Origin of the sequence: Companilactobacillus nodensis DSM 19682 = JCM 14932 = NBRC 107160, from assembly GCF_000615905.1 — a bacterium.
Lineage (GTDB): Bacteria > Bacillota > Bacilli > Lactobacillales > Lactobacillaceae > Companilactobacillus > Companilactobacillus nodensis.
Map to the genome: position 1 here is coordinate 1 of NZ_BAMN01000010.1, position 57,671 is coordinate 57,671.

Sequence of the window (57,671 nt, forward strand, 5' to 3'; positions counted from 1 at the left end):
CATTGGTACAGCAATTACGAGAGCCTTCTTCAACTTCTTTAATAACCCTCTCGATCACGATACATTAGTAAATTACGTAAACAAATCTGAAACGGTCACACATGGTAAAGCATCTGGTTTAGATGCTCTAACAGTTATTTCAAACGCACCAGTCAATTCAGCAAAAAGGACCCTGTCGATTACTTTACTTTCAAAACAGATGGATTCTTAGTCATCGCTGATTCAGGTGTTAAAGGTAAAACCAAAGAAACTGTTTCTGACGTAAAAAAAATGTATGACAAAGATCCCAACGAAATTGGTAATATTCTCAAGCAACTGGGTCAATGTACTAAAAAAACCAGTCTAGAATTGAGCGGCAATCGTTTAAAAGAATTAGGCAAACTTTTAGTGAAGCAATAATTTACTATCGCGATTAAATCTCGCAATTCCTAAGACAGACAAGTTAATTGAATCAGCCAACAATGCCGAAGCTCTTGGCAGTAAGATCACCGGTGGCGGTCGTGGCGGATGTATTATTAGTCTGGCCAGAAACTTGACGAACGCGGAAATGATTCAAAAGGCACTGATTAAATCAGGTGCTGAACAAACATGGCTTCAACCACTTTCTATTTATGCGGAGGAATCAGATGGTGACTAAAACAGCTCGAGCTTATACAAATATTGCATTAATTAAGTACTGGGGAAAAAAGAATAAACAACTTAAGCTGCCCTATACTAACAGTCTTTCTTTGACATTAGATCGTTTTTATACTGATACTAAGTCTGAAATAATCGATAGTGACAAAGACCAGATCCGTCTTAACAACGAGTTATTAGATGATGCTCATAGTCAACGGATCGTTAAGTACTTAGACTTTGCTAGAAAATATTTTGATTTTAACGAACATTTTATTGTTGAAACAGTCAATCATGTCCCGACCTCTGCCGGATTTGCTTCGTCAGCATCTGGTTTTGCGGCTCTAGCTGCCTCATTGAACCAAACTATGAAATTAAATTTGAGTGATAGAGAATTGTCGATTCTGGCTAGAAATGGCTCTGGATCAGCTTCTCGCTCAATTTATGGTGGCTTTGTCGAGTGGATTTCAGGCACAAGCAATGACACTTCTTATGCCGTACCTATTGATGAACACCCCGATATTGATTTATCATTATTATCTGTTGTCATCAATCAAGATGCTAAAAAGGTTTCTAGCACTAATGGAATGGAAAGTAGCGTAAAAACCTCCCCTTTTTATGATAATTGGGTTACACTAGTGTCTTCGGAGATACACGAAATTAAGCAAGCAATTGCTCAAAAAGATGTTCAAAAAATCGGTGAGTTATCAGAACACAATGCCATGAGTATGCACGCATTGACACTTTCGGCTGATCCATCATTTACGTACTTTGCACCAGAGACGATCCAAGTTATACAACTTGTAAAATCTCTGCGCAATCAAGGTGTCTTCGCCTACGTAACCATTGATGCTGGGCCAAATGTAAAAATTATTTGTACTAAAGAATCAACTCCAGTTGTCCAAAAGTACATCAAAGATAACTTGCCCGCTGTCACCACAGTTGTCGCAAACATTGGTAATGGTATACAATACATCTGATATTTATATTGAAAGGTATGATATTTTGTCTACGGGAAAAGCACCTGGAAAATTATATTTAGCAGGAGAATACGCCGTTGTTGAAACTGGCTTCCCTGCTATAATCGCATCAGTAAACCAATATGTGACTGCTCACATAACTAAATCGTTGAATGGTGGAACCATTCAATCAAAGAACCTCAATAAAGAACTTATCCATTGGGACCGGCAAGGAACGGAACTTGTTTTTGACGATACTGAAAGTCAACTTCAATACATCTTGGCGGCCATTAATTTTGTCGAAAAATATGCACTCGAAAAAAACGTTAAGCTCGCTTACTACGACCTATTAGTAACTAGTGAACTTGACTCAAAAGATGGTAAAAAGTATGGCCTCGGTTCATCAGCTGCCGTTACAGTGGCGGTTGTTAAAACCCTTGGTGACTTCTACCATCTCGATTTGTCTGCCATGGATGTCTATAAACTGTCAGCTATCGCCCACCTGTCCGTTCAAGGCAATGGTAGCCTTGGAGACATTGCTGCAAGTGCCTTTGGTGGCATCGTAGCGTACAAATCACCTGATCGTAACTGGGTCTTCAACATGATCAAAAATCACAGTTTAACTAAATTATTAGAATTGAACTGGCCTGAATTAAAGATTGAAACACTAACATTGCCAAGTGACCTAGAATTAACTGTCGGTTGGACAGGAAGTCCTGCTTCAACATCAATTCTAGTTGATCGTATTGCCTTGACTAAGGCTCAAAAGGTTGATAAATATCAAACTTTTTGAAGTCTAGCCGACAAAACGTTGAAAACTTAATCGAGGGCTTCCGTAACAGTAATTCAGAAATGATCAAAGAAATGATCAGTAAGTATCGCACCCTCTTAGCTGACCTGGCTGAGTTCAGTGATGTTCATATCGAAACAGAGATGCTGACACAGTTGTGTGACATTGCCGAAAAACTTGGTGGTGCTGCTAAAACATCCGGTGCCGGTGGCGGAGATTGTGGAATTGTCATCAGTGATCACAACCTCAAACTAGAAAAATTAAAACAAGAATGGGAAAAAGTTGGAATTACTCCCCTATCCTTAAAAATTGGAGAAATAATCGCTAATGCCTAAACAGGACGAACAAATTCAACGTAAAGTTGAACATTTATTTTTGGCAGAAAAGTATTTTACTGATGAATCATATGCTGACTTCGATAGCATAAGATTACTTCATGATGCTGTACCCGAATTGAATTATCGTGATATTGATTTGAGTACTGACATTTTGGGGAATAAATTCAGTCTTCCATTTTATTTCAATGCAATCACAGGCGGATCTAAACAATCCGCCCGTTTTAATATGAACTTAGCTCAACTTGCTAAAAAATTGGATATCCCTGTATCAAGTGGTTCAATGGGCGTTTATTTACGCATACCTGAAACAAAAGATACGTTCACACCATTGCGCGAATACAATCCCGACGGCTTCGTTATCGCTAATGTGTCCGCAAAAGCTAATGCTGCACAAGCACAACAAGCAATCGACTTACTTCACGCCAATGCCTTGCAAGTTCATTTGAATGTCATTCAAGAACTGGCTATGCCTGAAGGCGACAAATCATTTTTCTGGTTAGATAACATTAAAGAAATCGTTGAAAAGATCAACGTTCCAGTTGTCGTTAAGGAAGTTGGCTTCGGTATTTCAAAAGATACTATGCAAAAGTTGATCGATGTCGGTGTGAAGTATATTGATATTTCTGGTTTCGGTGGTACTGACTTTGCTCAGATCGAATCCGCAAGAAACCACGAGATCGATTTAACTTACTTGGATCAATTCTCAATGTCGACTGTCGAATCATTGATCGAAGCACAGCCTCATATGGACAATGTAACGATTTTTGCCTCTGGTGGTATTCGAACACCAATGGACGTTGTCAAAGCTCTTAGAATGGGTGCTAGTGCTGTTGGTATGTCTGGACTAGTGTTACATCATCTGCAAAAGTATTCTCTTGCTGAAGCCACATTGTTTTTTGAAAGCTTTGCTAAACAAATTCAGATTATTATGGCACTACTTGGTGCCAAGAATATCGATGAAATCAAAAAAGCTCCCATCATTTTTGATGAGAACTTAGTTAATTACGCTAAACAAAGAAAGATTGAATTACCTTCTTAACCCCTTTGGATAAACGTTTTTGATTTGATTGTTACTGTATCTGCCCCAGCTGAATAGCTTGTCTTGATAACTCAGACCGATCCATTTGTTGTCAAACTCAGGTTTGTCGGTTAAGATGATCGATTCACCATACATGTAAGTTTCAAATTGATCATCATTTAATTTATAGATAGCTTTTAACTTAGTAGGTTCGATTGCCAATATCCATGCGATATCAGGCTCGAACCTATTTTTTTTGAATTCGCCGAGTTTCAATCCATTGCGCAATACATGTAATGACTTGAAACGGTTATCCAAGCTAGCTGCTTGATACAAGAAGTCACTGACCTTGAACCAATTATTCTCAGCAAGATCTATCAAGTTAGCTTTAGCAAACTTATCCAGCAATTTGACTTCTTCTTTACCAATACCAGTTGAAACGTTTTTCTCACGATTCTTAGCGGCTGCTCCAGACTTAGTCATCTTGCACATGAAATGTCCTTCACCTTCGAATTCATCAGGAAACATTCTCAATGCCTTGGTCAATTCTTGATTGTCATTCCCCCACTCTGGTTTGCCATCTTCCATACCAGGGTATTTTTTGATTTCAGACAGCGACATCTCTTCATGCTGACTCAAAAAGTGATCTATATTCTCTTCATTCTCTTCTGGTGAGAATGTACAAGTCGAATAAACCAAGGTACCACCCGGCTTCAATAAATTGAACGCTGAGTCAAGGATATGTCGCTGACGGTTAGCACATTGTTCGACATAATCTAATGACCAATACTTAACCGACTCAGGATCCTTACGAAACATCCCTTCACCAGAGCATGGAGCATCGACTAATATACGATCAAAATAACCTTCGAATTTTTTTTCAAAATCCTTTGGCGAATTATTGGTGACCACCGCATTAGTAATACCCATTCTTTCGATGTTAGACGAAAGAATACGTGCACGCTTGTTGTTTATTTCATTGGTGACCAAAAGTCCTTGTGAGTCCATTTTGGTAGCAATATAAGTTGATTTACTTCCAGGTGCCGCGCAGAGATCCAAAACCTTGTCAGTCTTTTGTGGATCCAACACTTCCGCAACATACATTGCACTTGGTTCTTGACTGTACAAATATCCGGCTTGATGATCGATCGAATTACCGTCAATATCACCATAGTAGCCAACATCGCTGTACGGAATAGGTTCACTCAGATCAACATTAACGTTCTTATAATTTGGTTTTAAAGGATTGATACGAAAAGAATTACGACTGTCTGTCTCAATTGCTGCGAAAAACTTATCCGCACGCTCACCCATTAATTTACGATATTTATCTTTAAAATCTGTACTTAACTCAACGTTCATAAATCTGTTACTCCACCTTTTTTACAAAGAATATTTGATATAAACCAATTAACACGGCAATCAATACCGAACTAGTCATGAACATGTTGAATGTATGATGACTAATAATTACGATGCGCCAACTGACGAATGCATAACCGATCGCATATGGGACCAATGTATAAATTAAATATCTCAACAATAGTCCATTACGATAGTTATTCTTCAGATCACCGGTTAAATGCGATCTCGTCAAATCAAAACGTAATGGTACCAAGATATAGAATTCCATTGCAATCGCTAAAGCAAATAGCAAAATAATTCCGACCATATACAATTCGCCATTATTATTGGTTTGTACACTACTGAAGTCATCGCTCTGAGGACTGTATTTGTACGATCCAGTCACATGCAGTGTTTTCTTAATCGTTGAATAGCTTTCCTTAGAGTTCAATGCTCGACCATCCAAGACGGCTATCACACCAGATAACTTGGTTTTTATCTGTGGCTGATTTGGTGAAAGTGAAACTAATGTTTGACTATTCAAAATATCAGCACCATTGAATCCGATATTACCAATAACTGAGACATAACGTTTGCCAACTTTAATGTACTCCTGACTCTGCGGCTTGTAGCTTTCAATATCAGAATTTTTTCCTTGAACGCAAAGGGAATCTGTGATGAAAAGTCACTCTGCGAGAAGTATCTTCCTGAGGTTACAGGAATCTTATTGGCTTTTTTATGACTATATATGTAGCCAAAATCACTATTATCTTTATCAAAAAAGATAATTTGATAACTGGACAACTTTTGCTTATCCAAATCTTTAACAGCAGTAACCAAAGACTTCTTGGAGTGTGTCTTCAAGACAACAGCACCATCGCTCATACCAAGTCGATTCATTGTATTGTTATATTTGATGGAATCACTCTTAGAGATCGATACGCCAGTCAATAGAACCACTATCAAAATAATGATACTAGAAATAATTTTTTTCATTAATACTCACCCATATTTACACGTTTTGTATCTGATATCTTATTTTACACTACTAGCATAAAAAACACTCAGTCATTTTGGTGACCGAGTGTTCCTGTTATTTTATCAAATAAACTGCATCATGTACTAAATCATATCGAGAATATATTTGGTTCAACTTATCAATTGCGGCTGAATCAACGTATTCAGCATTATCCCAGAATTCTTTACTGTTAGTTGCACCATACTTTTCACCAATACAGATCAGCATCAAACCATACTTACGAATTCTCTTTAGGACTTCATAATCAATATCATCCCGATCAGGACTCCAAGCGAGTACAACGTAGTCAACATCGGCTTGGTACTTGTCAATTGCAGCTAAGGCATCCAAACTTTCAGTCTCAACTAACGGCTCATGTCCAGTTTTGCTTTGCTTTGACCAACTCTTATCATCAGTACAGATAGATTGTTTGCCTAATGACTGCAGCTCTTTTGAGATGTACCCATTGCCTGCCATGATTTCCAAATACTTGGCATCACCCAATTCATCTGACCAAACTTTCATAAAGTCCTTAGTGATAGTTGCCCAATATCCAAATCGTGTTTGGAGATAAGTTCTGAATTCACCTAAGTCATGGTCAAATGTGTTGAGATCAGCGGACATTGATTGAAAAGCAATCTCATCCAAGCTAATGTTGTGCTCCATGTAATAGCTGATTTCTTTCTCATTCAATTGAAATTGAGGAAAGTGGTATTTGGGAACATCCCCTGCTTCGAGTGCCTGGCAGGCATGTTCCATAAAATTAATTCTGGCATCAAAAACTTCACCATGTGGTAAAGCCTTTGTGTCGTCACGTAAATTCTCGATATATGTCATATTATCTTCCTCAAGTTAAAAGTTTATTTATTAATGGAATCCTGCTCAAGAACCAAATCAGTACCAGAGAAAAAATCGTAGCAATGCCAAAGACTGATATAAAATCACTATCATGAACAAACTCCTGAGCAATTCTAATACCGATTCCATGAACTAAGTAGACTCCATATGCTAACGGTGCTATATATGCTAATATTCTAGACTCTTTATGAGAAGCGGTGCCACCAATTTGCTTAAAAAAACAAAAAATTAAAGCTTGCAAGAATTGGTGTCAAGATTGCCGGTGCGTATCCAATAATAGGAATATCAATATTTTTGTATTCATAATTTAAATAATTTATAAATATCATTATTACCAATATAAAGAAACTGAATAAAACATTATTAAGCGGTGTGATTGGATCCTTCTTTACTAAAGATAATCGATAACCAAGTAAAAAATACCCTAAGGATTTGGACAAAAACATTAGGCTGCCCATTTCGTATACATCTAGCATTCTTCCGTACGGATTAGGTAACGCATGTGATAATGTTGGTATTAAAAAGTTCGTTACTAACCATAAAATAATTGCATAATCTAAAATTTTCAAATCAATATGATCAATCATCGACTTGAGTATTGGTGACAATAAGTAAAATCCAATCAACGGATACATGAACCAATATGCTTCTAATGTCGGCTTATGAATAATCATTCTCATGGACTTACCGACAACATTCCAGTCCAACTTGGAGTCCATCAACTGGAAAAATATCATGGTGATCAATGACCAGAGTATAAAAGGTACAACAACTCTAATCAAGCGATGCTTAAACAAATAACCAACACTGGCCGTTTTATAACTATTTAATATAGTAGCCCCACTAAGCATGAAGAAAAGCGGTACGGCTGGGGTTACGATGCAGATCATCAAACTTGCCAAATTCCAATTTTCAGTCGTTGGCATTTTGGCTAAAGCATTTGCCGTTGCGTGATTCATAACAACGCCTAACATGGCAACCACTCTAATTAGATCCCAGTAAGTGATTCGGCTTCGCAAAAGTTTCCACCTCCTATTACAAAAATATGACTTTTTTAATTATACAATATGTTTGCTAGACAATTTGTTAAAAAATCATCTGAAAACTACACATTTATTTCCAATAATTCTGAAAAAGTGTAATATTCTAGTTAGTACATGTATGAGGTGAATTATGAATAGAAATAATACAAGACGAAAGCCGGAACAAGAAGAAAGCGGCTGGAAGTTTTGGCTGCAGACCATTGCTTTGACGGTCGCGATTTATGCAGTGTTTTTCCTATTGATGCAGTTTGTGTTTTCAAATGATAAGGTTTCAGGACCATCAATGCAACCGACGTTTGAAAATGGCGAAAAATTAATCGCCGTTCGACACACTAACTTGCAACGTGGGGATGTCGTTGTACTAAAAGCACCTGATGAACCTGGTTCTTTTTATATTAAGAGAATCATCGGTCTGCCTGGCGATACTGTTACTTCAAAGAATAACAAGATGTACGTTAACGGTAAGAAACTTGATGAGAGTTTCCTAGATGCTGGTTCTAAGAAAAAAGAACCTGATACAAGTATCTATGCTGGTCGAGCATACAGTTATACATACAACTTCACTTTGAGCCAATTAGCCAAGACCGCTCCTGAGTGGCAACAGAGATACAGCACTTCTACTTTGAATAAGATCAAAGAAACAAACAAAGTACCTGCTGGTTCTTACTTCGTCATGGGAGATCACAGAACTGTTTCCAAAGATAGTCGTATTATTGGCTTTATCAACAAAAAAGCAATCGTTGGTGAAGTTAAGTGGCGTTACTGGCCAATCACTAGATGGTCAACATTTTAAAAAATATACTCAATAAATTAAGTCTTAAATGATATGATGGACTTATCGGAGGTTATTTATTTATGGACAAACCAAGTATAGCTGAATCAATTATTCAATTTGAACGTAGCAAGGATATGAATGACACTCAATTTGCTTTTGAAAGTCACCTATCGGTTGAGCGAATTCATAATCTCAAATCTGGTGATTACGAAGCCACAGCAGATGAGAAGAAAATCATCTTAGAATATATTAAATTGCATCAATAAAATTTCATCTATAACGAGTCTTCGGACTCGTTATTTTTTTGGCTTTTTTCAGTTGCCTGTTATTCATTTGATTACATGTGTATCGTTGAACTACGCTCCTCAAAAGATGGATCACCATCTTGTAATGAACTTTTAGTAAACCTGTTTATTAGGGCGTTACGATCTTTTTAGCATATTCAAGCTTATGATATAAAATGAATTACTAGTAAAATTACCTATATAATATTACTATAGGTAATATATAGTAAATATAGTTTCACATATTATTACTAATACGATTATTACGGGGTACTTAAATATGCTTTTAGGCAAAATCATTCAGGATCAACGTAAAAAACTAAATCTCAGTCAGGCAGAATTAGCCGACGGAATTTGCACTCAAGCCATCATCAGTAAGATAGAAAATCAAAATATCTCACCTTCAACTACGGTACTTATTTCTATATGTCAAAAGTTACATCTCACTTTGGATAATGTCTTCTCTGAGTTTGCATCTTTGCCATCCAGCAATTTATACTTGGATAAATTCCAAGTAATGGATCAAGCTATTCAGGACAAAAAAATGGATATCGTTAATGAGACAATAACCGAAATAAAAGAAAGTGCCCTTCCCTCTTTGGAAAAAGCACATCTACATTTTTTATTGGCATTAATTTCAAAATCAAATCAAGATTACGATGAGGCTGTTTTTCAACTGAACTATTCATTAGAAATACTTCAGAACCGTAAAACATTCTGGGGAACTGTTTTATATTCAGAATTAGGGACTGTTTACTTGGATAAAAATCAAAGTGTTAAAACCGAATATTATTATGATTTAACATATTCAAATATCAATAGTCTTGTAATAAATTCAAGTAATGAATTCTATTACTATCGATCGATGATCACCAAAATGGCCTCTTGGTATACTGACAATAAAAATTATGAACGCAGTAATTATCTAATTAAAATTGGGTTGCATAAGTTTGACAAATATTTTACTGGTAAGTTCACTGATGTTTTATACTTTAACGCCGCTCAAAATGCACTCAGCAGCAATCCCATCGATTACAATCGACTCAGTCATGCATTAACCACTTCAATTGCCTTCGCAGACTACAATGACAATCAACCATTGCTTGATAAAATAAAGCTACTGATGAGTCATCACAATATAAACGAGTTAAAAATTAAACCCTGATTGTCTTACCGAATTGATTATCCACTCCCAGAAGATCATACGGACTCAGATAACGTGTTTTCATAATAATGTCGATAATTACCTCTTTATTTTCTGGCTTATCCTTAAACAGCCAAAATTTCATTGTATCAAGTATTCCTGACACCACTATCTCATAAGCATAGTCATTTGGAATTTGATCGACCATCTTGTCATTTCCCTTTGTCAAATACAATCCATGATTGACCACCTGATACAGGACATCTTTAACGCGGCTCTCAAACGTCGTTCCGCTACTCTTCATCAAGACTTTGATCAACTCGAACTCAGAATCAATGTATCCGATAATCGTATCTATCACAGGGTACGGCTTAACACCCTGACTGACATCCTGATACTTCATAGTTGAATCCAAATTATTATTTAATTGGTCACTTAATTCATTTAAAATTACATCTTCAAAATGTTTTTCTAATGCGTATTTATCTTCATAGTGAGCATAGAAAGTACTACGATTTATTTTTGCTTTTGTAGTGATATCAATTACAGTTAAATGTTCAAACCCCTTAGCCTTCATTAATTCGATGAAGGCTTTTTTTATTTTCTCATCAGTCTTGGTTAATCTTTCCATAAGTTTTCTCCTCACTAATACAACACATAGTTGTTTATTGATGGCTGTTATAATACTGCATATAACTTAGTATCTTCACTAATCGACACATTGTCTATTTAAGGAGATTATAACATGTCATACATTGAAGTTAAACACAGTTCTAAAATTTACAACAACAATAATACTAAGTTTTACGCTAACAACAACGTCAGTTTAATCTAAACAAAGGTGAATTAACAGTTATTGTTGGAGCATCTGGTGCTGGTAAATCCACTCTATTAAATATATTGGGAGGTATGGATTCCAATTCAGAAGGTCAAGTAATCGTTAATGGGCGTGACATCTCTAACTATAACGATAAACAAATGACTACCTATAGACGTAAAGGAGTGGGCTTTGTCTTTCAATTTTATAATCTAATTCCTAATCTAACTGCGTTAGAAAACGTTGAGCTTGCTGAACAAATCGTTCCTAACGGATTAGATCCGATTGGTACCATGCACAGTGTTGGATTAGGGGACCGTCTCAACAACTTTCCTGCTGAACTATCAGGTGGAGAACAACAGCGTGTATCAATAGCAAGAGCCATCGCCAAAAAACCTGATCTATTGCTCTGTGATGAACCTACAGGAGCTTTGGATTATAAAACTGGTAAGAATATTCTGCAGCTGCTACAAAACTTTTGTCATAGTACCAGGAAAAATGTCATCATCGTTACCCACAATGGAATGATCAAACCAATGGCTGATCACATAATTGAAATTGGTGACGGTAAAGTAAAACTCGATCAAATTAATCCAAATCCAACACCTGTGGAATATATCGAATGGTAGGCAATAATATGAAAACTTTAAACAAGAATATTTTCAGAGAGTTCAAATTTTCGATTGCACGATTTGTATCAATTACTACCCTACTCTCTTTAGGTGTGTTCATTTTAATTGGTCTGAAGGTAACCGGTAATGACATGCGATCAACTGCCAGCCATTATTACGAATCACATAAAATGGCAGATGCAGTTGTTAAAAGTAATGCTGATATTTCAGTCTCTAATCAGAAAAAACTAAAAAATCTTGATCACGTCAAGACCATTGAATTTACCAAGAGTCTTGATGGATTAATTGCCGGTTCTAACACGAGCATTAGAGTTCAAGCGAAGACTTCTCAACTATCGACTTACCAGGTGACTTCCGGCAAACTACCCAAAAGGTCAAATGAAATCGCCTTAAGCAAAACTGAACATGGTAAATATAAAATTGGCGATTACATAAGTTTGAAGAATAAAAGTAATAAAAATATTTCTGGATTCAAAAACTCTAAATATAAAATTGTTGGTTTCGTTACCTCGTCCGATTATCTACTCAAACAGAATTTAGGAACAACATCAGTCGGAACTGGACAAATAGATACCTACGCAGTTGTATCGAAGTCAGCATTTACCTCCGATACCCCTACTACGGCCTTGATCAATTATGACAATCTTAAAGGTTCTAGCTATTCTGATCGCTACGAGAAACAAGTCGAACAGAACGTCGCAAATTCTGAATCTAAAATTCAAAAACTCGTCGAAAACCGTAAACAGAAAATTATTGATAAGTCCTATACAAAAATTGATACACAATTACCGATCTTACAAAAAATGTACGGCGACAAGGCCACTTTAATAATCACAAAGGAAAAGACACGAGTTAGTACAAAGACCAATGCACTAAAATATCAAATTCAATCAAGAAATGATTACAATGCGGGATACAATCAATTCGGCGAAGACGCCAAAAGAATCGATGTACTTTCGAATACATTTCCCATCATCTTCTTTGCCGTGGCTATTTTAGTAGTTCTACTCACAATGTCTCGCATGGGAGAAGAAAAACGTATCGAATTAGGAACTCTTCGTGCATTAGGGTATACGAAATATGACACTATGAAAGTATTTTTATCGTATGGACTGCTTGCCAGTATCATTGGTACATCAATTGGTGCCTGGTTTGGTACTACTTTCTTACCTAAAAAAATATTTGCTGCCTATGCGGCAAACTTCGTAATCCCTAATTTCCAAACTCCAGTATCTTGGAAGTGGATCATTATTTCACTCGTAATAACTATTATTTGTACAGTATTACCAGCTGTCTACGTTGCCGGTAGCTCACTTAAAGAGAAACCAGCGACACTTATGCTTCCAAAACCTCCAAAGACTGGCTCCAAAATACTATTGGAGCGCATACCATTTATTTGGGAAAAATTATCATTCAATTACAAAGTTACGTTGCGTAATTTGTTTAGGTACAAATTCAAATCATGCATGACCATTATTGGTGTCATGGGATGTACTGCTCTGCTAATAACTGGATTTGGAATCAAGGACTCTTTGAATAATATCGTAACTACACAATACAAGGACATTATTCATTATGATTTGATAGGAATGTACAATCCTACTGATACAACCAAGAACATTGATGCATACAAGAACAGGATTTCTGGTATCAAAAGAATCAACAGTAAAACTACAATTTACTACGAGAATGTTACATCAAAAACTTCTGCCATGAACAATAATCAACAGATTTCATTGATTGTTCCAAAAGACAAAAATCAATTTAGCAAATACGTCACTCTCCGTGATCCAAACACACACAATAAGATAAGACTATCAAGTGATGGCGTAGTTATCACACAAAAACTTGCTAAAATAATGCATGTCTCAGTTGGAGACAAAATAACGATCAAAACTTCTACTGGCCAAAAACATCGATTAAGAATTTCCGCAATCACCGAAATGTACGCCGGTCATAATATTTATATGAACGCCAATTATTATCAAAAGATCTTCAACGAATCGCTAACCTATAATTCTATCATGATGAAACTCAACAATCGTTCAGGCAAAAATATAGATAACATTTCACGTCAATTAACAAAACAACATGCATCTGTAACAGTCGTTCAATCTGACGATGCCAAAGAAACCATCAATAATATTCTAAACGGTTTAAATAACTTAGTTCTTATTATTATCGTTGCGGCATCACTATTAGCATTCGTAGTATTATTCACTTTAACGAATATCAACGTTTCCGAACGTATACGTGAGTTATCAACTATCAAAGTTCTTGGATTCTATCCGATGGAAGTAGTCATGTACATTTATCGAGAGACGTTCATTCTAACTTTACTTGGTATAATTTTCGGATTTGCAGGCGGAAGCTGGCTTCACAACTACATCATGCAGACTCTACCACCAGAAACGGCCATGGCTGATATGACACTATTTTGGACCAACTTCACCCTTTCAGGAATCATGACGGTTGCCTTCTCCATCATTGTTATGATATTCATGGCTCGTAAAATTAGTAAAGTCGACATGCTTGGAGCATTGAAATCTGTAGATTAATTGACCAGCTTCGAATAATTTAAGTTATGTAACCTTATAATAACAAAAAAGGAAAGCTTCAGCTTTCCTTCAAATAATCGTATATTCTAGAATCATGAAAATAAACATAAACGCCTCTAACTCCACGCTTCAATAATACATTGATGGAATTAAGAATGATTGTCTTCTTAGCCTCATCAATATTATCAATATCATTCTCGTGTCGTTTCTTGAATGCTTCCTGATCTTCATACGCATTAGTGTTTATCCTGATTCGACCATCCCCTGCATATTCGACCGATGGACCAATGATCACTGCCACATAATTAAGATCAAATCCTTGAACCGTATAGATTGATCCTATCTCATTGATAGTGGAGTCTTTCTGAGCCCAAGTTACACGGTCATAATTATACTGATCCCAAGGTAAATGAAAGTCACCCTCATTAACGTAGTGCTTTTTGCCATCCAAAGTTGATGGATAATCTGCTGTTGCGACGATTCTAGACTTTGTGTATTTATCATTGTCATGACACAATTGCCGGTACATCTTTTCAGCATCTTGATAAATTCTAAAATCATAATTCTGATTAGAGCCATCAAGGTATTCCACTTTTTTAGAGTCAATCGGATCAAGCTTTAAACTCTTTGTTAGGTCATTGATCCAATTAATCACTGAACGAGGCGCCTGCATCCGCATCTGAACACGCAAAGTTTCGAGTTTGTATTGCAGCTTGAATCGTGTAACCAAATTATCGATCACATGCTGTGACCAATAGCTCTTCAACTTCAAAACTTGTCGTTCATCATAAACGATCACAACCACCTTAGCCAATTTGATAATTTCTTCCAATTGGTTGTGCTGCTCAAAATTATTATATCGGTCAGCCTCACTCAACAATAGATGAGCTTCATCGATCACAACCACATCAGCAGTTTTGTTATCTTTATTCATTCGATTGATAAATGTTGTCGGACGTAAAAACCTATTCTTACGTAGTTCCGAAAAATCACCTGCATTATCCTGATAGACTTTTAGCAACTCCGGATGATTTACTAAAAAATAATTGTCCGTCGAATCCTGCTTGGAATCACTTTCTATATTCAAGAACAACTGAGTTAATATAACACTTTTGCCTGTACCGGCATCCCCGTTTAATTGGAATAATCCTTTGGTATTGTTTTTCAAATTCGTATGACAAAAATCTAAAATCTCATTAAAAACATCTTGCTGCTCAGCGGTAAGATGTTTATTTGGTAAAACTGAATCTAACATAATATCTCCTAACAAAAATAGCACACCCAGAGGTGTGCCAAAAATCAATTATTCGTCACTCTTCAAAACACCACCAACAGCGTAGTGTTCCTTTTCCATTTCATTCAAAACAACATGAACGTGTTCTGCAGGTGCACCAGTGTTTTTAACAATAGCGTCTGTAACGTCCTTTACCATACCTTTTAATTGTTCAGGACTACGTCCGGCAATAAGGTCGATGTGTACTAATGGCATAATAATTCTCCTTTAATAGATATTTAATATGTTTAAATTATATACTTTTCATAATTCGTTGGAAACAAATAAGTTAATTGAAACTAGTTACTAGCATAATCAGAATATGCTTGAGTTAAATCATCATCAAGCATTATGTCATGTCCACTATATATTTTCCCAGACGATGTAATACCGATGTTTTTACCTGTGTCACTAACTTCATTTCCTTCTTCAGCGAACGAATAGTATATTCTGTAAACCATTGGTACATTCTTTTTCTCTCCGCCAAAACTTTCTAAAACTGGAAGTGTTCCACCTTCATCTGATTCCATTGCATGAAAGTTAGAAGTATCATCATCTTTTTGATAATAATCTGTCAACCAATCAACAAAGTCTTCTTTAGTTGGAAATACTTCTTTTACACTTCCACCATTTGAATCACTCTCAGATCCCTTATGCATCTGAGAATCAAAAGTAGAAACAGCATAACTACTGATATAGTCATCATACTTAGGTTGGCTCTGTGAAGCGTCATTTGGATAGCTATCTTCCATTGTCCAACTAGTAAAACCACTACCAACTAACGTCAAAGTATTATTCACATATTTCAACTTAAGAGTTTTACCAGCTAATGGCTTACCAGATTTTTGATATTCAAATCCACCCAAGCTCATCAAATCACCATAATAAGAATTCGATTGACTAGATACATTTAACGTCATAATTCGTGTGCTTGAATCATACGAATAAGTACCTTCAAATACTGCCATCACGGCTGAATCTTTGGAACTGTTATTTGGATCTTGGTAACCATATCTCCAGATAAAATTGCTACCCTTGAAAGCAATGGCGTTCATTGGCGTGTCCATACCATTAGAAGTGAATCCATGATTAGAGAACTTACCATATGAACTATTGTACTTACTCATTTCACTTTGATAATGCTTGCGATAATTAACCGTCTTCTTGTCAGTAGGATAAAGTTTGACATTATTAACTGTTCCCAGCAGATACGTTTCTTTATTCTTAATCTTAATAGCATGATCTTCCGCAGCATTCAAAGTATTACCTTCCCTTTGAACAATACTTATTGGAGCTTCACCATTCGACAAATCATAATCACTGGCAAATCTTTCTTCAGTAACACTGACAATATTCATTGTTATATCGCCATTCTTGGCAATGGTATATGTTCCTCGTTCAGTGAATCTTCCTGAAAATCCGTTTGAACTAATAATATCTTGAACGAAATGGCCATCCTTGTCAAAGTACATTGAATACTTGTAATCAGGGTCTTTTGAAGATCCATCACCATTATGTGTACCTTTAAAATTATGGCCTTTAATAACTATTTTTTTAACTGCGTTTTCTGTGTTGTTAGAACTAGCAGTATTTTGAGAATTATTACCACATCCAGCTAAAATCAGTCCAAAAAACAACACAACACTAAAAATTCTAATTAATCGTTTCATGCTTTCCCCTTAATAATTCAGTGCGTCTTTATGTTCCTTAAAATCTCTTTATTAATCGTAATACAACATGAAAAAGAGCTCTAACTCGAATAGAGCTCTTTTAATTTATGATAATCCTCTCTAATTAGCACTTAAGGTATTCACACCATTTTTAGTATATGGAATAGTGAATACTTCACCAGCAAATTGAATTGGTCCGGTCCAAGTCTCTTCTCCTGGAACAACCGTATAACCACTTAGTTTTGGTGCATCAATTGTAATATTAGAATTCAACATGACATTACGTGCTTCTGTTTTTATTATGTAACTGTCATTTGTATTAGTTGAACGCTTCAAATAATCAATTCTAATTGTTACCATACCATTTTTTGCGACCTGTGATCCTTCGCCATCTTTAGTATAAGGAATAGTAAATGTTTCACCGTCAAACTGAACTGGCCCAGTCCATGTTTCCTCACCTGGAACAACTGTATATCCGTCAAACTTAAGTGCATTAATTGTTACAGTTGAATTCAATTTAACGCGACGTGTTTCTGACTTGATAATAAATGAATTATTTGTATTAGTTGAACGTTTCAAATAATTAATTTTAATTGTTACCACGCCATCCTGATTGGTTGGTGTACTTGCAGTATTCCCAGACAATGTAGAATCACTAGCCTTCAAATACTCATTAGTAGCAACTTGGTACATAGTCTCTCCATTAATATTAATAATTTTACCAACTCTCCATGGAGTATTGGCCATCAATCCCCTGTTTCTAACCTGGTTACCAGCTTTGGTATAAATAAATGTAACTGGTACGTTCTTAGTAGTTGCTACACCTGATGCCTCAGCATCTTTTGACAAAACTGAACTTGTTGCAAATGCGGCTAGAGCTAGTCCTGACACTACTAATGAATTTCTTAATAATGATTTCATAAATAATCCCCCTATTAATTAATGATATAACTGATAAATATAAACACATTTAGTGGCAATAATGCCTACTGACCCCCACAAAAAAAGTGCCGGTATTATTGTTATTTCACAGTCAATACCAACACTTGTTATGCACATTCATCACATTTACATCCGGCAGTATATACCATTTTTTTAATATAATAAGTATAAACCTAGCTAATATAAAATTGAAGTCTCATTTCAAAAAAAGAGGTAATTGCCTAGTTACAGCAATTACCTCTTCAAACGATTAATTATTTTTACTATCATTATTCAACTTAATAATTTCAAGGATAACATCAACAGCTTTTTCCATTGATTCTTCAGCTACATATTCGTAGCGTCCGTGCATATTCTCTCCACCAGCAAACAAGTTAGGTGTTGGTAAGCCCATGAATGAGATGGTTGAACCATCAGTACCACCACGAACTGGTTCTTCATCAGGTGTGATACCTAAGTTCTTCAATGCTTCTTCAGCAATCTTAACAACATCCATGTGATCCTTGATAACATCGATCATATTGTAATATTCATCGTGCATATCAAGTCTGACAGTACCTTCGCCATACTTATCATTTAGAGCTTTGGCAATTTCAGTTGCCTTGTTCTTACGTGCTTCCAAACCATCACGATCAAAGTCACGAATAATATAATCCATATAGGCATTGTCAACAGTACCCTTCAATTCAAGCAAGTGGAAGAATCCTTGACGACCATCAGTCTTTTCAGGAACTTCATCATCAGGTAATGCTGTTTGGAATTCAGTTGCGATATTAACTGCATTGATCATGATATCCTTAGCAGAACCAGGGTGAACATCCTTACCAGTAATATAAACTTTCAGACTAGCAGCACTGAATGTTTCATATTCAAGTTGTCCAACGGGACCACCATCAACGGTATAAGCGAAGTCAGCACCGAAGTCGTCAACATCAAACTTAAGTGATCCTGTACCGATTTCTTCATCAGGTCCAAGACCAATCTTAACCTTACCGTACTTTACTTCTGGGTGATTGATCAAGTATTCCATTGCAGTGATGATCTCTGTAACACCAGACTTGTCATCTGATCCTAACAAAGTGTCACCACTAGTTGTAATAAGTGTTTGACCAGCATAATTTTTTAGTGATGAGAATACTGCGGGATCAAGTGTATACTTGCCATCATCGTCAAGCTTAATAACACTCTTGCCATCGTAATTCTCAACAATCTTTGGTTTGATGTTTTCAGAATTAAAATCAGCAGTATCAACATGAGAAATTAAACCAAGAACTGGGACATCATGATCTAAGTTTGATGGAAGTTCAGCGGTCAAGTATGAATTAACCGGATTGATTTTTACATCACTCATACCGATTTCTTTTAGCTCATCAGCTAACTTGTTCAAAAAGACTGTTTGTCTTTCTGTAGAAGGAATCGTATTTGAATTCTCATCAGAACGAGTATTCTCTTTCACATAACCCAAGAAACGTGGTACTAATTTTTCGTATTTAATTGCCATTTCCACACACTCCCTAAATAAAATTATATGGTTCTGTATCTACTTCTGATTGTACTATATCTACGTCCCAATGATTACTATTTTTCCAATCATTAAGTAAATTAGCCATTTTTTCGATAAAAATTGCTTCAATATGGTGTCCTGGATCAACAACGTTCAATCCAGCTGACATCATATCGTGGGCAGTATGATAATAGACATCACCAGTAATAAATGTATCAGCACCAGATTTTAATACTTCGGGATAAAACTTTCCAGCATCTCCACCGATCAACGCAACCTTTTTTACAGGTTGTCCTAATTCAGATTTGACATATCTAAGGTTATGCAAGTTATAAGCATCACGAACTTTTTTTGCAAAATCAAGCAAGTCCATAGCTTCTGGTAGCTCGCCTACTCTACCGATTGAATAATCGTCATCGGGGTCCAGATAATGGACGTTCTCAAGTTCAAGTTTTTCCATTAACCAATCGTTCATACCACCATGAGCTTTGTCCATGTTAGTATGTGATGCATTCACAGCAATATTATGAGACAACAGATCAGCGTACATCTTGTTTTGAGCTGAGTTCAAGTCAAGATTCTTAGCTGGTCTGAACATAATTGGATGATGAGCTAGGATCAAGTCGATGTTCTTGTCGATTGCCTCTTGAACGACCTTAGGTCTAACATCTAAAGTTGTCATGATGCGATGAACTTCTTGATTACGATCACCGATTTGGAATCCCGTTGGATCACCATCCATTTTGATTGATAGTGGTGCATATTCTTCTACCTGATTGATAACGTCTTGAACTTTAACCATTATAAGATCTCCTCAACATACTTAATATATTGTTGCATCTTACTTATTTTTGCTTCGTCAATTTGCTTAGCATTATGCATATTAGCAACAGCCTTCTGATAACCATTAAGCTTGCGTTGCCATTTGTTGACAAAGGCTTCTGACTTCTTGGACATAAGTATCGGACCCATCAAAAATTGAGCTTCAGTTAAATCATTAACTGAGTTCTTTTTTTGTGCCTTGATAATCTCATAATCATGATGATCTTCTGACAAAATATCTTCGTCAATGATTTCAAAATCATGTTCAATCAACCAATGACGAACGAGTGGTTCGCCAATATTGGGTTGTAGGATCAAGGTTTGTACGTTCGCCAATTGTTCTTCAGTTGCACGCGACAAAATATCACATATCAAAATACCACCCATTCCAGCGATAGTAACTGTATCAATCTGATCAGTACCATTGATAACAGCTAATCCATCACCCAAACGGACATCGATTTTGTCACTTAAACCAAACTTCTCAACGTCAGCTTTGGAGCGAGACATTGGTCCCACGGCAACTTCCCCAGCAATCGCATAATTAATGACTCCTGTTTCAGTCAGTTCGACTGGTAAGTATGCGTGGTCAGAACCAATATCCGCCACTCTAGTTCCAGCGTCTACCATTTGGTAAACGGCTTGTAATCTTTTTGATAGTAAAGTCACATTAACCTCTATTCTGCAGTCTTCTTGTCTAAGTCTGTCATGTATTCACGTGTCATAGGTAATGATGATCCACTAGGACCGTTTGTAAGTAAGAATTGAATTACATCGATATTACCACTTTCAAATGATGCAGCACAAGCTTGTAGATAGATATCCCACATACGGACAAATCTTTCGCCGTACATATCCTCAACTTTGTCTTCAACCTTCAGGAAGTTACGGTGCCAAATTTCAACAGTCTTTTGATAATGACGACGTAATGGTTCGATATCATCGATTTGTAACTTGGCATCCATAATATGACCGACATTTTCTTTAATATCAGGAATGTAGCCACCTGGGAAAATGTACTTAACAAGCCATGGATCAACGCCCAAGCCTTCGTGTTGACCAGTAATACCATGGATCAAGGCAGTACCGTTTGGCTTCAATAAGTTCTTGATTTGCTTGAAGTAGTTTTCAAGGTGAGTTTCACCAACGTGTTCAAACATACCCACAGAAACAACATGATCGAATTTTTCATCGATTTCACGGTAATCTTCAAGAATAACTTCCATTTGGTCACTTAAGTTTTCTTCTTGGATCTTGTTGTTAACATAGTCATATTGTTCTTGACTAAGCGTTACACCTTTAGCTTTCATACCGTATTCTTTAGCAGCGGTGAACATCATAGTACCCCAGCCACAGCCGACATCAATGATAGTCTCGCCTGGTTTGGTATTCAGCTTGTTCAAGATATGATGTACCTTGTTCATTTGAGCTTGTTCCAAAGTATCCTCTGGCGTACGGAAGTATGCACATGAATAAGTCATAGTATCATCAAGCCATAATTTGTAGAAATCATTACCGATATCATAGTGTTCTTGAATTTCTTTTTTGTTACTTTCTTCACTATGACTGAACTTAGGAATGAACTTCTTTAATTTAACATTGGACATAAAACTCTCTGATTGAGTATAGGCGTTCATGATAAGTTTTTGAATTGAACCCTCAATTTCAATATCTTTATCCATGTATGCTTCACCTAAAGTAAGTGTGGCATGTTTAACAACCTCGGAAATTGGAACCTTAGTATTAAACTTAATTGTTATGTCAGACTTTCCTTCTGAACCATAAGTTTTTTCCTTGCCATCCCAATAAACAACCTTGATAGGAATAGTAAAGGAATGAGAAAATATTTCATCGTAAATCTTTTTATCTAACATAAATTTGAAACCTCCATAAATGTAGCTATATTATATGGTAACGCAAATGTTGAAAAAACATAACAGTAAAGTATTATATTTTCAGAAAAAAAGTAATAAAAAGAGAACAACAATTTTGTTTGTTGTTCTCTAATAATTAATATCGAGTTTTATTCCAAGAAATCCTTCAATTGCTTAGATCTTGAAGGGTGACGGAGCTTTCTAAGAGCCTTGGCTTCGATTTGACGAATACGTTCACGAGTAACGCCAAATACCTTACCAACTTCTTCCAAAGTTCTAGTTCTACCATCATCAAGACCAAAACGTAGACGAAGTACGTTTTCTTCACGATCTGTCAAAGTATCCAACACGTTTTCGAGTTGTTCCTTCAATAGTTCATATGAAGCATGATCCTCAGGACTTGTAGCATCGGAATCTTCAATGAAGTCACCTAGGTGTGAGTCGTCCTCTTCACCAATAGGTGTTTCCAATGAAACAGGTTCTTGAGCAATCTTCAAGATGTCACGGACCTTACCAGTAGGCATGTCCATTTCAGCACCAATTTCTTCTGGCAATGGCTCACGACCAAGGTCTTGAAGTAATTGACGTTGAATACGGATCAACTTGTTGATTGTTTCGACCATATGTACAGGGATACGAATTGTACGGGCTTGGTCAGCAATAGCACGCGTAATAGCCTGTCTGATCCACCATGTTGCATAAGTAGAAAACTTAAATCCTAAACGGTAATCGAATTTTTCGACTGCCTTCATTAGACCCATGTTACCTTCTTGAATCAAATCAAGAAATTGCATACCACGTCCAACATATCTCTTAGCAATAGAAACAACCAAACGAAGGTTAGCTTCGGCTAGACTTTGTTTAGCTTCTTCATCACCTTGTTCGATCTTCAAAGCAAGATCAACTTCTTGTTGAGCATTAAGCAATGGAACACGGCCAATTTCCTTCAAATACATACGTACTGGATCATTAACTTTGATATCTGTTGGTGCAGTAGTGTCGTTCTTCTTTTTAGAGCTCTTTTCTTCTTCCTTCTTTTCTTTCAAAAGAGAAAGCTTACTTGGATTACCCTTTTTGTCAACAACACCAATACCTTGGTCTTCAAGCTCACTGATGAAGTTAGTTAGAGCTTCACCCTTAAGTTTGTAAGGTTTGATAATTTTTTCTTGTAGATCATCTTCGGTAATTGAACCTGTCTTTTTAAGATCCTTAACAAGTTTCTTTGTTGCAGCTTTTAGTTCTTTTGATACTGTTGTTTTTTTAGTTGCCATGTATTTTCCTCCAGTATGCTTTAATTACTTAACAATCTTCGAACATCAATCAATTGCTTTGTCAGTTCTAATTGTAATTTACTGTCACCTACCATTGCTGCTTCTTTCAATCGACGATTAATATCTGTGACCTTAACTTCAAGGCCAGAGTTATTAATGTTATTGATATAATCATCAATCTCTTGATCACTATACTCCACGGGCATTGGCATCATCTCCAATTCTGCTAAAAGATTCTTTTGATCATTATCCAGAACATTCATGAAATCGGAAATATTGATCTCTTCATCATTGCTTTCTTCTTGTTCAGAATACGATAACAGTGAATTGAAGAGGTCTTGGTAATTAGCATGGACAAATTCAAATCCGCTTCCCTTCAGATTGATTCTTACCTCCGGGAAGTTAATTGCCCAATAAATCAGACAGCGTTCAGACTTTTCGATTCGATCATAATTCGAACGAACAGTTGCGGTAACTTTCTCGAGTGCTGCTTGCTGAACATTCTTATTATTATTTGCAGGGCGCTTGATCGCCATCTTTCGACGCAAAGTATCAAGTTCCTTATTGATGGCTTCCTTAGAAACACCCATTTCATCGGCAATCTTACCGACATACATGTCAATCTCAACGGGTGACTGTAACTTAACAATCTCATTCAACGAACGATTGAGGAACTCGATCTGGTCATGCTCATTATTGAGATTATAGTTTCTGCGGAAATAGTTTAAGATGAACGACATTGGTGTTTGTACGCCATTTTCAACCAAATTCTTAAACTTATCGGCGCCATCACTTCGAATATACTCATCTGGATCTTTTTGATTTGGAACACTGATTACTCCATAAGAGAAACGGTCGTCATTCAACTGCGTCAGCGCTCGATAAGTCGCCTCAACACCAGGATCATCCCCGTCATAACAGACGTTGATTTGGTTAGTTAAGCGACTTAACGTATAGAGTTGTTGATCAGTCAAACTTGTACCCATTGACGCTACACCGTTGGTAACTCCAGCTTTATATGCACTGATAACATCCATAAAGCCTTCAAATAAAATTACACTTTTATTATCACGAATGGCTTTTTTTGCGTTACTTAAATTAAACAGTGCTTTGCTCTTGTTAAAGATAGGCGTCTCAGGACTGTTCATGTACTTAGCAGTACCCTCTGACTTATTCAAGATTCTACCTGAAAAGGCGATAATATTACCAGCCTCATCAGTTATCGGTACCATCACTCGATCTCTAAAACGATCAAATAATTCACCTTCCTGATTTTCAGCGAACAAACCTGACTTTCTCAGGGTTGAATCATCGATCTTACGATCTTTGAAGAATTGAAGCAAGAGATTTGAATTATTCGGCGCATAACCGAGATCAAAGGTCTCAATGAGACCATTATCCAAGTCACGTCCATTCAAATACTTTAGTGCTGGTGTACCATTCTCAGTTTTTAAGAGAATGTGACTGTAAAGCTTGGCAGCTTCTGAATACATTTTTATCAAAACTTGGCTGTCAGAATTTTGATAATTCTCGTTACTTGCTTGGTATTGGTCAGGAATCGGAATGTTGCCCATCTGAGCAACTTCTACTACAGATTCAGGGAAGGTTTTGCTTTCCATTTCCATAATAAACTTGAAGACATTCCCACCACGACCACAACTAAAGCAATGGAAAATTTGTTTATCTTCCGCAACTGAAAAAGATGGTGTTCTCTCCTCATGGAAAGGACACAATCCAAACAAGTTTTTACCTGATTTTTTCAGTTGTACATACTTACTAATAACATCTACAATGTTAGTTTTTGAGGTAACTTCATCAATAAATTCCTGCGGAATCCGAGTTGCCATGGCTGTCACCTCCTCAAAGATATCTGTAAAAACAGTGAACTATAATTTACCATATTGTCACCGCAATTACAAATATTTCGATTACTTAACTACAATTTTAGACAAATCTCCCAATTTTGCAATTAAATGGTTTGCGATTACCAATTGAGTGAGGCGATTGTTCTTGATCTTCTCATCTTTTGCCATGATCATGTTTTCGTCAAAATAGCTATCAATAGCTGGTTTCAATGATGCTAATTCACCATATAGTGCTTCAGCATCTGTTTCATCAGCACTGATAATTGTTTTAACTTGATCATTCAATGTTGATTCTGAAGGATTCTCGAACAATGATTCGTCAAGCTTGAGATCATCACTGTAACCAAACTTGGCTTTCTTAGATAAGTTAACTACACGACCAAGCGCTTCAACAACTGACTTGAAATCATCATCCAATACATGAGCTTGTAATACCTTGGCAGTATCAATCATCATAATTGGATCGATAGTTGAACCCGCAGTAACGGCATCAACAATATCATTTCTAACTTCTGTTGTTCCGAGTAATTGACGAACACGGTCAACCATGAATTGATTGATATCCTTAACATGTGCTGATAAATCTAACTTCTCAGGTACAGTTAAGTTTGCCTTCAAGTAATCTTGCAAATCATTCAAGTTCAATGACCATTGATACTTGTCAAGAATTCTTACGATACCATAAGCTTGACGACGCAATGCGTATGGATCATTTGAACCACTAGGAATCAAGTCAACTGCATAGAATGTAACAAGTGAATCGATCTTGTCAGCAATGGCTAAAGTTGCACCAACCTTTGATGCTGGTAAATCACCTTCGGCTGAGATAGGCATGTAGTGTTCCTTAACTGCTGCAGCAACTGCATCATCTTCACCCATCAAGCTAGCATATTTCTCACCCATGACACCTTGTAGTTCTGGGAATTCATCAACCATACTTGTAACAAGGTCGAACTTATAAATATCACTAGCACGGAGAACATCAGTTGTTTCTGTGTCTGATAATCCGAATAACTTAGCTAAGTGTTCAGCAATTTGATGTACACGAGCCATCTTTTCGTACATAGTACCGATCTTAACGTGGAAGTTAACCGTCTTAAGTTTGTTGACATAATCAGCAATTGACTTCTTTTGGTCTTCTTTATAGAAGAAATCTGCATCTTCCAATCTGGCAACAAGAACTTTTTCGTTACCTTGGATAACGTTCTCGATGTGTTCTGAATTACCGTTTCTAACACCAATGAAGTAAGGTTCTAGCTTACCTTCATGATTTCTAACGTAGAAATATCTTTGGTTATCTTTCATCGAAGTGATCAATACTTCTTCAGGAATCTCCAAGTATTTCTTATCAAATGAACCATAGAATGTTGTTGGGAATTCAACTAAGTTATTAACTTCTTCAAGCAAATCTGGGTCAACATCGATAACCCAATCTTTGTCATTAGCGATTGTTTCAATTTGATTAGAGATCAAATCTTTACGTTCTTTGGCATCAACGATAACAAATTGTGAACGTAATTTTTCAACATAGTTTGTAGCTTCGTCGATTTCAACATCTTCACCTAAGAAACGGTGACCACGTGTCATACGACCAGACTTGATATCCAAGATCTGTAATGGAACTTCTTCATTATTTAATAGTGATACTAACCAGTGAATTGGACGGATATATTCAAAGTCATATGAAGCCCAGTGCATTCTAGTTGGGAATGTAAGTGATTTTATAACTTCTGTAATATCAGTTAGAACATCTTCAACTTTTTTACCATCTTCATGTTTTTGAATATAAGCATATTCTGTACCCTTCAAATCTTCAAAGAAGATATCATCAGGTGTCATCCCTTGTCCACGAGCGAACCCTTGGGCAGCTTTGGTCCAATTGCCATCAGCATCTTGAGCAATTTTTTTAGAAGGACCTTTGGCTTTAACATCAATATCAGTTTGCTTTTCAGCAATATCCTTAATGATGATTGCCAAACGTCTTGGAGTTGAATACTTTTCAATATTTGAGAATGAAATACGGTTTTCTTTGAGGAACTTGGCTGTCTTTTGTGCTAATTGATTAACACTGTTAGTTACAACGTGAGCAGGCATTTCTTCCAAACCGATTTCTAATAAATAATTTTTAGTCATTTTCATTCTCCTTTACTGCATCGCTATTTGCCAAAAGTGGGAAGCCACGCTTCTTGCGTTCTTCAACAAATGCTTTTGCAACTTTATGTGCCATCTTTCTAATACGTGATAGGAAGGCAGCTCTTTCGGTAACTGAAACCGCACCACGAGCATCCAACAAATTAAATGTGTGACTGCACTTCAAAATATAATCGTATGCTGGGTGAACTAATCCTAGATCCATCAAACGATTAGCTTCTTTTTCATATTCATCAAAGAACTTGAACAACATATCTTGGTTGCTTTCTTCAAATGAGTATTTTGAGTGTTCGTATTCTGGTTCCTTGAAGATATCGCCGTAAAGCACGCCGTCACCCCATTCAAGATCATAAACTGAGTTAACATCTTGAATATATGAAGCTAAACGTTCAACACCATAAGTGATTTCACTAGTTACAGGCTTGCAAGCTAGGCCACCAACTTGTTGGAAGTATGTGAATTGAGAAACTTCCATACCGTCAAGCCAAACTTCCCAACCAACACCGGCACAACCCATTGATGGGTTCTCCCAGTTATCTTCAACGAAACGAATATCGTGTTCTAGAGGTTCGATACCTAGTGCACGAAGTGAATCCAAGTAATATTCCTGGATATCCTCTGGAGCTGGTTTCATAACAACTTGGAATTGGTGGTGTTGATATAAACGGTTAGGGTTCTCACCATAACGACCATCAGCTGGACGTCTTGATGGTTCAACGTATGCAGCGTTCCAAGGTTCAGGTCCGATTGCACGTAAGAATGTGTATGGACTCATTGTTCCAGCACCCTTTTCAGTATCGTAAGCTTGCATCAACATGCAGCCCTTATCACCCCAGAACTTCTGAAGTTTCAAAATCATATTTTGTACATTTAATTTTTTTGCCATATTGTCTCCCTTCGGGTAAACGGTAAACACAAAAAATCCCTTGCAAGGTATAGTTATCTACCTAGCAAGGGACGAATGATTTCGCGGTTCCACCCTAATTCAGGACTTTAGTCCTGCTCTTTTATTCAAAAATTAAATTGTTGCTCGCCATCGAATCTGTAGCGGCTTTCACTATCCCGCATCGCTGTTTTCATAACTTCAATTATAGCAATTTAAAAATCATTGTCAATCGTATAAGCCGCGCTAAATATGCCACGTCTTCATGTCATCAATAAATTTCTTGCTCTTAGGATAATAGCCGACGGAACCTTCATAAATCGAATCAATCGCATGTTGGATCATATCCTTATTGTTCTCTTTGATCTCAATCTTGCCAATTTGATCAAGATTGATCTTAGAAAACAATCTTAAGAAATAAACTATCCGTTCAGAAATATGTAATCGGTGAATATCTGCATCAAAGTGCTTCGAACAAATTATTCCACCGAGAATGACTGAAAAATCAAATCTACCTTCTGTTTCACCACCAACTACACATGAATCCATGTTGGGAGCAACACCGAACACTTGCAACAGATGCATCTGCATGATATCAACGACCACTTGCGCATCGAAGCCGTTCTCAATATATAGCAATGCCTTAAACAGGCTGCGATACCATTCATCTGGCAACGGATCATCAATAAAAGCATTGTGGAATAGATCAAACAGAAATGTTGCATAAGCATTAAGCTCAATGTCCTTAATGATCTCATCAAACTGTTTGATGTTGCTGGCAGAATTAAGATATGACAATCCTTCATCCTTAATTACACCACTGTAATCACCGTAAGAAAAAGTAATAACCGATCCCGAGATCTTAGACTTAGACCCTTGAGTTCCTCGAACTAAGAAAGTTTTGAATCCATACTCTTTGGTCAGAATGGTCACTAAAGCGTCACGTTCTTTGTATCGTTGTCGTCTGACAACTATTCCAAAAAAGTTTGTTGCTGCAGTATGAGCCAACTATTTAATATCCTTAACCGAATATCCGGCTTGAGTTAGGAACAATGGATCATCACGCCAATTTTTCTTAACTCTGACCCAAAGCTTCAAGTTGATCTTCTCACCAAGTAAATGTTCGATCTTAATACGTGAACCGATACCAATGTTCTTCAACATGCTGCCGCCCTTACCAATAACGATCGGCTTCTGGCTATCACGTTCAACATAGATACTTGCCTCAACCTGTAACTTGCCGGCTGCAGTACGTTGATTCATTGATTCAACGATAACGGCAATTGAATGAGGAATCTCATCACGTGTATCTTCAAGAATCTTCTCACGGATCAATTCACCAACAATGAAGTATTCAGGGTGATCAGTGATTTGGTCGTCATCGTAATATTGAGGTCCGATTGGCAATGCCTTAGTCAAGGCATCGATCATTTCGTCAACATTATTACCATCAGTAGCACTGATAGGAATAACTTCTGCGAAGTCCATCAATTCAGAGTATTCACTGATCTGTGGTGCCATTTCGTCTGGATTGATCAAATCGATCTTGTTAAGAATCAAGAATACTGGTGCTTTAACATTCTTCAATTCATCAATGATAAATTTGTCACCAGGGCCAGCACTTTGTCCAGCTTCTGTCATGAATAATACAGCGTCGACTTCTTTAAGAGCTGAGATAGCTGCCTTATCCATATATTGATCCAAACCATTGTGTGGCTTGTGAATACCAGGTGTATCCAAGAAGATGATTTGGCGATCATCATCAGTATAGATACCTTGAATCTTGTTTCTAGTTGTTTGAGCCTTTGGTGAAGTAATCGCAATTTGTTCCTTGATGATGCGATTCATAAATGTTGACTTACCAACATTTGGACGTCCTACAATTGCGACGAATCCTGAACGAAAGTTTTTGTTATCCATAATTAATCCATATCCTTATCACTGAATGCCAGTGGCAAAATTTCTTTGAACGTAAATTCTTTATATTGATTAGTATTGTTAGCCAAGAACACAGTTGCATCGGCTTTCATAAATTCACTCATAACCTGGCGGCAAGCACCGCAAGGCTTAGACATTTCTGAAGTTCCGTTGACGATTGCTATAGCCTTGATTTCCTTAGCACCTTCAGACACAGACTTGAAGATAGCTGTTCTTTCAGCACAATTGGTTAATCCATAAGAGGCATTCTCAATATTGCCCCCATCATAGATATTGCCATCATCACATAATATCGCTGCACCAACTGTGTAATTAGAATAAGGTGCATACGCGTGATCCATTGCCTTGAATGCCATATCAAATAATTCTTGTTCATTAATTTCCACTAGCCCAGTCTCCTATTTAAATACTATTTTTTCAAACCATAAGCGCTGAGAATTTTTTCTTGCAAACCAATCATGACTTTTTCATCCTCTGGCTTGATGTGGTCATAGCCATTAAGATGCAAAATTCCATGAACGATAGTATAGCCTAATTCACGATCAAATGAATGCTCATAATACTTGGCGTGTTCGTCAACGATTTCAACACTGATGAATAAGTCACCCAAGTCGAGTGGCAAATCAGGAATTTGTGCTTCCAAATAATCAAGTGAATCTTCACCATCATTGATAGCAAAACTGATAACGTCAGTTGCTCTATCAGTATCACGGTATTCTTTGTTGATCTCATGAATCTTATCTTTTGTAACAAAGTGGATCGACAATTGAGTATTGTCTTTTAGCTCCAATTTATTAAAGGTAAAACTCACAATATCATTGACCCAATCCTCACGTGCTTGATCAATTAAATTATCATCATTAAAAATTTCTAAATCCATGTTAGTCCCCATTACTTTTCAATTTTGTCAGAATCATCATACGCGTCAATAATCTCCGCAACAACCGGATGTCTTACAACATCGGCTGATGTGAAATCAACGAACTGAATGTGTGGCAAATTCTTTAAGATCTTTTGTGCTTGAACCAGACCACTTCGTGCATTACGAGGTAAGTCAATTTGAGAAATATCACCATTTACGATCATCTTTGAATCGAATCCCAAACGAGTTAAGAACATCTTCATCTGTTCTCTAGTCGTATTCTGAGCCTCATCAAGTATAACAAACGATTCGTCCAGTGTACGACCCCTCATATAAGCTAGTGGAGCAATTTCGATCACACCACGTTCAATTAGTCGTCCTGTGTGATCAGAGCCTATAATAGCGTATAAAGCGTCATAGATAGGACGTAAATATGGATCAACTTTTTCTTTCAAGTCACCTGGCAAGAATCCCAGACTTTCACCAGCTTCAACCGCGGGTCTCGTCAAAACGATACGTTTGACAGTACCTTTCTTCAAAGCCGCAACTGCCATAACAACAGCTAGATACGTCTTACCAGTACCGGCAGGTCCGATACCGAATGTAATATCGTTGTGATTAATGGCGTTGATGTACTGCCTTTGACCAAAGTTTCTCACTCGAACAGGTTTACCACTGAAGTCCCTGATCAACTCAGTCTTGTACAAATCTTCAAAGTAATCTAACGTTCCACGTTCAACCATCTTCATACCGCTGACGATGTCGGCTGAACCTAACCCAATGCCGCTCTCGATCAGTTTGACCAGCTTAACGACCAATGTGTAGGCTTTGTTGACATTATCTTCATCACCAGTAATATCAAGTTCTTCTCCGAAAGCATGAACCTTGACGTCCATCCCCTCTTCGATCAACTTCAGATTGCTATCATTAACACCAAAAAGACTGACTGCATCTTGTGGATTCTTAATATGAATGCTCTTTTTAAATTGCTCTTTGTTTTCTGCCAATAAACACACATCCTCCTATTATTACTTGAATGATAGCACACGAATGTAAATTTTTCGTAAAAAAAAGGTTAAAACATAAAATGTTTTAACCTTAATCTTATTAACGACGTTTCTTGTTACGCTTACGAGCGGCCTCTGATTTTAACTTTTTCTTAACACTAGGCTTTTCGTAGAACTCGCGTTTTCTATATTCTTGAAGTGTACCACTTTTTGAAACAGAACGTTTAAAACGACGAAGAGCATCATCGAGCGACTCATTTTCATGAACGACAGTTTTTGACATATGATATCCCTCCTTCCGCTTTATACGTAACTGCTCTATTTCTTTCACAGCTCATATGTTATTATAACAAAAAGAGTTCAATGTTCAAACATTTTTCGATATTTTTTTTAGGAGGAATTATTATGACTCAAAAAATAGATGTTTTTGCTTTATCAGATTCCGCTGGAGAGACCGCTGTACGTGTTGCTAACGCTGCGTTTGCACAGTTTCCAGATATAGAAACTGTCTATACAAAATATCCGTTTGTAAAAAATGATAAGCACTTAACTGAGATACTGGAACTTGCCAAACAAAAAAAGGCAATTGTTTTGCACACAATTGTATCAAAAGAACTCTGCAATATCATCAATGGCTTTTGTCAAGGCAACGGATTGACCTACTATGATATCCTAAATCCTATCATTGGAACATTCTCACAAATGGTTCACCAAGAACCACTCCGTAAGAAGGGTATCATTCATAACTTGGACGATGAATACTTCGACATGATCTCTGCGATGGAATTCACCGTTTCAAATGATGATGGACAAAACCCTAAGGGATTGCTTGAAGCTGACTTAGTCCTACTAGGCATTTCTAGAACTTCTAAGACACCTTTGTCACTCTACCTAGCCAATCGTAACATCAAGGTAGCAAACCTTCCTATCGTCCCTACAGCTACAATTCCTGATGAACTGTGGCACGTAGATAAATCCAAGATCGTTGGATTAACAAATGATATGAACGTTCTATTAAAGATTCGTCGTCAAAGAATGATCGCCTACGGACTTGATCCTGACACGACCTATTCCGAAGAGGGAGAAATCAAAAAAGAACTAGATTACTCCAATGAATTATATGCTAAACTCGGTTGTCCTGTAATCAATACGGCTGATCGTTCAATTGAAGAGACAGCAGCACTGATAATGGAAAAACTACAAATTAATGGTTATAAAAGAGGCTAATCCTTATGGATTAGCCTTTATTAGTCTATTCTTCATTTCTGGATCAAATTTCTGTTCACGCAACATATCGATTTCGGCCTTGAAAGGTGCGATCCCCTTCTTGTCGTTTTCATCACGCTTAACGTAAGGAGTCTCCATGATCTTAGGGATGTCCTCAAGCTGTGGATGGTGTGCAACATAATTCAAAGCATCGAATCCAATCGTACCAAAGCCAATATCATCGTGACGATCTTTGTGTGATCCACGTTCATTCTTCGAGTCATTCAGATGGATCACTGACAATCTATCGAGACCAACAATGTGATCAAATTCATTCAGGACACCATCGAAGTCGTTTTTAACATCATAACCTGCATCACTCATGTGGCAAGTGTCCATTGTAACTGATAACTTATCGTTATTCTGACAATGATCAAAAATATAAGCTAGTTGCTCGAAGTTGATTCCAACTTCTGTACCTTTACCAGCCATCGTTTCGATTGCGACACTGACCTTTTGATCAGGCAAGATTGCTTTGTCCAATGATTGAGCAATTTGTAGAAGTGCCTTCTCAGGTCCTTGATTCAAATGTGCACCCGGGTGAAAACTGATAGCTTCGATTCCTAAGGCATCAGCACGTTCAAACTCATCATGCATAAAAGAGATTCCAAAAGGTAGTTTCTCCGGTTTAACAGTGTTCCCAAGATTTACAATATAAGGTGCATGACCAATAACATGGTCAATGCCATACAACTCAAGTAGACGCTTGCCTTCAGGAATATTCATTTCTGAAACATCCTTACGACGAGTGTTCTGCGGTGCACCTGTAAAAATCATCATAGCATTGGCACCATAAATGTGTGCTTCTTTAGCTGAACCCGCCAACATGCTTGGTGCTTTCATTGCAACATGTGATCCGATTATCATCAAAATAACCCTCTCTTCTAATAGATATGTTTCTGATAGAACCTACCTAATATCTTAACAGTATCGGTGACACTAACAAAGGCATGTGGATCTGATAATGTCATAGCTGTCTCCAGGTCATTCAATTCAGCACGAGAAATGACAGTGAACAAGATAGTCTTCTCCTCATGCTTGAAGGCACCTTCAGCATCATGAACGATGGTAATACCACGACGCATCTCACTTTGAATTTCTTTAATGACATATTTTGGCTTCGATGTAACGATCATAACTTGAAGTTTTTGATCCTTGTTATAGATCATATCAATAACTTGGCCATTTATAAAAAATACTTATAGCACTGTATAAGGCGTGTACCCAGCCGAACAAGAAGCCCGCGCAGGCAATGATAAACAGATTAAACATAATGTTAATCGTTCCAACACTCTTACCAGTTTTTTTACGTAAAATAATACCAACAATATCTATTCCACCAGTTGAAATTCCATTACGCAATGCCATACCTGTACCAAAACCATTGGCGACCGCACCAAAAATAGCGCAGACCAATGGATCAGCTGTTATTTTAGCGGTTGGGAAGAAATGCATCATCAATGATGCAAAGGCTACGGCAATAATTGTGAAAACCGTAAAATTATGGTCGATCTTCCTCCAAGCCAAAACAAACAGCGGTGCATTAAACGCAAAGTACATTACCGCAGTTGAAATATGGAATGGGAACCAGCGCTCACTAATAGTTGAGATCAACTGAGCGGCACCAGTTACACCTGAACCGTATATTCCTCCGGGTGTCCAAAACATATTAACCGCGATCGATACTGCAATTGAATATAGAAACGCAACTGATATTTTGGATAAGTTCTGATGTCTTTCAATCAGCTTATCTATTTCATCCATTTAAATTACTCCTAATAACGAATTTACCCTAATTATATTAGCACAAATCGATATTAAATCAGCTTAATTCCAATGTTTTTCGATGAAATCTGCTCTTCCACCGCTTTCTTCCAATTCGTATCTTGCCGGATTCTTCTTATAAAACTCTTGGTGATATTCATCGGCAGCATAAAATGGTTCAACTGGAAGAATTTCAGTAACAATTGGATCATCGAATTTTTCCGCGTCAGCTAGGGCTTTTTTAGACTCTTCAGCAATAGTTTTTTCAGAATCATCTCCGTAATAAATTACAGGACGGTAATTGTCCCCACGGTCTTGGAATTGGCCACCAGCATCGGTTGGGTCAGTAACTTGCCAATAAGTATCGACAAGTTGTCTATATGAAACTTTGTCAGCATCATAAGTTATTTCAACAGCTTCCGTATGTCCAGTTGTACCCGTGCAAACTTGTTCATATGTGGGATTGGGAACATGACCACCTGTGAAACCAGAAACAACTTTAATGATTCCAGGCTGTTCGTCAAATGGTTTAACCATGCACCAAAAACAACCTCCAGCAAATACAGCTTTTTTCTCGTTCATTATTTATTCCCCTCTTCAACATATTTCTTATAATCTGAATAACCCTTTTCGTCCATCTCTTCATATGGGATAAACTTCAAGGCAGCTGAATTGATACAATATCTCAATCCACCAAGTTCTTGGGGACCATCATTAAAGACATGGCCAAGATGCGAACCAGCATCCCCACTAGTTACTTCAGTACGTTCATGTCCCGTTCTCAAATCAGTGCTTTCTTTAAGTTGTGTGATAGGTTGACTAAATGATGGCCAACCACAACCTGCATCGAATTTATGAGCTGATGAAAACAAGGGTTCACCACTTGCAATATCAACATAGATACCCTTTTTATAAAAATCATCATATTCACCAGTAAATGGCATTTCGGTTCCACGATTTTGAGTTACATCTAATTGTTCATCAGTTAGACCCTCAAGATTCTTCTTGTATTCCTTCTCCAATTAAATCACTCCTAGTCATAGCGTATGTCTATAAGTATACGCAACTTATAAACCATTTCTAGAAAATTGCTCATAAAAATTAAAATCAAATTAGTAAAAAAAGCGCCACAGAATTGTTCATTCTGCAGCGTCTTTAATTTATTATTAATTTATAAAAATTGTTTTATTACTTCACTTATTTTGTTCATTTGTGCCGTACCAATTTGAGCTGATACATCACTGTTAATTCTGATTCTGGGATCAACTGCACGCAGATGTTGCAATAATGCTGTTCCTTCAATATTCTTAGCTTTGATTGTTTCAAATAAAGGTGAATCAAGATACTTAGGATCACTCCTATACTTTGACGACGAGCTAATGGGAACAATCAATACAGTATTGAAATACTTATTATAATTATCATTACTTACAATTATGCACGGACGTTTTTTCTTAGGTTCAGTTCCTTTTGCGGGTTCTAGATCGACAAAAAAAATTTCACCTTGTTTGTATTTTTTCAATCAATTACCTCCACACCAACATCTTCACCCCAATCAATCTCCGGTGTTGATAAATTTCCATATTTCTTTTCTTGCTCTTTTACAACTGACCACAAATCATTTTTGCTTTTAATTACAACTTCACCATTATCTTTAGTTACAAATTCAACATTATCATGTTTTTTTAAATTTAACTTTGTGCGTATTTCCTTAGGTATAGTAATTTGATTCTTTGAGGTTACCTTTGCAACAACCACATTTTCACGATTCTTAACATCCATAATTTACTCCTCCTTACTATTCCTTACTTTGAGTATAGACACATCACCGTCGTAAGGCAAATGTAAGGAATCAAAAATCCAACTATTAAAAAAGGCGCCACAGAATTGTTCATTCTGCAGCGTCTTTAATTTATTGTTAATTTAAAATTGAGCTCTAGGATCAGTTGGCCCTATCGGTGAACCTGCAAATCCTTCCGTTCGTGCCAACATCGTCAACTTCTTCAGTCGATTCCAATTAGCTTGATCAAGTTTTGACTTACCGGATACATTGGCTAACAAAATTCCATTGACTGTTTTAGAAGCAATTATTTGTGGTGCACTCTTCTTTTCACTTAAATAAGTGCCAGCAGTCATCAGAGTCTTAAGAATTTGTGGATCAGTGTCAGTGTTTTTTGATAAAGAATTATACATTTCATCGACAATTTCAAAAACCTGTTCATCAACTGATTTTTTCATGTTCGATTACTCTCCTTTAAAGCTGTCAAGCATTATTCTTTATTTGATTTTGAAACTTCAATACCAAGATCAACAAGTTGGTTGTCAGCAACTGGTCTTGGAGCATGTGTCATTGGTTCTGTAGCATTTGAATTCTTAGGGAATGCAATCACGTCACGGATATTATCTTTACCAGCTAGTAACATGGCAAATCTATCCAACCCAATAGCCAAACCACCATGTGGTGGGCAACCGTATTGCAAGGCATCTAATAAGAAACCAAACTGTTCATAGGCTTTTTCTTTAGTGAATTCCAAAGCTTTGAGCATCTTTTCTTGAATCTTGTAATCATGAATACGAATTGATCCACCACCAAGTTCGTAACCGTTAAGAACGATATCGTAACTTTGAGCGTAAGCCTTGTGTGGATCTTCGTCCAAGTAGTGAACATCTTCTTCATTAGGCATTGTGAATGGGTGATGAGCAGCTGTCCAACGTTGGATACCTTCGTCATACTCAAACAATGGCCAGTTAACAACCCATGTGAAGGCAAATTCATTAGGATCATATAAGTTCAAGTTCTTGGCGATGTCAGTACGTAAGTAACCTAGTGCATCAGCAACGACCTTCTTCTTGTCAGCAACGAATAATACTAAATCATTGTTTTCAAGACCAAGACGTTCAACCAAGGCATCATGTTGTTCAGTAATAAACTTGGCAACTGGTCCAGTAATCTTATCGTCATTGTATTTAAGCCAAGCAAGACCCTTAGCACCAAAGCGCTTGATGTATTCTTGATATTCTTCAATATTCTTTCTTGAATACTTATCAGCATTATTTTTGACAACGATTGCCTTAACTTGGCCGCCATTGTCAATTGTTCCCTTGAAGACTTTGAATTCAGTGTCTTTGAAGACATCGTTCAAGTCTTGTAGTTCCATACCAAAACGAATATCAGGTTTGTCAGAACCATAACGAGCCATAGCGTCATCCCAGTCAATTCTTGGGAATGGCAATTTAACATCGATACCCTTTTCGTCTTTCATAACACGGGCAATAAGTCCTTCTGTCACTGTTTGAATCTCTTCAGCTGACATAAAGCTCATTTCCAAATCGATTTGAGTAAATTCTGGTTGACGGTCTCCACGAAGATCTTCATCACGGAAACAGTGAGCCAATTGATAGTAACGGTCAAATCCACCGACCATCAATAGTTGCTTAAATAATTGTGGTGATTGTGGTAAGGCGAAGAAATGTCCAGGATATACACGTGAAGGAACAAGATAATCACGAGCACCTTCTGGAGTTGAAGGTGTCAAATTTGGTGTTTCAATATCGATGAAACCATTGTCGTATAAGTATTCATGTACTGAATGCTTGATTTGAGCACGTGTACGGATAGCACTTTGCATCTCCGGTCTACGTAGATCAAGATAACGGTACTTCAACTTTGTTTCTTCAGAAGCATCAACATCATCAACAATTTCAAATGGTGGTGTGATCGACTTGTTTAGTACTTCAACTGTTTCAACGACAACTTCAACTTTACCAGTTGGGATGTTCTCGTTAATAGCACTTTCGTCACGTAATCTAACTGTACCAATAACATTGATAACATATTCTGAACGCAATGATTCAGCTGTTTCTAATGCTTCTTTGTGATCAGTATTAAATACCAATTGTACGAAACCCTTGTAATCTCTGAGATCAACGAAGATCAATCCACCAAGGTCACGACGTTTTTGAACCCATCCATCTAAAGAAACTTTTTTGCCAACATACTCTTCAGTAATGCTGCCACAGTAATCTGTTCTTTCTTGCATATTTGCTTATCCCTCTATCTTTTTCAATTCTTCTGCTAGATTTTCAAGTGACACACTGACTTGTTCACCAGTTGCCATATTCTTAACATTAGCTGTATCGTTTTCTAGTTCAGCATCACCAATAGTTACGGTGTACTTGGCATCCAAGCGATCAGCTGTCTTGAATTGAGCTTTTGTTTTTCTTTGTAAATAATCCTTGTCCGCTGAGAATCCAGCACGACGAAGGTTGGACAAAATCTTAACTGAAGCACGTTCAGCTGCATCACCAATGGTAACTAGATAAACATCCAAGTTGTTTTCAACGTGAATATCTTCATCCTTTAGCAATAACATCAAACGCTCCATACCTAATCCAAAACCAATTCCTGGTTCAGGCTTGCCGCCAAGTTCTTCAACCAATCCATTGTAGCGACCACCAGCTAGAACAGTGATTTCTTTGTTGTTAAAGGCTGGATCAGTTACCATGAATTCAAAAATCGTATGATTGTAGTAATCAAGACCACGAACCATAGTTGGATCAACAACGTAATTAATATCAAGATCATCTAACAATGACTTGAGATATTCAAAACGTTCTCTAGAGGCATCATTCAAGTAATCCAAGATCGATGGTGCATCTGCAACAAACTTCTTGTCGTTTTCATCCTTACTATCAAGAATTCTCAATGGATTCTTCTCAAGGCGAACCTTTGAATCATCGCTTAATTGGTCCTTGAATGGTGTGAAGTAATCAACCAAGGCTTTGTGGTAATTCTCACGTGATTCAGGATCACCCAAAGTATTGATAGCGACCTTCAAGTTGTGAACTCCTAATTCATTTAGAAAATTCAAGCCAACTGAAATAATTTCTACATCTAATTCTGGTGAATCTGAGCCGAATGCTTCAAGACCAATTTGATGGAATTGACGTTGACGTCCTGATTGTGGACGTTCATATCTGAACATTGGTCCTTTGTACCATACCTTGTATGGACGTTGGTACTCAGGTCCATATAACTTATTCTCAACATATGCACGAACGACACCAGCTGTACCTTCCGGACGAAGAGCAATGTGTCTGTCACCCTTGTCTTTGAAATCATACATTTCCTTTGAAACAATATCCGATGTGTCACCTGATGAACGTTCAAAGACTTCGTATGATTCAAAAATCGGTGTTCTGATTTCTGAAAAACGATAGCGACTAAAAACGTTTTGAGCAACTGATTCTACATATTGCCATTTTTCTGATTCTCCAGGTAAAATATCCGCTGTACCCTTTGGTTTTTGATAGCGCATAAGATCCTCCTTTGCGGTGACCCATACATAAAAAAATACACCCCTGCCTAAATAAGACAAAGGGTGCATTCGCACGGTACCACCTAATAATTTGCTACAGTTAACGCCTGCCAGACGATTGATAAAACGTCACTCAAATGAATTACTTACCTGATCTCAGCATCCAGGTTCTCTGTAGAGCAATTTTTAATTTGATTCGAATATAGTTATAAATTAATCAAAACGGCGTCAATTGTCAAGTGGCATTACTGTTTTGAAAGTGATTTCAGCAAATAATTTGTCAGATAACAGACAACGATAATGATTGGAAAAACTTCAATCGGTAATAACAATAATAACAGTCCTGCAACAACTCCAGGTTGTCTCATAATGTAGGTCAAGCTTGATGCAATGGTAACCGACACTATAATTGCAGGTGTAAATGGTAAAAGAACAGAAAGTGCAAATCCAGCCGCTGCACTAGAAAATATTGCTGGAAAAATCATTCCACCACGCCATCCTAAAGAAAAACAGAAATTAGTTACAAAGGCTTTTCCTATCGCGATAAAAATCAAAAACAACGCTGACTGCGACACAGCATCTCTAGAAAAACCAAGTAACTGTACTTCACCCGAAAACATTAAGTAAGGTGAAATAATTCCAGCCGTTCCAATAATCAAGCCTCCTAAAATTGCCCAAAGAACTGTCTTTTGATTATTCCTAGTAAGCTGTTGACTCCACTTACCAAGATTGTTGAACAGCATTCCAAATAGGATTCCAGCAACTATTGCAACTGGTATCAAGCAAATCCTTGCCAAGTCCAGTTGATACTTCTTCGAAAATGAATCCCAAAACTACTTTCATGTGGTAATACATGATTGATCAGATAGAATCCAACCACGCCAGACAAGATTGTAACTGCGTACACAAATATTTTTCTACCTTTTATTCGAAAATCACGTGTTGGTTCATCAAATGCCTTACCGATCCCAGCAAATGGTGCATAGAATACCGTTGACAGAATAGCACCGATTCCCATATTTACCAGTTCTTCACGTCGCTCAAGTGTCAGCCTCAGCCGATCACCGACCCAGTTTACCAATCCGCCGAGGATGCCGGATAAGGCTGCTTCAGGACCGACACTTGCTCCCAAAGTTAAGACAGGAATTGCATGAAAGAAGTTTTTTCTGATTTCATTAGTATATTTTATTTTGCCAGTTTGCTTATATTCTCCAATAACTTCAACCATCATTCGCGGATAATTACCATTCTTACGTTGCAAAAGTCCAATAAGAATTCCACCCAAACCACAAATTATCAACGGATAATAAATCGTTGAAATGTTAAATACATTTGGTACAGTCTTCCAAACCAAATTAATTAAAAAGTTAACCAAAATTAAATAAGCACCTGCCGTGATTCCCACTAAGAATCCTAGTAATATACTGTATAAGAGAAATATCACACTAAATTTTTTCAAAATAAACTCCATTATTTCTAAATTCTAATGATTATTATCATATTAACTAATATTATTACTTAAAAATATCAATTTTCTGTGAATTTTTCACTTTCTACCTTTTAAGTTTCACGTTTTTTCAGTAAGATATACATATATGATAATCATTATAGCGACAACAAAGGAATCCTTTAAATGAAAAAGATAATAACTTTTTTAATTAAAAATAAGCTATTTGTTGCCATTGTTTTTTTAATTGCCTTATCAAGTTGGTCGACCGTAGCTTTGGCGAACGCAAATGCAATTGTTGTCGAATCTGATTCAGTCAACGTGCGTGTTGGTCCGGGACTTTCCTACTCCAACATGGGTCAAGTAAAAAAAGGCGATAAATTAGCTATTTTGGCCGAAAAAAATAAATGGTACCAAGTTCGTCTATCCGGCGACAAAATCGGCTGGGTAGCAAGTTGGTTAATTGATAATACTGAAGTAAGTTCTGCTACAAACAAAATCGGTATCGTTAAAGTACCTAATACCACCGTATTCAAAAACGATGACGCTAATAGCAATGTTCTCGGAACAATTGAACAATCTCAAAAGGTTACTGTCATGTATCAAGAACAAGAGTGGTCACAGATTCTCTATAAGGGAACCGCTGGTTGGGTCAAGAGTCAGTTCATCCAAGGAACTAATGAGACTTCAGGCTCTAACGATACTTCAGGTTCACGAGACAGTGACATCAAGACGGTTACAGTTACTCAATCTAATACCAAATTACGTATTGATCCAGATAGTACCAGTCGTGACATTAAGACTGTTAACGTCGGTAAGAAGTTCGATTACTTAGGTAAGAGCGGCAAGTGGTACAAAGTTAGAGATAGTGACGGTTCTGTCGGTTATGTAGCCAGCTGGGTCGTAACTATATCCGGAACTAAGAGTGCTATCAAGTCAGCCGCAACTAATATTTCAGAAGCAACTATTGTCATTGATCCAGGACATGGTGGCGAAGATGTTGGTGCTGAATCTAAGAAGAAGACCTACGAGAAGAACTTCACCCTCGCCTATGCCAAAGCTATCAAAGCTGATCTTGAAAAAACAGGTGCTCGTGTGGTCCTTACTCGTTCAGGCGATGATACTAAGTCACTTGGTGAACGTGCACGTCTATCAAGTAAAATTGAAGCTGACGCATACATCAGTCTTCACTTCGACTCAACAGGCGAACAAGATGCCGGTACTGGTGTAACAACATACTACTACGGCAAGAATAAAGATAGTAATTTAGCCACAGATATCAATAGTCAATTGAAGAAGTTGGCAATTAATAATCGTGGTACACAACAAAAAGACTTGTATGTCTTGCATTACAACAGTCAACCTTCAATCTTGATTGAATTAGGATATATCAACTCAACGTCAGATTATGGTTATATCAAGTCTAGTTCATACAAGTCACAAGTTGCCCAAGCTGTAACAAATGGTTTGAAAGAATACTTCAAATAAACAAAATAAGCTGAGACGATTTTTCGTCTCAGCTTATTTATTTGTCTTAAATTTTAAAGCACCTTATTAATTTCTTGCAAAGATTTAATTTGCTGATCAACCTTAAAGTCAACTTTTTGATCACTCAATAAGATGGTCTTCGCACGAACTGAATCACCAAAATCAATATCGATCTTACGATCACCAACGACCCAAGTATCCTTAGGATCAAGTGAATACTTGTTGATCAGATAATCCAACATTTCTGAGTCAGGCTTACGCACGTGTCCATCTTCAGCACTGACCATTTCAGTGAAATAATCGGCGATGCCCAATCGCTTAGCAACTTCAAAAATCGAAGTGTCACGATGAGTCACGATGAACTGCTGATATCCCTGAACCTTACAATATTCCAAGGCAATCTTAGCATGTGGCATCAATTTGATTTGGTCGTGAAATGTTTTTTCATGCAGCTTATATGACTTATAAAAAGTTTTGACTTTGTCGTCATCCCCATTCAATAAATCACTAGCTAGTTTTCGGACCGAAGTCTTCAAAGCTTCCTTATAAATCGAATCCTTTGAAATATTAATATCAAAGTTTTCCTTTAGAGATTTTTGTGTTGCCATAACTATCCCTGGATAGCTATTGGCTAATGTTCCATCAAAATCCCAAACAATACTTGTCATGAATTATCGCTCCATTATTATCGTCACAGGTCCATCATTAGTCAGTGATACTTGCATATCAGCGCCAAACTCACCTGTAGCGACATTTATATCGTAGTTCCTTAATGCATCATTGAATTGATCATACTTGGCACTTGAAGTCTTGAAATCACCTGCTCCAGTGAAGCTTGGACGATTCCCCTTCTTAGTATCAGCGTAAAGAGTAAATTGTGAGATCGACAAAATTTTGCCATCAATATCCTTAATCGATAAGTTCATTTTATCATCCGCATCAGAGAAAACTCTCATATTAGCAATCTTGTGTGCCATGTATTCAATTGTCTCATCGTTGTCTTCGTCCGCAAATGCCACCAACAAACAAAATCCTTGATCGATTTGACCAAGGACTTTGTTGTCGACACTAACCTTTGCTTCTGAGACGCGTTGGATAACTACTTTCATCCTATTCAACCGTCCTTTTAATTTCGTATACATCTGGTACATTCTTTAGCTTGGAAATAATTTGATCCAAGTGTTCCTTGTTATTGACACCAACACTGACGTGAATGACCGCCATCTTTTCCTTATCCAAACGTCCATTGACATTGATCAAAGAATTGGTATTGGAATTGATCACTTGTAATAATTCATTCAATAAACCATTTCTGTTAAAGGCATAAATATCGAGTTCAGCAGTATAACGCTTCTCACGAGTAACGTTGTTCCAGCTTACTTCAATGAAACGCTTCTTGGCTTCATCACTTTGAACATTAGGACAGTCAGCACGATGAATAGTGAGACCACGCCCCTTAGTGATATAACCAACGATATCATCCCCAGGAATTGGGTTACAGCATTTAGCCAAACGAATTAATAAGTTGTCGATTCCTTGAACCGAAATACTTGTATTAGCGTTAGCTTGTTCCTTTTTGAGTTGAGTATTTTCAGGAATTGGTTTCGGAGCATTCTCGTGTGCTTCCGTAATGACATTCTCTTCGAGTTCTTTTTTCTCAGCTTTTTTCTTATTCTCAGGATCTTCACTGATCAACTTATGAATAACGTTGATCGGCGATAATTCGCCATATCCAACAGCATTGTATAGTTCTTCTGAATCAGTGAAGTTGAAAATCGAAGTTGCGAGTTCGATGTGCTTCTTGTCCAAATATTTCTTTGTTGAAAGTGAACGATTCTTTAATTCAGTCTCAAGTAATTCACGACCGATTTGGATATTCTCTTGACGATCCTTGATCCTGAAGTAACGTTTGATCTTATTGCGAGCACGTGAAGTGTAAACCATTTGAATCCAATCACGGCTTGGTGTTGAACTCTCATTGGTCAACATTTCAACAATGTCACCATTCTTCAATTGGTAATTCAAAGGTACCATTCTGCCATTAACTTTGGCACCGACAGAATGACTACCGACCTCAGTATGAACTTGATATGCGAAGTCCAGCGGGATCGAACCCTTTGGCAACTCACGTACTTCACCTTGTGGTGTGAAAATATAAACTCTGTCATTGAAGATCTCACCTTTGACAGACTTCATAAAATCAGCAGCATTGTCAGAGTTCTCCTGCAATTCCAGAATTTCACGGAAGACATCGATCTTCTGCTCATTCTCATCGAGTTGCACACCTTCAAAGTTACCTTCCTTGTAGGCCCAGTGAGCGGCAACACCATATTCAGCAATTTCGTGCATCTCATATGTACGGATCTGGACTTCTAGTGGTTGACCACCAGGACCAATGATAGTTGTATGTAATGATTGATAACCATTGGCCTTTGGTACAGCAATATAATCTTTGAAACGGCCTGGAATTGGCTTCCACTTAGAGTGGATTGAACCCAGAACGGCATAACAATCCTTGACAGAATCAACGACAATCCGGATTGCCAATAGATCATACAACTCAGAGAATTGCTTATGTTTATCGCGCATCTTCTTATAGATAGAATAAATATGCTTAGGACGACCATAGATATCGTACTTGATACCTAGTGCATCAACACTTGTCTTAATATAATCGATTGCTTCAGCAATATAAGCTTCACGTTGATCACGTTTGCTATTCATCAAGTGGACAATACGATAATACTGTTGAGGATTGATGTAATGAAGCGATAAGTCTTCTAGCTCCCACTTGATCTTACTGATACCTAATCTATCAGCGAGTGGAGCGTAAATTTCCAAAGTTTCATTAGCGATTCGTCTCTGCTTGTCGGGTCTCAAAGCCTTCAGTGTACGCATGTTGTGCAGCCTGTCAGCAAGTTTGACCATGATGACACGTAAGTCCTTGGCAGTAGCCAAAAGCATCTTACGGTGGTTCTCAGCTAGTAATTCTTGATGTGAGTGATACTTGTACTTACTGATCTTAGTCACACCATCAACGATCGTTGACACTTGGTTACCGAATAACTCCTCAACATCGCCGAGAGTAACATTAGTATCCTCAACGACATCGTGCAAATATCCCGCAGCTACGGTGTATGGATCCATATGCAATGAAGCCAAAATTTGTGCGACTTGAGTAGGGTGAATAATATAAGGTTCACCAGTAGATCTCTTCTGTTCCTTATGAACGTATGCGGCAAAATTATAAGCTTTATTTACAAATTCGACATGCTCGTCGTTCATGTATTCACGACAAATATCGAGAACTTGATCAGGAGTATAATCTTCATTCTTTTTCATTTTTGTTCACCCCTTCGATTACAATAAAAAGCACCCTGTTCGAAGCGAGTGCTTTTCTTTACGTATTATTATGCTTTCTTTGGTTCTAAAAAACAATCAATTTTCATTATCAAAAAGAAAATATATCAAAATACTCAAAACTAGATAGATTCCAGATAAGAAATAACCGTATCGTCCGTATTTGACAAAAACACTGACGACAAAAAATAACCGGAAAAATAACTAGGTTAAAGAATGATAAATGATACTTCCTTGTAAACCAACCGATAAAGCCAGCAAATAAAATATTGATTATAAAGAATAACCAGATGATCCTATTCGTTCTGCCTAAGTGAAATAAATTAAATAATATCGGCATAATAAAAACTAAAATAACAGATATAAGTGCAATGTAAGTTGATTTAGATTTCTCAACTTTGTTCCAAAGATTCTTCAATTTTCATTCCTCATTTTGCATTAAGTTCATAATTATATGATAGCACTGATAAGAAGTACATTGGAGCAGTTTCAGCACGCATTATTCGTGGTCCCAGTCCGATTGAAACAAACTCATTGTTTTGTAAGTCTGTAACTTCTTCAGCTGAAAATCCACCTTCAGGTCCAAAAGCACAAATAATCGACTTAGGTTGAGCTGATAACGATTGAGCCAAGATACTTGTCTCACCTTCTTTGGCTGATTCTTCATAAGCAATCAGCTTCAATTCATCAGTTGAGTTATTCAATCCACTAATATCTTTAAGATAGCTAACTTCTGGAATCATGCGACGCTTGGATTGCTGAGCAGCATTCTTAGCAATCTCTTGTAATCGCAGCATCTTTTTTTCAACAACATTAGCTTTCCAATGCATGATCGAGTATTGGGAATTAAAGAAGACGATTCTTTTAGCTCCCAATTCCGTTGCCTTTTGAGTGATCCACTCGACTTTGTCCTTCTTAGACAAGGAACAAGCAATTGTCACATCAATTGGTAATTCAGTCGTAGGCTTGTCGCTCTTATTGACATTGAACTGAACAAACTTATTCTCAGTATCTACTTGATCGATTGTTGCCTGGTACAAGTCATTTTGATCATCAACTAGATAGATCACATCGCCTGACTTATGCCGCAAGACGGTAGCCAGATGCTTATATAATTCTTTATCAGAAATTCTAAACGAATCTCGTTCTATTGTTTGATTAACGAAGTATTGCTCCATTTTGTTCCTCGATATCCTTTGTTCTCTTACAGATCATAGTTGACCAACCCTGCAAATGAAGAACTTCGATTGCTGAGAATCCTTGTTCCTTCATTAAATCAGCGATTAGTTTTTCCTTTTCATTAATAATACCAGATAAAATAACAAATCCCTTACTATTTAAATGAGATTCAATGTCAGGGATAAATTGTTCCAAAACATCTGCCAAGATATTAGCGACGATCACGTCAACTTTGCCATCGACACCATCTAATAATGAATTCTCATAAACTTCAATATCTTCACAGCCGGGATTCAACTTAATATTTTCTCTAGCAGCCTCAACAGCCTCCGGTGCCAAATCAAATGCTTTGATATTATTGACGCCCAATTGACGAGCTTGAATTGACAAGATGCCAGATCCAGTTCCAACATCATACAGTGACTCCGCGTTCCCCAAAATCATTTCTAATGCTTGCATACATGAGAATGTCGTTGGATGTGTTCCAGTACCAAATGACTTACCTGGATCCATAACAATAATGTGTTCGTCCATATTTTCAGGTACATAGTCGACCCAATTAGGAACAACTGTCAAATAATGACTGATGTGAACGGGATGGTAGTATTGCTTCCATTCATTCTCCCATGAGCTTTCATCAACTGAACTCTCTTCGATTTCAACACCATCGATATCAAAACCAAATTCTGGTAACTTATTTATCTCAGTCTGTAATTCGTTGATCAACTCTGGTCGGTAAGTTTTTTCATCAAAATACGAATTGATTCTCGTCTTAACTGCATCATTATCGTCATCGACAATTTCAGTTCCTTGCGCACCGATCTTCATAAATGTGTCCGAAATAATTTCTTCATTTATAGTGTCTGGGAACAACACACTAATTTTTTTCCAAATCATAATTTGCCTCCGTCTCAATATCTCTAAGATTACTAGAAATTGGACATAAAAAAAAGACGTTTCTCTCGTCTTTATCTAATATATGAATGAACTTCGTTCATGAAGTCCATTTCGCGATCACGAATCACTGATCTGGCTCTAGCAACTTGGAGCTTGTTTACAACATTGTTTTCGTAGTCCAAATAGTTGAGAGCGTCAATCAAAGCGACAAAGTAATTATTCAAACTGTCATACATTTTCGAATCTTCCAAATTGTATTTGGAAATATATGAATTACCTAGTTTAATAAAATTCTTAATATTATAAACATAATTGTCAGCTAGGCGGGAATAATTTTCATATGTCAAAGCCTCGCCTCTTTCAATCAAGTTCATTGTCTTGAAATATTCTACGAACACATCACGATATGTCAAAAACCTCTCTACGAATACATTTGTTTCCAATACGTGTGTTCTCTCTGCACTAATGAATTTCATCATTCCTTCACCTCAATATTTATTTTTTTATAATATACCATAAATTATTAATTATGCAAAGCATAATTTAAAACTAATCATTAAAATGTAAAAAAAAGAATGCCAAATCAAAATGGCATTCTTTCAGTCTTTCTTAGATTCTTTTCTTTCAAAATCAGTTGCTGGTTGTCTTAAAGATTCATTATTCTTAAACAATTTTTGTGCTTCTGACAGTTTTTCTGGGCTATTTTTGATTTCTTGAGAGATCTTGCTGAAATCATTATTAGCTGGGTCATTAGTTTGCTTGCGTCTAAAAAAACTCATGATCATCGCTCCTTCTATTACAACGGTAACTATTATATAACAAGTATTTATTATTTTAACTTAAAAATATTTAATTTACTAAAAGTTTTCCGTCTCCAGGACTAGACATAATCACCTGCTATGCAGACCGACCCGAGCCTGTGGACCGGTCTCGTGTCTCGATTTTAAGACTTACATGGTTCGTAAGTCTTAAAACTCGTCTGGTGGTGTAATGGCTAAAGCCATAACGCCACTTTCATAGCCGGAGATTATTCTAAGTCCCTCCGACTAATCTCAGTTTAAACGGCAAATAAAGCGCTCATACAATTATTTTTATCAAAATACAACAATCTAGTCGGAAGAACTGAGTTATTTGCCTGCTATGAAAGTTGTGTTAGAGCTTTAGCTCATACATAGACTTGTAGAACTTAACAAGGCTCAATCCGGTCCGCATAGCAAGCAAATGTTATCAGTTCTGGAGACGGCATATAAACACTCCCAATTCAGCACACTTTAAAATTTATCTTAGTTTGTTATGATAGTAGAAGTAAGAATTTGCAATTAAGGTGATATATATGGGAAAAAAGAAAAAGCTTCAAAAAACATTAGTCGAAAAAATCTTGGATAAGGAAAAAGTTTCATACGAACCAATGACCTTCCCTACTCAGGCTGAAGGAGATACACAAGAACTAGTCAATGACGGTAGTGAAAAAGATGGCTACAAGATCTACAAGACACTTGTCCTCACAGGAAACAAAACTGGTCCATTGGTCGGAATGGTTGCCCTAAACAAACATATCAGTTACAAGATGCTAGCCAAATTATCCGGCAACAAGAAAATTGGTATGGTTCCATTAAAGGACCTTGTCAAAACTAGTGGCTTTGAACACGGCGCAAATAGTCCGGTCGGGATTCACTCACTACACAACTACCCTATCTACTTCGATACTGAAGCTGATAAAGCTGACAAAATCATTGTTTCAGCTGGTAAAATTGGTCAATCCATCTTAGTTGAACCACATGACTTAGCACAAGCAGTTAATGCTACATTCGGTGAGTTTGCAGTTGATGAACCTGAAAACTAGAGCGCGTTGATAGACGGCAGCTCCTGAGCATTATCTACATAAGCGCATTTTAACTAGTGTTGATAGACCCACAGCACAAAAAAAGGACCGAAGCCGAGACGCTTCAGTCCTTTTTCTATTCTATAATTAAGCAGCTTGTTTTAGGTTTGCGATAGCTTTTTCAATGGTTGTACCATTGCCAAAGTGATTACTATTATTAACGTCAACTGCTGTGAATAATTGATTATCTAAATCTAATAAGATTCTATATGTCATATTATTCAGCCTCCTTTGTGTTCCGTATATCTAAGAGGTAGCGATAGATGTTACTATACTAGGATATTATCAGATAGTCAACCTTTTTTTCATAAATCTTGACATTACTCGATATAAGTAAGATTATATAGTCACAAATTAAAAAAGGAGAATTTAATTGGCCGATACATTTTTAAATATCTTAAAATGGATTCTGATTATCGTGGTTGTTGGCTTCTTGATCATTCACGTTGCTATTCCACTTATCGTTGTCGCTGCTATAGTTGGTGGTATCTACTACCTATATCGCAGACACAAAGCAAATCAATATACACCTGAGGGTCGCAAAAAAGTAAACTAACAAACACAAAAGCTGTCAATCATTGCGATTGACAGCTTTTTAATTTTTATTCCTGAACGTAAGGTACACCAGCTTGATCAGCGGCTAAACGGTCGATTCCTTCAGTGATTGAATCTTCTGCATCAGTGATATAAGTAGTTTCAAATTCAGAAACATCCCCATTGATCTCATCCGCTAAGTCTAATTGTTCGATCATTGGGCGAATCATAGCAATGTATGATTCTGAATCTTTCTCGCTATACTCATTCATTCCCATGAAGTAAAATTGCCCCACCATTAAAAAGGCATCCATCAAGTCAAACTTGTAACTACTCTCTAGATCACCATATGTAACCCATGGATAACGGTCAGCCAACTTATCTAGAATTTCAATCAAGTCCAAGAATGAATCATACGCATTAACATGTGCCTTCTTGTATGAATCGAATTCTTCCTTAACCCCATCTTCATCATTATCTGATTGGAAAAGAATTGTTTGTTCCAAAGCAATGGCACTGATACTCTTCTTCGTCACATTACTATTGAAGCGTGCTAACTCATAACTTAAGTCATAGATGATCTGTGTACAATCATCTGAAATTGATTGATATGACGATAGTTCTGCCCTATCCTCAAAATCGTCGATCAAATTCAATTCTGTTTGAACTGCTACTTGAATTTTTTCGACCCATTCAATCAAAGTACCGTAACTGTTGGCAAAATGCACCGAATTAGTCATTAAATAATCTTCAAAAGTAACATTCTTATTGTCGTCCATGAGTTCTCTCCTTAGGATCTTTTTTGTCTGATGTAAACGAGATGACAATTAATAATATACCTGCTCCAGCCGCAGACCACAAATAATTTGTCGTGAACCAGCTGAAGATAAACCCTAATATAGCAACCACCAACAGAAATATACCTAAGTATCTGTCGATCTTCATCAATAAATTCAATATTTAATCCTCTTTTATTACTATTTTGTCATGAAAACTACTAAAATAGAACTGTTGAACTATCTTGTATTATACATAAAAAGCTATCGGAGGACTAGACATGGAAAAATCTGAAAGATTAGAGATTTTAGATGATCTGATCAAATTAAAAACTGTAAACGGCAATGAAAAGTTAGTTGCTGACTACTTGAAGGAACTATTCGACAAGCACAACATAGAAACTGAAATGGTTAAGTACGATGAAGGTCGTTATAATTTGATTGCAACAATCAAAAAAGGTAACGGACCTGTCCTTGGTTTCACTGGACATGAAGATGTTGTAGCACCAGTTGACGAAAGCAAATGGAATTATGACTCATCATTCAAACCAAAACACATCGACGGCAAAATCTTCGGACGTGGAACTTCAGATATGAAAGGCGGATTGGCTGGAATGGCTATCGCCCTCATCGAACTAAACGAAGATGAATCATTCAAAGGTAACATCAAATTCATCGCCACTGTTGGTGAAGAAATCGGTGAATTAGGCGCTAAGCAATTGTCAGATGCTGGATACGCTAATGACTTGAAGGCTCTGATCGTTGGTGAACCAAGTAATTCTACTTCTAAATTAGTAACTGACAAATTGGCTGCCAGCGGATTGATTCGTATCACACAACCTAACCCATCACAATACGGCCGTCACTCAATCTTTAGCGCCCACAAGGGTTCAGTTACATATCAAGTTATTTCTCGCGGTAAAGCTGCCCACAGCTCAATGCCAGAAGTTGGGATCAACGCACTTGATAACTTAGTTACCTATTATAATAAGCAAAATGAATACTTCGCCAAATTAACGAATGCTGACGATGATGTTCTTGGCAAAACTAAACCATCAGTTACTGTCTTCAAATCTGGTGATCAAGAAAATACTATTCCGGACTACGCAGAAATGACCGTTAAGATCAGAACAATCCCTGAATACAATAATGACCAAATCATTGAAGAATTGAATGAACTGATTAAAGGTATGAATGACGCCGATCCAAGAATGAACCTTGAGTTGAAAGTTGAAAGCAGCAATTGGCCTGTTAAAACCGACTTGGATTCCAGCTTCCTACAAATGGCACGTGATGCATTCAAAGAAGTTTGGACACAAGATGCTGTTGCCGTCGGTGCACCCGGTGGTACTGACGCTTCACAATTTGTTGAAGCCAACCATGATCTTGAAGTTATCGTTGCCGGACCTGGTAACGAGAGTGCTCATCAAATCAACGAATTTGTCTTCGAAGATGACTACTTGAAATTTATTGATATTTACAAGATGATTGCTCAAAAGTTTTTTGCATAATATAAAAATTGACTTATAATTAATCAAACAAAAAAGTGAACTCTATACTAAATTATTTAGCATAGAATTCACTTTTTTTGTAACATTAACTATTTAGATTTTCACGATATTCATTTAATATATCTGGCCAATCAGTTTGAATAGCATTGACATTAAATCTTAGAATCTTATCCCAGCTCTGATCAGTGCCCGTCAATAATGCCATATTATCATCCAGTCCACCGAACAAATCTGTCTTGTCATTTAACTTAATACTGTCAATCAAGAACATATAATCGTTCTTATAGTATTCGACAAACTCTTTGGACTGTATAAACTCAAAGTTATCAGTATCTTCAAGAATTTCAAATCCCACAATATTAATATTAGGATAATCATTGATGATCTCTAATTCTTTTAAATTAGAAACTATTGGAAAATATTGATATTGAATAGAATGATTATTTAATTTCTCCAAATACTCTCGCTTTACCGGTGACTTCAATACAAAATACTCGTGCATATCAGTGTATTTATCTAGTTCTGGTAAAAATGTATCCCAGTAATTCCATGATCTATCAATATTTAAGAACACGTCATGATCAATATGGTTGTAAAAATAAGCAAATGATTCTACTTGTTTATTTATTATTTCACCAAGTGCATTGCGATACCTTTTGGACTGAATTTCTTCAGTTGATAATGAATTAATATTTCTTGATTCATCCAGTAAACGCTTTTCACCGCCGTCATGAAAAATGAAGAAATCTCCATCAGTCGACATTGAAATATCAGCTTCAACCATATCAGCATGTTGCAAAATAGAAACTTTGACTGCATCACTGGTATTCTCAATAATATTTCCACCATGGGATCCACGGTGTACCAAAATCAAAAATTTATTATCTTTTAACTTCTGCTTGAATTTATTAGTATTAACTTTCATTTTTTATCTTTCTGCTATTAAATAGATTCTTGATTGTATTTTTCCCATCAGCATAAACAAAAAAGAATACTAATGAGTTAATTGCCATTAAAAATACTGAATATACAAAGTTCAAAGCTAGTCCTTCAATCCCAGCTTCAGAATTAGAATTACTTCTGATAACAACACCTACCGGTTTAGCAATCGGATTATATAAGAAAACTGATAGATCATAATCACTCAGCTTACTATTGAAGTTAATTGCAAGCATAGCGAGTGCTGTTGGCAAGATAATTGGCAAGACAATTTTTATATATGAATACAGCGGCTTTGCTCCTAGAATCCTTGCAGCATCCTCAAGCGATTGATCTACCCCAAAATAAGACGCTTTTAAAAATCTAAAAGTATTCGGCATCAACACAACTACATATGCAATCAACATAATTACCAGAGAACCAGTAAGAACATTATTAAATACAATCTTCTGAGGATGTGAATATGTAATGACTAACCCCAAGGCAAACATCAACCCCGGAAATACCCACGGAATATGAATCAGCATCTCTAAGATAGTCGAAAATTTATTTTTATTTTTAACAATAAAACGTGCAATTACCATCATTACTAGAACAACAATTATCGATGCAGCAGTGGCATACATGACACTAGTTACGAACGGTCTGTAAGCAGTATCGCTAGTCAGGATCAATCGATAATTTTCTAAACTAAAACTCTTCAGATTAATGTGTCTCGATGAAATTGTTTTATAGTCTGTAAACGAAAATATTAATACAACTAACAATGGAACAGTATTGATAAATGCGAATGCATATGCGATTAAATGTGATAAGAAATTCAGAGGCTTGCTACTAATAGAGACACGCTTAATAGTTGTTTTAACCTTTGAGATTGAGAGAAAGTTACCTTTTCTCTCATTTCTTTGAATTATATACAACAATACCAATTGCATTAAACCCAAGAATAGCGATAGAACTGCAGCTAATATTCTTGATGATGGTCGCTGAGTAAAGGTTAGAATCAATGGACTTATTGTTTCAAAATCCCTTCCACCAATCATTAGTGGTGCTGCCATTGCCATTAATCCTGTTTGAAATAACAGAATCGTACAAGTCAAAAAGATTGGTTTTAAAGTTGGAAAGACAACTTTTAAAAGGATCTTGAAGTCAGATGAACCTAATCCTCTAGCTGCTTCAATTGTTTGATAATCGATATTCTTAAATGCATTCCTAAAGAAAATAATATAAGTAGATGTACATGCAAATGACATTAAGAATAGCACTGCACCAAACCCTCTGAACCAAGCTGGATTCATATGTGGAAACACTGTCAATAAAATAGTTGTAACAAATCCTCTTGATCCATATGTAAATAAATATCCATTTGCTAACATAATTCCACCAAATACTAGTGGAATCATATAAGCCACTTTAAGAAAGCCTCTACCTTGAATGTCATAATATTCTAGGAATAAAACTTCCATAATTCCAATTATTGTTGTAGTAATAGGAAGAGTTATAGCTAGTAGAAAAGAATTTTTAACTCCTTGCATAGCACGCTTGGAATTTATTATAGATTTCAACTTTTCAATCGATATCCCATCATTTGAGAAAAACACTGACTTAATTAACTCTAAATTAGGCACAATCACAAAAGAAACCATGAACCAGAGAAACACTACCATAAGAATTAAAGTACCAATATTGAGACGTTTTAATCTAATCATCTGACTTGACCTCATCTGAATAGCTTAAGATATCATCGAAATTAATAAATACTGAAACATCATCCCCAACCGCTAAATCATCGGCATTATTTTCACTTTGAAATGATTGAAATTCTACTCCATTAACATCAATCTTGTAGTATGCATACATGCCATAGAATTCTTTGGAAATGATTTTACCAATGATCAATCCACGTTTTTCTTTAGATAAATATATTTTTTCTGGTCGAATATAAAATTTGTTCGAGTTATCAAAACGATTAGTATTCAAACCAATTGATCCCATATCTCTGACCGACAAATAATTGGCATCACCAATGAATTTACAAACGAATTCTGTTTTTGAATGATTATATATTTCATCTGGAGTGCCAATTTGATCAAGCTTGCCTCGATTAAATACCGCAATTCGATCTGATAACATCAAAGCCTCTTCTTGATCATGCGTGACATATACCATAGTAATACCGTATTTACGTTGGAAATTACGAATATCCTTGCGCAAAGACTTTCTCAACTTTGCATCCAGATTAGACAATGGCTCATCCATCACCAAAATCTTAGGTTTCTTTGCTAAAGCACGGGCAATCGCCACACGTTGCTGCTGTCCACCAGACATATTTGAGACATTCTTTGCCAACTGCTCATCAGTCAATTCAACCATTTGCGCCAATTCAGCAACTCTTTCTTTAATATAGTCTTTAGACTTTTTTTCAACTTTTAGACCAAAAGCAATATTTTCAAATGCTGTCATGCTTGGAAATAAAGCATAACTTTGAAAGACCATACCAACTTGTCTTTCATGTACCGATACATCGGTTATATCTTTATTATCAATCGAAATGACACCACCACTAGTTTTTAAGAAACCAGCTAATGCTCGTAGAGTCGTTGTCTTACCACAACCTGAAGGACCTAATAGAGTAAAGAATTCTCCTTCTTTAACATCAAAAGTCAAATCAGGTATCGCCACAAAGTTATCATATTTAACTTGAATATTTTTAAACGTAATCATTAAAGTGTTACTCCTATTTCAAAATATTCAATTCAATATTTTCGTCCCACTTAGATAAATGATTATTGACGAAGTTGTAATCTATATCTTGTGGAGTTGTTTCTTTCATAATTTCTCTAATACGTGGATCGATTGATGATTGTGCATCCCTATTAACTGGTGACAGACCAAACTTCTTAGCCCATTTACCTTGGAATTCAGCAGTTCCTAGCCAGTCGACAAATTTCTTAGTACTTACACTTACATGTTTCTTCTTTAAAATACCAACTTGTTCAACCGTCTGTGGCACTCCGTATGGAGGATTAACTACTCCCAATTTAACGCCTAACTT

59 protein-coding genes and 4 pseudogenes (1 of these 63 running past the window's edge) are annotated in these 57,671 nt (G+C 36.8%); 15 read left to right on the plus strand and 48 right to left on the minus strand.

The window, feature by feature from the left end:
* From JCM14932_RS17170 to fni, 5 genes and pseudogenes are all read left to right on the plus strand, one after another.
* Window positions 1-211 (plus strand): annotated as a pseudogene (locus JCM14932_RS17170) (hypothetical protein); the annotation flags it as partial.
* A gap of 213 nt (window positions 212-424) precedes the next feature.
* Window positions 425-637, plus strand: a complete 213-nt coding sequence (locus JCM14932_RS17175) for a hypothetical protein (RefSeq protein WP_268870367.1) — start codon at window positions 425-427, stop codon at window positions 635-637.
* Window positions 630-1,595, plus strand: coding sequence for a diphosphomevalonate decarboxylase (gene mvaD, locus JCM14932_RS08210; RefSeq protein ID WP_025024451.1), 966 nt, complete (start codon window positions 630-632; stop codon window positions 1,593-1,595). Before JCM14932_RS17175 ends, mvaD begins: the two co-directional genes overlap by 8 nt.
* 25 nt (window positions 1,596-1,620) lie before the next feature.
* A pseudogene (locus JCM14932_RS15025) lies at window positions 1,621-2,699 on the plus strand (phosphomevalonate kinase).
* Window positions 2,692-3,741: a type 2 isopentenyl-diphosphate Delta-isomerase gene (gene fni, locus JCM14932_RS08220; RefSeq protein WP_025024452.1), complete on the plus strand. Its 1,050-nt coding sequence runs from the start codon at window positions 2,692-2,694 to the stop codon at window positions 3,739-3,741. The pseudogene JCM14932_RS15025 and the gene fni overlap by 8 nt, the downstream one beginning before the upstream one ends.
* On the opposite strand, the gene JCM14932_RS08225 is transcribed toward fni, so the two are convergent.
* From JCM14932_RS08225 to JCM14932_RS08240, 5 genes are all read right to left on the minus strand, one after another.
* Complete coding sequence (locus JCM14932_RS08225) at window positions 3,730-5,082, minus strand: RsmF rRNA methyltransferase first C-terminal domain-containing protein (protein WP_025024453.1); 1,353 nt, start codon at window positions 5,080-5,082, stop codon at window positions 3,730-3,732. The genes fni and JCM14932_RS08225 overlap by 12 nt on opposite strands.
* Before the next feature lie 7 nt (window positions 5,083-5,089).
* Entirely contained in the window at window positions 5,090-5,608 is a 519-nt protein-coding gene (locus JCM14932_RS17180) for a hypothetical protein (RefSeq protein ID WP_235700569.1), read from the minus strand.
* Window positions 5,605-6,060 carry a hypothetical protein gene (locus JCM14932_RS17185; RefSeq protein WP_235700570.1) on the minus strand — a complete coding sequence of 152 codons (456 nt, stop codon included), beginning with the start codon at window positions 6,058-6,060 and terminating at the stop codon, window positions 5,605-5,607. The genes JCM14932_RS17180 and JCM14932_RS17185 overlap by 4 nt, the downstream gene beginning before the upstream one ends.
* Window positions 6,061-6,157: 97 nt before the next feature.
* Window positions 6,158-6,919: a hypothetical protein gene (locus JCM14932_RS08235; RefSeq protein WP_025024454.1), complete on the minus strand. Its 762-nt coding sequence runs from the start codon at window positions 6,917-6,919 to the stop codon at window positions 6,158-6,160.
* A gap of 233 nt (window positions 6,920-7,152) precedes the next feature.
* Window positions 7,153-7,959 carry an acyltransferase gene (locus JCM14932_RS08240; RefSeq protein ID WP_025024455.1) on the minus strand — a complete coding sequence of 269 codons (807 nt, stop codon included), beginning with the start codon at window positions 7,957-7,959 and terminating at the stop codon, window positions 7,153-7,155.
* 154 nt (window positions 7,960-8,113) lie between these two features.
* On the opposite strand from JCM14932_RS08240, the gene lepB reads away from it, so the two are divergent.
* The 3 genes from lepB (at window position 8,114) to JCM14932_RS08255 (ending at window position 10,207) form a co-directional block, all read left to right on the plus strand.
* A complete protein-coding gene (gene lepB / locus JCM14932_RS08245; RefSeq protein WP_025024456.1) occupies window positions 8,114-8,776 on the plus strand; it encodes a signal peptidase I in 663 nt (220 codons plus the stop codon).
* A gap of 62 nt (window positions 8,777-8,838) precedes the next feature.
* Window positions 8,839-9,024 (plus strand): LBP_cg2779 family protein, encoded by a 186-nt coding sequence (locus JCM14932_RS08250; RefSeq protein WP_025024457.1) that lies wholly within the window; start codon window positions 8,839-8,841, stop codon window positions 9,022-9,024.
* A 298-nt stretch (window positions 9,025-9,322) separates the two neighbouring features.
* A complete protein-coding gene (locus JCM14932_RS08255) occupies window positions 9,323-10,207 on the plus strand; it encodes a helix-turn-helix domain-containing protein (protein WP_025024458.1) in 885 nt (294 codons plus the stop codon).
* Here JCM14932_RS08255 and JCM14932_RS08260 read toward each other — a convergent pair.
* Window positions 10,197-10,817 carry a TetR/AcrR family transcriptional regulator gene (locus JCM14932_RS08260; RefSeq protein WP_025024459.1) on the minus strand — a complete coding sequence of 207 codons (621 nt, stop codon included), beginning with the start codon at window positions 10,815-10,817 and terminating at the stop codon, window positions 10,197-10,199. The genes JCM14932_RS08255 and JCM14932_RS08260 overlap by 11 nt on opposite strands.
* A 114-nt stretch (window positions 10,818-10,931) precedes the next feature.
* Between JCM14932_RS08260 and JCM14932_RS15035 the strand changes: the two are divergent.
* Window positions 10,932-11,632 (plus strand): annotated as a pseudogene (locus JCM14932_RS15035) (ABC transporter ATP-binding protein).
* An 8-nt stretch (window positions 11,633-11,640) separates the two neighbouring features.
* Window positions 11,641-14,193: an FtsX-like permease family protein gene (locus JCM14932_RS08270; RefSeq protein ID WP_025024460.1), complete on the plus strand. Its 2,553-nt coding sequence runs from the start codon at window positions 11,641-11,643 to the stop codon at window positions 14,191-14,193.
* 58 nt (window positions 14,194-14,251) lie between these two features.
* On the opposite strand, the gene JCM14932_RS08275 is transcribed toward JCM14932_RS08270, so the two are convergent.
* From JCM14932_RS08275 to rpsU, 18 genes are all read right to left on the minus strand, one after another.
* Window positions 14,252-15,448 (minus strand): DUF2075 domain-containing protein, encoded by a 1,197-nt coding sequence (locus JCM14932_RS08275; RefSeq protein ID WP_025024461.1) that lies wholly within the window; start codon window positions 15,446-15,448, stop codon window positions 14,252-14,254.
* Window positions 15,449-15,496: 48 nt separating this feature from the next.
* Entirely contained in the window at window positions 15,497-15,682 is a 186-nt protein-coding gene (thmT, locus tag JCM14932_RS08280; RefSeq protein ID WP_025024462.1) for a 2-hydroxymuconate tautomerase, read from the minus strand.
* A gap of 83 nt (window positions 15,683-15,765) precedes the next feature.
* Window positions 15,766-17,136, minus strand: coding sequence for a hypothetical protein (locus JCM14932_RS08285; protein ID WP_025024463.1), 1,371 nt, complete (start codon window positions 17,134-17,136; stop codon window positions 15,766-15,768).
* Window positions 17,137-17,256: 120 nt separating this feature from the next.
* Window positions 17,257-18,057, minus strand: a complete 801-nt coding sequence (locus tag JCM14932_RS08290; protein WP_025024464.1) for an SLAP domain-containing protein — start codon at window positions 18,055-18,057, stop codon at window positions 17,257-17,259.
* A gap of 271 nt (window positions 18,058-18,328) precedes the next feature.
* Window positions 18,329-19,579 (minus strand): peptidase T, encoded by a 1,251-nt coding sequence (gene pepT, locus JCM14932_RS08295; protein ID WP_025024465.1) that lies wholly within the window; start codon window positions 19,577-19,579, stop codon window positions 18,329-18,331.
* Window positions 19,580-19,592: 13 nt separating this feature from the next.
* Window positions 19,593-20,384, minus strand: coding sequence for a Nif3-like dinuclear metal center hexameric protein (locus JCM14932_RS08300; RefSeq protein WP_025024466.1), 792 nt, complete (start codon window positions 20,382-20,384; stop codon window positions 19,593-19,595).
* The gene (locus JCM14932_RS08305) at window positions 20,384-21,073 is read right to left on the minus strand and encodes a tRNA (adenine(22)-N(1))-methyltransferase (protein ID WP_025024467.1); all 690 of its coding nucleotides are present in this window, start codon (window positions 21,071-21,073) and stop codon (window positions 20,384-20,386) included. Before JCM14932_RS08305 ends, JCM14932_RS08300 begins: the two co-directional genes overlap by 1 nt.
* Before the next feature lie 8 nt (window positions 21,074-21,081).
* Complete coding sequence (locus tag JCM14932_RS08310; RefSeq protein WP_025024468.1) at window positions 21,082-22,278, minus strand: SAM-dependent methyltransferase; 1,197 nt, start codon at window positions 22,276-22,278, stop codon at window positions 21,082-21,084.
* 149 nt (window positions 22,279-22,427) lie between these two features.
* On the minus strand, window positions 22,428-23,549 hold the full coding sequence (gene rpoD, locus JCM14932_RS08315) for an RNA polymerase sigma factor RpoD (RefSeq protein WP_025024469.1): 1,122 nt from the start codon (window positions 23,547-23,549) through the stop codon (window positions 22,428-22,430).
* A 20-nt stretch (window positions 23,550-23,569) separates the two neighbouring features.
* Window positions 23,570-25,396 carry a DNA primase gene (dnaG, locus tag JCM14932_RS08320; RefSeq protein WP_025024470.1) on the minus strand — a complete coding sequence of 609 codons (1,827 nt, stop codon included), beginning with the start codon at window positions 25,394-25,396 and terminating at the stop codon, window positions 23,570-23,572.
* Window positions 25,397-25,477: 81 nt separating this feature from the next.
* Window positions 25,478-27,547, minus strand: a complete 2,070-nt coding sequence (gene glyS / locus JCM14932_RS08325; RefSeq protein ID WP_025024471.1) for a glycine--tRNA ligase subunit beta — start codon at window positions 27,545-27,547, stop codon at window positions 25,478-25,480.
* On the minus strand, window positions 27,540-28,451 hold the full coding sequence (glyQ, locus tag JCM14932_RS08330; RefSeq protein ID WP_025024472.1) for a glycine--tRNA ligase subunit alpha: 912 nt from the start codon (window positions 28,449-28,451) through the stop codon (window positions 27,540-27,542). The genes glyS and glyQ overlap by 8 nt, the downstream gene beginning before the upstream one ends.
* Window positions 28,452-28,694: 243 nt before the next feature.
* Window positions 28,695-29,456 (minus strand): DNA repair protein RecO, encoded by a 762-nt coding sequence (recO, locus tag JCM14932_RS08335; RefSeq protein WP_025024473.1) that lies wholly within the window; start codon window positions 29,454-29,456, stop codon window positions 28,695-28,697.
* Entirely contained in the window at window positions 29,457-30,368 is a 912-nt protein-coding gene (gene era, locus JCM14932_RS08340; RefSeq protein WP_025024474.1) for a GTPase Era, read from the minus strand. It abuts the gene before it with no gap.
* Window positions 30,369-30,370: 2 nt separating this feature from the next.
* Entirely contained in the window at window positions 30,371-30,772 is a 402-nt protein-coding gene (locus JCM14932_RS08345) for a cytidine deaminase (protein ID WP_081776134.1), read from the minus strand.
* A 23-nt stretch (window positions 30,773-30,795) separates the two neighbouring features.
* Complete coding sequence (gene ybeY / locus JCM14932_RS08350) at window positions 30,796-31,266, minus strand: rRNA maturation RNase YbeY (protein WP_025024476.1); 471 nt, start codon at window positions 31,264-31,266, stop codon at window positions 30,796-30,798.
* A gap of 11 nt (window positions 31,267-31,277) precedes the next feature.
* Entirely contained in the window at window positions 31,278-32,255 is a 978-nt protein-coding gene (locus JCM14932_RS08355; protein WP_025024477.1) for a PhoH family protein, read from the minus strand.
* Window positions 32,256-32,355: 100 nt separating this feature from the next.
* Complete coding sequence (rpsU, locus tag JCM14932_RS08360; protein WP_025024478.1) at window positions 32,356-32,538, minus strand: 30S ribosomal protein S21; 183 nt, start codon at window positions 32,536-32,538, stop codon at window positions 32,356-32,358.
* Window positions 32,539-32,660: 122 nt separating this feature from the next.
* Between rpsU and JCM14932_RS08365 the strand changes: the two genes are divergently transcribed.
* A complete protein-coding gene (locus tag JCM14932_RS08365) occupies window positions 32,661-33,482 on the plus strand; it encodes a pyruvate, water dikinase regulatory protein (protein WP_025024479.1) in 822 nt (273 codons plus the stop codon).
* Between the two features lie 3 nt (window positions 33,483-33,485).
* On the opposite strand, the gene JCM14932_RS08370 is transcribed toward JCM14932_RS08365, so the two are convergent.
* The 11 genes and pseudogenes from JCM14932_RS08370 to JCM14932_RS17450 all read right to left on the minus strand — a co-directional run bounded on the left by JCM14932_RS08370 (window position 33,486) and on the right by JCM14932_RS17450 (window position 42,062).
* Window positions 33,486-34,388, minus strand: coding sequence for a deoxyribonuclease IV (locus JCM14932_RS08370; RefSeq protein ID WP_025024480.1), 903 nt, complete (start codon window positions 34,386-34,388; stop codon window positions 33,486-33,488).
* A 17-nt stretch (window positions 34,389-34,405) separates the two neighbouring features.
* Window positions 34,406-35,285, minus strand: a pseudogene (locus tag JCM14932_RS15040) (YitT family protein).
* 63 nt (window positions 35,286-35,348) lie between these two features.
* Window positions 35,349-35,867: a peptide-methionine (S)-S-oxide reductase MsrA gene (msrA, locus tag JCM14932_RS08380; protein WP_025024481.1), complete on the minus strand. Its 519-nt coding sequence runs from the start codon at window positions 35,865-35,867 to the stop codon at window positions 35,349-35,351.
* Window positions 35,867-36,307 (minus strand): peptide-methionine (R)-S-oxide reductase MsrB, encoded by a 441-nt coding sequence (msrB, locus tag JCM14932_RS08385; RefSeq protein WP_025024482.1) that lies wholly within the window; start codon window positions 36,305-36,307, stop codon window positions 35,867-35,869. Before msrB ends, msrA begins: the two co-directional genes overlap by 1 nt.
* Before the next feature lie 149 nt (window positions 36,308-36,456).
* Window positions 36,457-36,807 carry a type II toxin-antitoxin system PemK/MazF family toxin gene (locus tag JCM14932_RS08390; protein WP_025024483.1) on the minus strand — a complete coding sequence of 117 codons (351 nt, stop codon included), beginning with the start codon at window positions 36,805-36,807 and terminating at the stop codon, window positions 36,457-36,459.
* Entirely contained in the window at window positions 36,804-37,067 is a 264-nt protein-coding gene (locus tag JCM14932_RS08395) for an AbrB/MazE/SpoVT family DNA-binding domain-containing protein (RefSeq protein ID WP_025024484.1), read from the minus strand. The genes JCM14932_RS08390 and JCM14932_RS08395 overlap by 4 nt, the downstream gene beginning before the upstream one ends.
* Before the next feature lie 141 nt (window positions 37,068-37,208).
* The gene (locus tag JCM14932_RS08400) at window positions 37,209-37,523 is read right to left on the minus strand and encodes a bacteriocin immunity protein (protein WP_025024485.1); all 315 of its coding nucleotides are present in this window, start codon (window positions 37,521-37,523) and stop codon (window positions 37,209-37,211) included.
* Window positions 37,524-37,555: 32 nt separating this feature from the next.
* Complete coding sequence (gene aspS / locus JCM14932_RS08405; protein WP_025024486.1) at window positions 37,556-39,325, minus strand: aspartate--tRNA ligase; 1,770 nt, start codon at window positions 39,323-39,325, stop codon at window positions 37,556-37,558.
* Between the two features lie 6 nt (window positions 39,326-39,331).
* On the minus strand, window positions 39,332-40,603 hold the full coding sequence (gene hisS / locus JCM14932_RS08410) for a histidine--tRNA ligase (protein ID WP_025024487.1): 1,272 nt from the start codon (window positions 40,601-40,603) through the stop codon (window positions 39,332-39,334).
* Between the two features lie 245 nt (window positions 40,604-40,848).
* Window positions 40,849-41,385, minus strand: coding sequence for a chloride channel protein (locus tag JCM14932_RS17445; RefSeq protein WP_155832100.1), 537 nt, complete (start codon window positions 41,383-41,385; stop codon window positions 40,849-40,851).
* Window positions 41,382-42,062 (minus strand): chloride channel protein, encoded by a 681-nt coding sequence (locus tag JCM14932_RS17450; RefSeq protein ID WP_051528100.1) that lies wholly within the window; start codon window positions 42,060-42,062, stop codon window positions 41,382-41,384. Before JCM14932_RS17450 ends, JCM14932_RS17445 begins: the two co-directional genes overlap by 4 nt.
* A gap of 174 nt (window positions 42,063-42,236) precedes the next feature.
* On the opposite strand from JCM14932_RS17450, the gene JCM14932_RS08420 reads away from it, so the two are divergent.
* A complete protein-coding gene (locus JCM14932_RS08420; RefSeq protein ID WP_025024488.1) occupies window positions 42,237-43,538 on the plus strand; it encodes an N-acetylmuramoyl-L-alanine amidase family protein in 1,302 nt (433 codons plus the stop codon).
* A gap of 53 nt (window positions 43,539-43,591) precedes the next feature.
* Here the strand turns inward: JCM14932_RS08420 and JCM14932_RS08425 are convergent, their stop codons facing one another.
* From JCM14932_RS08425 to JCM14932_RS08455, 7 genes are all read right to left on the minus strand, one after another.
* On the minus strand, window positions 43,592-44,206 hold the full coding sequence (locus JCM14932_RS08425) for an HAD-IA family hydrolase (protein ID WP_025024489.1): 615 nt from the start codon (window positions 44,204-44,206) through the stop codon (window positions 43,592-43,594).
* 3 nt (window positions 44,207-44,209) lie between these two features.
* On the minus strand, window positions 44,210-44,647 hold the full coding sequence (dtd, locus tag JCM14932_RS08430; protein WP_025024490.1) for a D-aminoacyl-tRNA deacylase: 438 nt from the start codon (window positions 44,645-44,647) through the stop codon (window positions 44,210-44,212).
* 1 nt (window position 44,648) lies between these two features.
* Window positions 44,649-46,880, minus strand: coding sequence for a RelA/SpoT family protein (locus tag JCM14932_RS08435; protein WP_025024491.1), 2,232 nt, complete (start codon window positions 46,878-46,880; stop codon window positions 44,649-44,651).
* 446 nt (window positions 46,881-47,326) lie between these two features.
* A complete protein-coding gene (locus JCM14932_RS08440; RefSeq protein WP_025024492.1) occupies window positions 47,327-48,076 on the minus strand; it encodes an RsmE family RNA methyltransferase in 750 nt (249 codons plus the stop codon).
* Window positions 48,057-48,974: a 50S ribosomal protein L11 methyltransferase gene (prmA, locus tag JCM14932_RS08445; RefSeq protein ID WP_025024493.1), complete on the minus strand. Its 918-nt coding sequence runs from the start codon at window positions 48,972-48,974 to the stop codon at window positions 48,057-48,059. Before prmA ends, JCM14932_RS08440 begins: the two co-directional genes overlap by 20 nt.
* A 71-nt stretch (window positions 48,975-49,045) precedes the next feature.
* The gene (locus tag JCM14932_RS08450) at window positions 49,046-49,453 is read right to left on the minus strand and encodes a hypothetical protein (protein ID WP_025024494.1); all 408 of its coding nucleotides are present in this window, start codon (window positions 49,451-49,453) and stop codon (window positions 49,046-49,048) included.
* A gap of 120 nt (window positions 49,454-49,573) precedes the next feature.
* Window positions 49,574-49,753 carry a hypothetical protein gene (locus JCM14932_RS08455; RefSeq protein ID WP_034542918.1) on the minus strand — a complete coding sequence of 60 codons (180 nt, stop codon included), beginning with the start codon at window positions 49,751-49,753 and terminating at the stop codon, window positions 49,574-49,576.
* Window positions 49,754-50,307: 554 nt separating this feature from the next.
* Between JCM14932_RS08455 and JCM14932_RS08460 the strand changes: the two genes are divergently transcribed.
* Window positions 50,308-50,817, plus strand: a complete 510-nt coding sequence (locus tag JCM14932_RS08460; RefSeq protein ID WP_025024496.1) for a YbaK/EbsC family protein — start codon at window positions 50,308-50,310, stop codon at window positions 50,815-50,817.
* Between the two features lie 126 nt (window positions 50,818-50,943).
* Here the strand turns inward: JCM14932_RS08460 and JCM14932_RS17455 are convergent, their stop codons facing one another.
* Complete coding sequence (locus JCM14932_RS17455) at window positions 50,944-51,072, minus strand: hypothetical protein (RefSeq protein ID WP_268870366.1); 129 nt, start codon at window positions 51,070-51,072, stop codon at window positions 50,944-50,946.
* A 157-nt stretch (window positions 51,073-51,229) separates the two neighbouring features.
* Here JCM14932_RS17455 and JCM14932_RS08470 point away from each other — a divergent pair, with 157 nt between their 5' ends.
* Complete coding sequence (locus JCM14932_RS08470; protein ID WP_025024497.1) at window positions 51,230-51,412, plus strand: hypothetical protein; 183 nt, start codon at window positions 51,230-51,232, stop codon at window positions 51,410-51,412.
* A gap of 46 nt (window positions 51,413-51,458) precedes the next feature.
* On the opposite strand, the gene JCM14932_RS08475 is transcribed toward JCM14932_RS08470, so the two are convergent.
* Window positions 51,459-52,169 carry a hypothetical protein gene (locus tag JCM14932_RS08475; protein ID WP_025024498.1) on the minus strand — a complete coding sequence of 237 codons (711 nt, stop codon included), beginning with the start codon at window positions 52,167-52,169 and terminating at the stop codon, window positions 51,459-51,461.
* 278 nt (window positions 52,170-52,447) lie between these two features.
* Between JCM14932_RS08475 and JCM14932_RS08485 the strand changes: the two genes are divergently transcribed.
* Entirely contained in the window at window positions 52,448-53,677 is a 1,230-nt protein-coding gene (locus tag JCM14932_RS08485; RefSeq protein WP_025024500.1) for a M20/M25/M40 family metallo-hydrolase, read from the plus strand.
* 85 nt (window positions 53,678-53,762) lie between these two features.
* Here JCM14932_RS08485 and JCM14932_RS08490 read toward each other — a convergent pair whose 3' ends face one another.
* The 4 genes in view from JCM14932_RS08490 to JCM14932_RS08505 are tightly spaced (at most 13 nt apart) and all read right to left on the minus strand, a layout consistent with a single transcriptional unit that may run on beyond the window.
* Window positions 53,763-54,602, minus strand: coding sequence for a glycerophosphodiester phosphodiesterase family protein (locus JCM14932_RS08490; protein WP_025024501.1), 840 nt, complete (start codon window positions 54,600-54,602; stop codon window positions 53,763-53,765).
* Entirely contained in the window at window positions 54,592-56,325 is a 1,734-nt protein-coding gene (locus JCM14932_RS08495; RefSeq protein WP_051528101.1) for an ABC transporter permease, read from the minus strand. The genes JCM14932_RS08490 and JCM14932_RS08495 overlap by 11 nt, the downstream gene beginning before the upstream one ends.
* A complete protein-coding gene (locus JCM14932_RS08500; protein WP_025024503.1) occupies window positions 56,318-57,340 on the minus strand; it encodes an ABC transporter ATP-binding protein in 1,023 nt (340 codons plus the stop codon). The genes JCM14932_RS08495 and JCM14932_RS08500 overlap by 8 nt, the downstream gene beginning before the upstream one ends.
* Window positions 57,341-57,353: 13 nt before the next feature.
* Window positions 57,354-57,671 carry the 3' portion of an extracellular solute-binding protein gene (locus JCM14932_RS08505; RefSeq protein WP_025024504.1) on the minus strand. It continues 747 nt past the right edge of the window, so 318 of the gene's 1,065 nt are visible here — the last part of the coding sequence; the start codon falls outside the window, past its right edge; the stop codon is at window positions 57,354-57,356.

Bases quoted from the DNA above. Each gene is read 5' to 3' on its own strand.
- fni (WP_025024452.1), top strand. From the start codon at position 2,692: ATGCCTAAACAGGACGAACAAATTCAACGTAAAGTTGAACATTTATTT.
- JCM14932_RS08225 (WP_025024453.1), bottom strand. From the start codon at position 5,082: ATGAACGTTGAGTTAAGTACAGATTTTAAAGATAAATATCGTAAATTA.
- JCM14932_RS17185 (WP_235700570.1), bottom strand. From the start codon at position 6,060: ATGAAAAAAATTATTTCTAGTATCATTATTTTGATAGTGGTTCTATTG.
- JCM14932_RS08235 (WP_025024454.1), bottom strand. From the start codon at position 6,919: ATGACATATATCGAGAATTTACGTGACGACACAAAGGCTTTACCACAT.
- lepB (WP_025024456.1), top strand. From the start codon at position 8,114: ATGAATAGAAATAATACAAGACGAAAGCCGGAACAAGAAGAAAGCGGC.
- JCM14932_RS08250 (WP_025024457.1), top strand. From the start codon at position 8,839: ATGGACAAACCAAGTATAGCTGAATCAATTATTCAATTTGAACGTAGC.
- JCM14932_RS08255 (WP_025024458.1), top strand. From the start codon at position 9,323: ATGCTTTTAGGCAAAATCATTCAGGATCAACGTAAAAAACTAAATCTC.
- JCM14932_RS08260 (WP_025024459.1), bottom strand. From the start codon at position 10,817: ATGGAAAGATTAACCAAGACTGATGAGAAAATAAAAAAAGCCTTCATC.
- JCM14932_RS08270 (WP_025024460.1), top strand. From the start codon at position 11,641: ATGAAAACTTTAAACAAGAATATTTTCAGAGAGTTCAAATTTTCGATT.
- JCM14932_RS08275 (WP_025024461.1), bottom strand. From the start codon at position 15,448: ATGTTAGATTCAGTTTTACCAAATAAACATCTTACCGCTGAGCAGCAA.
- thmT (WP_025024462.1), bottom strand. From the start codon at position 15,682: ATGCCATTAGTACACATCGACCTTATTGCCGGACGTAGTCCTGAACAA.
- JCM14932_RS08285 (WP_025024463.1), bottom strand. From the start codon at position 17,136: ATGAAACGATTAATTAGAATTTTTAGTGTTGTGTTGTTTTTTGGACTG.
- JCM14932_RS08290 (WP_025024464.1), bottom strand. From the start codon at position 18,057: ATGAAATCATTATTAAGAAATTCATTAGTAGTGTCAGGACTAGCTCTA.
- pepT (WP_025024465.1), bottom strand. From the start codon at position 19,579: ATGGCAATTAAATACGAAAAATTAGTACCACGTTTCTTGGGTTATGTG.
- JCM14932_RS08300 (WP_025024466.1), bottom strand. From the start codon at position 20,384: ATGGTTAAAGTTCAAGACGTTATCAATCAGGTAGAAGAATATGCACCA.
- JCM14932_RS08310 (WP_025024468.1), bottom strand. From the start codon at position 22,278: ATGTTAGATAAAAAGATTTACGATGAAATATTTTCTCATTCCTTTACT.
- rpoD (WP_025024469.1), bottom strand. From the start codon at position 23,549: ATGGCAACTAAAAAAACAACAGTATCAAAAGAACTAAAAGCTGCAACA.
- dnaG (WP_025024470.1), bottom strand. From the start codon at position 25,396: ATGGCAACTCGGATTCCGCAGGAATTTATTGATGAAGTTACCTCAAAA.
- glyS (WP_025024471.1), bottom strand. From the start codon at position 27,547: ATGACTAAAAATTATTTATTAGAAATCGGTTTGGAAGAAATGCCTGCT.
- glyQ (WP_025024472.1), bottom strand. From the start codon at position 28,451: ATGGCAAAAAAATTAAATGTACAAAATATGATTTTGAAACTTCAGAAG.
- era (WP_025024474.1), bottom strand. From the start codon at position 30,368: ATGGATAACAAAAACTTTCGTTCAGGATTCGTCGCAATTGTAGGACGT.
- ybeY (WP_025024476.1), bottom strand. From the start codon at position 31,266: ATGGATTTAGAAATTTTTAATGATGATAATTTAATTGATCAAGCACGT.
- rpsU (WP_025024478.1), bottom strand. From the start codon at position 32,538: ATGTCAAAAACTGTCGTTCATGAAAATGAGTCGCTCGATGATGCTCTT.
- JCM14932_RS08365 (WP_025024479.1), top strand. From the start codon at position 32,661: ATGACTCAAAAAATAGATGTTTTTGCTTTATCAGATTCCGCTGGAGAG.
- JCM14932_RS08370 (WP_025024480.1), bottom strand. From the start codon at position 34,388: ATGATAATCGGATCACATGTTGCAATGAAAGCACCAAGCATGTTGGCG.
- msrA (WP_025024481.1), bottom strand. From the start codon at position 35,867: ATGAACGAGAAAAAAGCTGTATTTGCTGGAGGTTGTTTTTGGTGCATG.
- JCM14932_RS08395 (WP_025024484.1), bottom strand. From the start codon at position 37,067: ATGGATGTTAAGAATCGTGAAAATGTGGTTGTTGCAAAGGTAACCTCA.
- JCM14932_RS08400 (WP_025024485.1), bottom strand. From the start codon at position 37,523: ATGAAAAAATCAGTTGATGAACAGGTTTTTGAAATTGTCGATGAAATG.
- aspS (WP_025024486.1), bottom strand. From the start codon at position 39,325: ATGCAAGAAAGAACAGATTACTGTGGCAGCATTACTGAAGAGTATGTT.
- hisS (WP_025024487.1), bottom strand. From the start codon at position 40,603: ATGCGCTATCAAAAACCAAAGGGTACAGCGGATATTTTACCTGGAGAA.
- JCM14932_RS08420 (WP_025024488.1), top strand. From the start codon at position 42,237: ATGAAAAAGATAATAACTTTTTTAATTAAAAATAAGCTATTTGTTGCC.
- JCM14932_RS08425 (WP_025024489.1), bottom strand. From the start codon at position 44,206: ATGACAAGTATTGTTTGGGATTTTGATGGAACATTAGCCAATAGCTAT.
- dtd (WP_025024490.1), bottom strand. From the start codon at position 44,647: ATGAAAGTAGTTATCCAACGCGTCTCAGAAGCAAAGGTTAGTGTCGAC.
- JCM14932_RS08435 (WP_025024491.1), bottom strand. From the start codon at position 46,880: ATGAAAAAGAATGAAGATTATACTCCTGATCAAGTTCTCGATATTTGT.
- JCM14932_RS08440 (WP_025024492.1), bottom strand. From the start codon at position 48,076: ATGGAGCAATACTTCGTTAATCAAACAATAGAACGAGATTCGTTTAGA.
- prmA (WP_025024493.1), bottom strand. From the start codon at position 48,974: ATGATTTGGAAAAAAATTAGTGTGTTGTTCCCAGACACTATAAATGAA.
- JCM14932_RS08450 (WP_025024494.1), bottom strand. From the start codon at position 49,453: ATGATGAAATTCATTAGTGCAGAGAGAACACACGTATTGGAAACAAAT.
- JCM14932_RS08455 (WP_034542918.1), bottom strand. From the start codon at position 49,753: ATGAGTTTTTTTAGACGCAAGCAAACTAATGACCCAGCTAATAATGAT.
- JCM14932_RS08460 (WP_025024496.1), top strand. From the start codon at position 50,308: ATGGGAAAAAAGAAAAAGCTTCAAAAAACATTAGTCGAAAAAATCTTG.
- JCM14932_RS17455 (WP_268870366.1), bottom strand. From the start codon at position 51,072: ATGACATATAGAATCTTATTAGATTTAGATAATCAATTATTCACAGCA.
- JCM14932_RS08475 (WP_025024498.1), bottom strand. From the start codon at position 52,169: ATGGACGACAATAAGAATGTTACTTTTGAAGATTATTTAATGACTAAT.
- JCM14932_RS08485 (WP_025024500.1), top strand. From the start codon at position 52,448: ATGGAAAAATCTGAAAGATTAGAGATTTTAGATGATCTGATCAAATTA.
- JCM14932_RS08490 (WP_025024501.1), bottom strand. From the start codon at position 54,602: ATGAAAGTTAATACTAATAAATTCAAGCAGAAGTTAAAAGATAATAAA.
- JCM14932_RS08495 (WP_051528101.1), bottom strand. From the start codon at position 56,325: ATGATTAGATTAAAACGTCTCAATATTGGTACTTTAATTCTTATGGTA.
- JCM14932_RS08500 (WP_025024503.1), bottom strand. From the start codon at position 57,340: ATGATTACGTTTAAAAATATTCAAGTTAAATATGATAACTTTGTGGCG.